General features: G+C 64.5%; 60 protein-coding genes and 2 pseudogenes (1 of these 62 running past the window's edge). 29 read left to right on the top strand and 33 right to left on the bottom strand.

What is annotated here, in order from left to right; genetic code table 11:
* Nucleotides 1–2061 carry the 5' portion of an amylo-alpha-1,6-glucosidase gene (locus tag QRN51_RS06785; protein WP_284989175.1) on the bottom strand. The gene continues 96 nt to the left of window position 1, outside the view, so only the first 2061 of its 2157 coding nucleotides appear in the window; the start codon lies at nt 2059–2061; its stop codon lies off the left edge, out of view.
* 252 nt (nt 2062–2313) lie between these two features.
* On the opposite strand from QRN51_RS06785, the gene QRN51_RS06780 reads away from it, so the two are divergent.
* Nucleotides 2314–3513 carry a pyridoxal phosphate-dependent aminotransferase gene (locus tag QRN51_RS06780; RefSeq protein ID WP_284989174.1) on the top strand — a complete coding sequence of 400 codons (1200 nt, stop codon included), beginning with the start codon at nt 2314–2316 and terminating at the stop codon, nt 3511–3513.
* A complete protein-coding gene (locus QRN51_RS06775; RefSeq protein ID WP_284989173.1) occupies nt 3510–4469 on the top strand; it encodes a 2-hydroxyacid dehydrogenase in 960 nt (319 codons plus the stop codon). Before QRN51_RS06780 ends, QRN51_RS06775 begins: the two co-directional genes overlap by 4 nt.
* Before the next feature lie 90 nt (nt 4470–4559).
* Here the strand turns inward: QRN51_RS06775 and QRN51_RS06770 are convergent, their stop codons facing one another.
* On the bottom strand, nt 4560–5612 hold the full coding sequence (locus QRN51_RS06770; RefSeq protein ID WP_284989172.1) for a LacI family DNA-binding transcriptional regulator: 1053 nt from the start codon (nt 5610–5612) through the stop codon (nt 4560–4562).
* A gap of 160 nt (nt 5613–5772) precedes the next feature.
* Here QRN51_RS06770 and QRN51_RS06765 point away from each other — a divergent pair, with 160 nt between their 5' ends.
* From QRN51_RS06765 to QRN51_RS06735, 7 genes are all read left to right on the top strand, one after another.
* The gene (locus QRN51_RS06765) at nt 5773–7044 is read left to right on the top strand and encodes an ABC transporter substrate-binding protein (protein WP_307053744.1); all 1272 of its coding nucleotides are present in this window, start codon (nt 5773–5775) and stop codon (nt 7042–7044) included.
* A 3-nt stretch (nt 7045–7047) separates the two neighbouring features.
* Nucleotides 7048–8022 (top strand): carbohydrate ABC transporter permease, encoded by a 975-nt coding sequence (locus QRN51_RS06760; RefSeq protein WP_284989170.1) that lies wholly within the window; start codon nt 7048–7050, stop codon nt 8020–8022.
* A complete protein-coding gene (locus tag QRN51_RS06755) occupies nt 8019–8915 on the top strand; it encodes a carbohydrate ABC transporter permease (RefSeq protein ID WP_059388967.1) in 897 nt (298 codons plus the stop codon). Before QRN51_RS06760 ends, QRN51_RS06755 begins: the two co-directional genes overlap by 4 nt.
* A 57-nt stretch (nt 8916–8972) precedes the next feature.
* Nucleotides 8973–9689, top strand: a complete 717-nt coding sequence (locus QRN51_RS06750; RefSeq protein WP_284989169.1) for a ThuA domain-containing protein — start codon at nt 8973–8975, stop codon at nt 9687–9689.
* On the top strand, nt 9674–10771 hold the full coding sequence (locus QRN51_RS06745) for a Gfo/Idh/MocA family protein (protein ID WP_284989168.1): 1098 nt from the start codon (nt 9674–9676) through the stop codon (nt 10769–10771). Before QRN51_RS06750 ends, QRN51_RS06745 begins: the two co-directional genes overlap by 16 nt.
* Before the next feature lie 73 nt (nt 10772–10844).
* Nucleotides 10845–13553, top strand: coding sequence for a winged helix-turn-helix domain-containing protein (locus tag QRN51_RS06740; protein WP_284989167.1), 2709 nt, complete (start codon nt 10845–10847; stop codon nt 13551–13553).
* Nucleotides 13554–13643: 90 nt separating this feature from the next.
* Nucleotides 13644–14672 (top strand): DUF4386 domain-containing protein, encoded by a 1029-nt coding sequence (locus tag QRN51_RS06735; protein WP_284989166.1) that lies wholly within the window; start codon nt 13644–13646, stop codon nt 14670–14672.
* Nucleotides 14673–14796: 124 nt separating this feature from the next.
* Here the strand turns inward: QRN51_RS06735 and QRN51_RS06730 are convergent, their stop codons facing one another.
* From QRN51_RS06730 to QRN51_RS06720, 3 genes are all read right to left on the bottom strand, one after another.
* Nucleotides 14797–15675: an SDR family oxidoreductase gene (locus QRN51_RS06730; protein WP_284989165.1), complete on the bottom strand. Its 879-nt coding sequence runs from the start codon at nt 15673–15675 to the stop codon at nt 14797–14799.
* Nucleotides 15672–16697, bottom strand: a complete 1026-nt coding sequence (locus tag QRN51_RS06725; protein WP_284989164.1) for a helix-turn-helix transcriptional regulator — start codon at nt 16695–16697, stop codon at nt 15672–15674. Before QRN51_RS06725 ends, QRN51_RS06730 begins: the two co-directional genes overlap by 4 nt.
* 114 nt (nt 16698–16811) lie before the next feature.
* Nucleotides 16812–17396 (bottom strand): helix-turn-helix domain-containing protein, encoded by a 585-nt coding sequence (locus QRN51_RS06720; protein WP_284989163.1) that lies wholly within the window; start codon nt 17394–17396, stop codon nt 16812–16814.
* Nucleotides 17397–17517: 121 nt separating this feature from the next.
* Here QRN51_RS06720 and QRN51_RS06715 point away from each other — a divergent pair, with 121 nt between their 5' ends.
* On the top strand, nt 17518–18558 hold the full coding sequence (locus QRN51_RS06715) for an NAD(P)/FAD-dependent oxidoreductase (RefSeq protein ID WP_284989162.1): 1041 nt from the start codon (nt 17518–17520) through the stop codon (nt 18556–18558).
* Nucleotides 18559–18579: 21 nt separating this feature from the next.
* Here the strand turns inward: QRN51_RS06715 and QRN51_RS06710 are convergent, their stop codons facing one another.
* The 3 genes from QRN51_RS06710 to QRN51_RS06700 form a co-directional block, all read right to left on the bottom strand.
* Entirely contained in the window at nt 18580–19464 is an 885-nt protein-coding gene (locus tag QRN51_RS06710; RefSeq protein ID WP_284989161.1) for an aldo/keto reductase, read from the bottom strand.
* 83 nt (nt 19465–19547) lie between these two features.
* On the bottom strand, nt 19548–20576 hold the full coding sequence (locus tag QRN51_RS06705; RefSeq protein WP_284989160.1) for an MFS transporter: 1029 nt from the start codon (nt 20574–20576) through the stop codon (nt 19548–19550).
* A 19-nt stretch (nt 20577–20595) separates the two neighbouring features.
* The gene (locus QRN51_RS06700; RefSeq protein WP_253257341.1) at nt 20596–20772 is read right to left on the bottom strand and encodes a hypothetical protein; all 177 of its coding nucleotides are present in this window, start codon (nt 20770–20772) and stop codon (nt 20596–20598) included.
* 93 nt (nt 20773–20865) lie between these two features.
* Between QRN51_RS06700 and QRN51_RS06695 the strand changes: the two genes are divergently transcribed.
* The 3 genes from QRN51_RS06695 (at nt 20866) to QRN51_RS06685 (ending at nt 23526) form a co-directional block, all read left to right on the top strand.
* Nucleotides 20866–21747, top strand: coding sequence for a helix-turn-helix transcriptional regulator (locus QRN51_RS06695; RefSeq protein WP_284989159.1), 882 nt, complete (start codon nt 20866–20868; stop codon nt 21745–21747).
* Nucleotides 21748–21895: 148 nt separating this feature from the next.
* Nucleotides 21896–22507: a hypothetical protein gene (locus QRN51_RS06690; RefSeq protein WP_284989158.1), complete on the top strand. Its 612-nt coding sequence runs from the start codon at nt 21896–21898 to the stop codon at nt 22505–22507.
* An 80-nt stretch (nt 22508–22587) separates the two neighbouring features.
* Complete coding sequence (locus tag QRN51_RS06685; protein ID WP_284989157.1) at nt 22588–23526, top strand: 5'-3' exonuclease; 939 nt, start codon at nt 22588–22590, stop codon at nt 23524–23526.
* A 40-nt stretch (nt 23527–23566) separates the two neighbouring features.
* Here QRN51_RS06685 and QRN51_RS06680 read toward each other — a convergent pair whose 3' ends face one another.
* Entirely contained in the window at nt 23567–24658 is a 1092-nt protein-coding gene (locus QRN51_RS06680; RefSeq protein WP_284989156.1) for a hypothetical protein, read from the bottom strand.
* Nucleotides 24659–24937: 279 nt separating this feature from the next.
* Nucleotides 24938–26047 (bottom strand): fatty acid desaturase family protein, encoded by a 1110-nt coding sequence (locus QRN51_RS06675; RefSeq protein WP_284989155.1) that lies wholly within the window; start codon nt 26045–26047, stop codon nt 24938–24940.
* 283 nt (nt 26048–26330) lie between these two features.
* Between QRN51_RS06675 and QRN51_RS06670 the strand changes: the two genes are divergently transcribed.
* The 3 genes and pseudogenes from QRN51_RS06670 (at nt 26331) to QRN51_RS06665 (ending at nt 27719) form a co-directional block, all read left to right on the top strand.
* Nucleotides 26331–27179, top strand: coding sequence for an esterase/lipase family protein (locus tag QRN51_RS06670; protein WP_284989154.1), 849 nt, complete (start codon nt 26331–26333; stop codon nt 27177–27179).
* Nucleotides 27180–27292: 113 nt separating this feature from the next.
* Nucleotides 27293–27370: pseudogene (locus QRN51_RS23230) on the top strand (nuclease-related domain-containing protein); the annotation flags it as partial.
* Nucleotides 27371–27419: 49 nt separating this feature from the next.
* Nucleotides 27420–27719 carry a hypothetical protein gene (locus tag QRN51_RS06665; RefSeq protein WP_284989153.1) on the top strand — a complete coding sequence of 100 codons (300 nt, stop codon included), beginning with the start codon at nt 27420–27422 and terminating at the stop codon, nt 27717–27719.
* 3 nt (nt 27720–27722) lie between these two features.
* On the opposite strand, the gene QRN51_RS06660 is transcribed toward QRN51_RS06665, so the two are convergent.
* The 3 genes and pseudogenes from QRN51_RS06660 to QRN51_RS06650 form a co-directional block, all read right to left on the bottom strand.
* The gene (locus QRN51_RS06660; RefSeq protein ID WP_284989247.1) at nt 27723–28631 is read right to left on the bottom strand and encodes a prephenate dehydratase; all 909 of its coding nucleotides are present in this window, start codon (nt 28629–28631) and stop codon (nt 27723–27725) included.
* Between the two features lie 93 nt (nt 28632–28724).
* Nucleotides 28725–29108, bottom strand: a pseudogene (locus QRN51_RS06655) (carbonic anhydrase); the annotation flags it as partial.
* 132 nt (nt 29109–29240) lie between these two features.
* On the bottom strand, nt 29241–29996 hold the full coding sequence (locus QRN51_RS06650) for an SDR family NAD(P)-dependent oxidoreductase (protein ID WP_059388957.1): 756 nt from the start codon (nt 29994–29996) through the stop codon (nt 29241–29243).
* A 249-nt stretch (nt 29997–30245) separates the two neighbouring features.
* Here QRN51_RS06650 and QRN51_RS06645 point away from each other — a divergent pair, with 249 nt between their 5' ends.
* On the top strand, nt 30246–30749 hold the full coding sequence (locus QRN51_RS06645; protein ID WP_284989152.1) for a hypothetical protein: 504 nt from the start codon (nt 30246–30248) through the stop codon (nt 30747–30749).
* A 173-nt stretch (nt 30750–30922) separates the two neighbouring features.
* On the opposite strand, the gene QRN51_RS06640 is transcribed toward QRN51_RS06645, so the two are convergent.
* The 3 genes from QRN51_RS06640 to QRN51_RS06630 all read right to left on the bottom strand — a co-directional run bounded on the left by QRN51_RS06640 (nt 30923) and on the right by QRN51_RS06630 (nt 33248).
* Nucleotides 30923–31243 (bottom strand): hypothetical protein, encoded by a 321-nt coding sequence (locus QRN51_RS06640; protein ID WP_284989151.1) that lies wholly within the window; start codon nt 31241–31243, stop codon nt 30923–30925.
* 182 nt (nt 31244–31425) lie between these two features.
* Nucleotides 31426–31707 (bottom strand): hypothetical protein, encoded by a 282-nt coding sequence (locus tag QRN51_RS06635; RefSeq protein WP_284989150.1) that lies wholly within the window; start codon nt 31705–31707, stop codon nt 31426–31428.
* A 422-nt stretch (nt 31708–32129) separates the two neighbouring features.
* Nucleotides 32130–33248: an alanine racemase gene (locus QRN51_RS06630; RefSeq protein WP_284989149.1), complete on the bottom strand. Its 1119-nt coding sequence runs from the start codon at nt 33246–33248 to the stop codon at nt 32130–32132.
* Between the two features lie 224 nt (nt 33249–33472).
* Here QRN51_RS06630 and QRN51_RS06625 point away from each other — a divergent pair, with 224 nt between their 5' ends.
* Together QRN51_RS06625 and QRN51_RS06620 are read left to right on the top strand one after the other, a co-directional pair.
* The gene (locus QRN51_RS06625) at nt 33473–33778 is read left to right on the top strand and encodes a hypothetical protein (protein WP_059388952.1); all 306 of its coding nucleotides are present in this window, start codon (nt 33473–33475) and stop codon (nt 33776–33778) included.
* A gap of 11 nt (nt 33779–33789) precedes the next feature.
* Nucleotides 33790–34251, top strand: coding sequence for a GyrI-like domain-containing protein (locus QRN51_RS06620; RefSeq protein ID WP_284989148.1), 462 nt, complete (start codon nt 33790–33792; stop codon nt 34249–34251).
* Nucleotides 34252–34342: 91 nt separating this feature from the next.
* Here the strand turns inward: QRN51_RS06620 and QRN51_RS06615 are convergent, their stop codons facing one another.
* Nucleotides 34343–35038 (bottom strand): maleylpyruvate isomerase family mycothiol-dependent enzyme, encoded by a 696-nt coding sequence (locus QRN51_RS06615; RefSeq protein WP_284989147.1) that lies wholly within the window; start codon nt 35036–35038, stop codon nt 34343–34345.
* 144 nt (nt 35039–35182) lie between these two features.
* Between QRN51_RS06615 and QRN51_RS06610 the strand changes: the two genes are divergently transcribed.
* Nucleotides 35183–35665: a MarR family winged helix-turn-helix transcriptional regulator gene (locus QRN51_RS06610; protein ID WP_059388955.1), complete on the top strand. Its 483-nt coding sequence runs from the start codon at nt 35183–35185 to the stop codon at nt 35663–35665.
* Between the two features lie 24 nt (nt 35666–35689).
* Here the strand turns inward: QRN51_RS06610 and QRN51_RS06605 are convergent, their stop codons facing one another.
* Nucleotides 35690–37084 (bottom strand): glycosyltransferase 87 family protein, encoded by a 1395-nt coding sequence (locus QRN51_RS06605; RefSeq protein ID WP_284989146.1) that lies wholly within the window; start codon nt 37082–37084, stop codon nt 35690–35692.
* A 112-nt stretch (nt 37085–37196) separates the two neighbouring features.
* On the opposite strand from QRN51_RS06605, the gene QRN51_RS06600 reads away from it, so the two are divergent.
* Both QRN51_RS06600 and QRN51_RS06595 read left to right on the top strand, forming a co-directional pair.
* Nucleotides 37197–38414, top strand: a complete 1218-nt coding sequence (locus QRN51_RS06600) for a molybdopterin-dependent oxidoreductase (protein ID WP_284989145.1) — start codon at nt 37197–37199, stop codon at nt 38412–38414.
* The gene (locus QRN51_RS06595) at nt 38414–38926 is read left to right on the top strand and encodes a hypothetical protein (RefSeq protein ID WP_284989144.1); all 513 of its coding nucleotides are present in this window, start codon (nt 38414–38416) and stop codon (nt 38924–38926) included. Before QRN51_RS06600 ends, QRN51_RS06595 begins: the two co-directional genes overlap by 1 nt.
* Here the strand turns inward: QRN51_RS06595 and QRN51_RS06590 are convergent.
* The 8 genes from QRN51_RS06590 to QRN51_RS06555 form a co-directional block, all read right to left on the bottom strand.
* Nucleotides 38887–39636, bottom strand: coding sequence for a methyltransferase domain-containing protein (locus QRN51_RS06590; RefSeq protein ID WP_284989143.1), 750 nt, complete (start codon nt 39634–39636; stop codon nt 38887–38889). The genes QRN51_RS06595 and QRN51_RS06590 overlap by 40 nt on opposite strands.
* Nucleotides 39633–40337 (bottom strand): TIGR04282 family arsenosugar biosynthesis glycosyltransferase, encoded by a 705-nt coding sequence (locus QRN51_RS06585; protein WP_284989142.1) that lies wholly within the window; start codon nt 40335–40337, stop codon nt 39633–39635. Before QRN51_RS06585 ends, QRN51_RS06590 begins: the two co-directional genes overlap by 4 nt.
* Complete coding sequence (locus QRN51_RS06580; protein ID WP_284989141.1) at nt 40334–41107, bottom strand: glycosyltransferase family 2 protein; 774 nt, start codon at nt 41105–41107, stop codon at nt 40334–40336. The genes QRN51_RS06585 and QRN51_RS06580 overlap by 4 nt, the downstream gene beginning before the upstream one ends.
* 116 nt (nt 41108–41223) lie before the next feature.
* Nucleotides 41224–42288: an NAD-dependent epimerase/dehydratase family protein gene (locus QRN51_RS06575; RefSeq protein ID WP_284989140.1), complete on the bottom strand. Its 1065-nt coding sequence runs from the start codon at nt 42286–42288 to the stop codon at nt 41224–41226.
* Nucleotides 42285–43274 carry an MTAP family purine nucleoside phosphorylase gene (locus tag QRN51_RS06570; RefSeq protein ID WP_284989139.1) on the bottom strand — a complete coding sequence of 330 codons (990 nt, stop codon included), beginning with the start codon at nt 43272–43274 and terminating at the stop codon, nt 42285–42287. The genes QRN51_RS06575 and QRN51_RS06570 overlap by 4 nt, the downstream gene beginning before the upstream one ends.
* 90 nt (nt 43275–43364) lie before the next feature.
* Nucleotides 43365–43712 (bottom strand): DUF6510 family protein, encoded by a 348-nt coding sequence (locus QRN51_RS06565; protein ID WP_253257337.1) that lies wholly within the window; start codon nt 43710–43712, stop codon nt 43365–43367.
* Entirely contained in the window at nt 43709–44446 is a 738-nt protein-coding gene (locus QRN51_RS06560) for a ferredoxin reductase (RefSeq protein WP_172465595.1), read from the bottom strand. The genes QRN51_RS06565 and QRN51_RS06560 overlap by 4 nt, the downstream gene beginning before the upstream one ends.
* A gap of 10 nt (nt 44447–44456) precedes the next feature.
* On the bottom strand, nt 44457–45053 hold the full coding sequence (locus QRN51_RS06555) for a sulfite oxidase-like oxidoreductase (protein ID WP_216363205.1): 597 nt from the start codon (nt 45051–45053) through the stop codon (nt 44457–44459).
* A 130-nt stretch (nt 45054–45183) separates the two neighbouring features.
* Here QRN51_RS06555 and QRN51_RS06550 point away from each other — a divergent pair, with 130 nt between their 5' ends.
* Nucleotides 45184–45990 carry an MGH1-like glycoside hydrolase domain-containing protein gene (locus tag QRN51_RS06550; protein WP_284989138.1) on the top strand — a complete coding sequence of 269 codons (807 nt, stop codon included), beginning with the start codon at nt 45184–45186 and terminating at the stop codon, nt 45988–45990.
* 9 nt (nt 45991–45999) lie between these two features.
* Here QRN51_RS06550 and QRN51_RS06545 read toward each other — a convergent pair whose 3' ends face one another.
* Genes QRN51_RS06545 through QRN51_RS06535 form a run of 3 tightly spaced genes read right to left on the bottom strand, consistent with a single transcriptional unit; the run spans nt 46000 to nt 48191 of the window.
* A complete protein-coding gene (locus tag QRN51_RS06545) occupies nt 46000–47088 on the bottom strand; it encodes a DNA polymerase IV (protein WP_284989137.1) in 1089 nt (362 codons plus the stop codon).
* The gene (locus tag QRN51_RS06540) at nt 47085–47711 is read right to left on the bottom strand and encodes a dihydrofolate reductase family protein (RefSeq protein ID WP_284989136.1); all 627 of its coding nucleotides are present in this window, start codon (nt 47709–47711) and stop codon (nt 47085–47087) included. The genes QRN51_RS06545 and QRN51_RS06540 overlap by 4 nt, the downstream gene beginning before the upstream one ends.
* A 51-nt stretch (nt 47712–47762) precedes the next feature.
* Complete coding sequence (locus QRN51_RS06535) at nt 47763–48191, bottom strand: hypothetical protein (RefSeq protein WP_059390279.1); 429 nt, start codon at nt 48189–48191, stop codon at nt 47763–47765.
* A 252-nt stretch (nt 48192–48443) separates the two neighbouring features.
* Here QRN51_RS06535 and QRN51_RS06530 point away from each other — a divergent pair, with 252 nt between their 5' ends.
* The gene (locus QRN51_RS06530) at nt 48444–49079 is read left to right on the top strand and encodes a dihydrofolate reductase family protein (protein WP_059390280.1); all 636 of its coding nucleotides are present in this window, start codon (nt 48444–48446) and stop codon (nt 49077–49079) included.
* A gap of 22 nt (nt 49080–49101) precedes the next feature.
* On the top strand, nt 49102–49641 hold the full coding sequence (locus QRN51_RS06525; protein WP_284989135.1) for an SDR family oxidoreductase: 540 nt from the start codon (nt 49102–49104) through the stop codon (nt 49639–49641).
* A gap of 16 nt (nt 49642–49657) precedes the next feature.
* Here QRN51_RS06525 and QRN51_RS06520 read toward each other — a convergent pair whose 3' ends face one another.
* Complete coding sequence (locus QRN51_RS06520) at nt 49658–50218, bottom strand: hypothetical protein (RefSeq protein ID WP_284989134.1); 561 nt, start codon at nt 50216–50218, stop codon at nt 49658–49660.
* 410 nt (nt 50219–50628) lie between these two features.
* On the opposite strand from QRN51_RS06520, the gene trxA reads away from it, so the two are divergent.
* From trxA to QRN51_RS06500, 4 genes are all read left to right on the top strand, one after another.
* A complete protein-coding gene (trxA, locus tag QRN51_RS06515) occupies nt 50629–50955 on the top strand; it encodes a thioredoxin (RefSeq protein ID WP_059388939.1) in 327 nt (108 codons plus the stop codon).
* A 65-nt stretch (nt 50956–51020) separates the two neighbouring features.
* Nucleotides 51021–51410 carry a heavy metal-responsive transcriptional regulator gene (locus QRN51_RS06510; RefSeq protein ID WP_059388941.1) on the top strand — a complete coding sequence of 130 codons (390 nt, stop codon included), beginning with the start codon at nt 51021–51023 and terminating at the stop codon, nt 51408–51410.
* 46 nt (nt 51411–51456) lie between these two features.
* Nucleotides 51457–51828 (top strand): hypothetical protein, encoded by a 372-nt coding sequence (locus QRN51_RS06505; protein ID WP_284989133.1) that lies wholly within the window; start codon nt 51457–51459, stop codon nt 51826–51828.
* Nucleotides 51829–51838: 10 nt separating this feature from the next.
* Nucleotides 51839–52219 (top strand): carboxypeptidase-like regulatory domain-containing protein, encoded by a 381-nt coding sequence (locus QRN51_RS06500; RefSeq protein ID WP_284989132.1) that lies wholly within the window; start codon nt 51839–51841, stop codon nt 52217–52219.
* A gap of 5 nt (nt 52220–52224) precedes the next feature.
* On the opposite strand, the gene arfB is transcribed toward QRN51_RS06500, so the two are convergent.
* The 3 genes from arfB to QRN51_RS06485 are packed head-to-tail and all read right to left on the bottom strand — an operon-like array spanning nt 52225 to nt 53583.
* Complete coding sequence (arfB, locus tag QRN51_RS06495) at nt 52225–52647, bottom strand: alternative ribosome rescue aminoacyl-tRNA hydrolase ArfB (protein ID WP_059388938.1); 423 nt, start codon at nt 52645–52647, stop codon at nt 52225–52227.
* 51 nt (nt 52648–52698) lie between these two features.
* Nucleotides 52699–53283 carry an HhH-GPD-type base excision DNA repair protein gene (locus QRN51_RS06490; protein ID WP_059388937.1) on the bottom strand — a complete coding sequence of 195 codons (585 nt, stop codon included), beginning with the start codon at nt 53281–53283 and terminating at the stop codon, nt 52699–52701.
* Between the two features lie 45 nt (nt 53284–53328).
* A complete protein-coding gene (locus QRN51_RS06485; protein WP_284989131.1) occupies nt 53329–53583 on the bottom strand; it encodes a hypothetical protein in 255 nt (84 codons plus the stop codon).
* Between the last annotated feature and the right edge of the window lie 137 nt (nt 53584–53720).

Below are 53720 nucleotides of genomic sequence, written 5' to 3'. Positions count from 1 at the left end.
GGAGGCTGCTGAACCGGATATGTCGATGGTGATCCGGCCGGAGCCCATAGGGGCGTTCGTGATGTGAAGTTCGCCGTAGGAATCCGGCAGCACAGGGTCCAACCAAAGCCCCCCTTGGGAAATGTGTGCGTCGTAGCGCATCAGGCTGGTCACCAGCAGGATCGGTGTGGTGGCGGCCCAGGCCTGTGGGGAACAAGCCGTGGGATAGGGTACCGGTTCGGCGAACTGGTCGCGGCCGAAGCCGCAGAACAGCTCGGGCAGCCGCCCGCCCGAGTATTCGGCCGCCTCCAGCAGTGCCGTGGCTATCCGCTGTGCCTCTTCGACAAACCCATACCGGAGCAGCCCTGCCACAATAAGCGCGTTGTCGTGGGGCCAGACCGATCCGTTGTGATAGCTGGCAGGGTTATACGCCCGCATGTCGCTGGCGAGGGTCCGTATTCCCCATCCGCTGAACATCTCCGGGGACATCAGATGCTCCACCATTTGTGGCGCCTTGTCCTCATCCACAAGGCCGAACCAGAGGCAGTGGCCCATATTGGAAGCGCAGGCATCCACCGGCCGCTTATCGCGGTCCAGCGCGACGGCGTAGTACCGCTTGTCCGGCAGCCAGAACTGTTCGTTGAACCGCCGCTTCAGCGTCGCGGCCCGGTCCCGAAGTTCGGCTGCCAAGGCGAGGTCGCCGGCGTCGTACGCCATCCAGGAGCGCGCCACGTATGCGCCGTGGACGTAAGCCTGGACCTCGCAAAGGGCGATCGGCGGTTCCGCCAGGGTTCCATCGGCGAAGTTGATGCCGTCCCAGGAGTCCTTCCATCCCTGATTGACCAACCCATGATCGTTGAGGCGCTTATACTCGACAAAACCGTCCCCATCCCGGTCCCCGTATTCGCGGATCCACTCCAAGGCGCGGTCAGCGTTGGGCAGAAGGGCGTCGATGGTCTCTCTGTCAAAACCCCAGCGGCTGACGGATCCCAGGACCACCACGAACAGTGGGGTTGCGTCGACGCTTCCGTAGTAGGCGGATTTGCCGCCCAGCGCCAGTCCGGTGGAAACATCGAGCCTCACCTCGTGGAGGATCTTGCCGGGCTCCTCTTCGCTCATCGCGTCCACGACGGTGCCCTGGCGGTCAGCCAGGGTCTTCAGAGTGCCCAATGCAAGGGAAGGATCCACTGGAAGCGACATTTCCGAAGCCCAGAGCGAGTCGCGACCGAACAGGGTCATGAACCAGGGCGCTCCGGCGGCGACGACCACCCGTTCAGGATGGCCAGGGTCCTCGATTCTCAGCGCTCCCAAGTCGTCGTAGCTTCGCCGCAGAGTCCGCTGGATGGAACGGTTGCCCATCTGCAGTGCCGGAATCTTCGCCACCCACTCTTGACGGCGCCGGTCACTCGGAGACATTTCGCCAGGCGCCGGATGGACAAATGGGGCCTCGGGGCGTGCGCTGTTGCCCGTGGGCACAACATTCAATCGAGTACTCCACTGCCCATAGGGCGGAACGACTATCTCAAATATCAGCCCTTCAGGTGTGGCTTTGGCCCCATCCGCCTTGACGACGACGCCCTTCCGGACGTCGTGCCATGTGGCCTGGATTTCCAGGGCGTCGCCGTCGTGACCGCGTGTTTCCGCCCAGCGACGGTGGATTCGTGCCTCTTTCACTTCGAACAAGTCGGCGAAGTCCGCTTCGACGGCCAGCACAATCTGGCATTCAACGGGCTTCGTCGAGTAGTTGCGGATGGTGATCCGTTCCCGGATCCCTGCCCCCACCTCACGCAGCCGTTCCACGATCAATGGACTGTCCGCATACCCATCCGAGAGTTGCAGGCGGCCAGCGAAGAGGGCCCGGTACGGTTCCTTCGTCTCGGCAGCCAAGGGTTCGAGGGGCTGGCCGTTGATGGTTAGGTTCCAGCGGGAAAGGATGCGGGTATCCAGGTGAAAGACCCCGTGTGGGAGTTCGGGATGGATGTCTCCATTGGCCGATGAAATGCAGAAGGACGATCCTTCAACCAAAGTCACTGTGCCTGACCCAAGGGGTCCAGCCGCCGTGTCGGCATTCCATCCAGCCACTGCCGGCTCCTTCTTACGAATGCACTCCTGGGCCGCCCGGGGCGCGGGTGGACCTTTGCTGCTCCCGTGTGGATGTAACCGACGCTACGCCCGTCGTGGACCGTACGCCAGAGACGATTTACCTCGTAAACAAGAACCATTGGTCCCCTTGGGACTGTTCGTATATCTTAATTCATGCTTTGATATATTAGTCCTGAACTTGATCCGAATTCGCCGGAGAATTGATCGTCAACTCAACGAGGAGTGAACAGCATGCAGCAACTCGCGCACCGGCTCGAACGCCTGGGCACCGAAACCGCGTTCAGCGTCGCCCAGGCCGCGGCCGCCTGGAAGGCGAAGGGGAACCGTGTGTACCCCTTCCATCTTGGTGACATCAACATCCCCACGGCCGGGAACATCGTGGAAGCAATGAACCGGGCCATCGCGGACGGCTACACGGGCTACTGCCCCGGCCCCGGCATCCCGCAGCTGCGTGAAGCCCTGGCCGAGGACATTGGCTCGCGCCGTGGCATCGACTTTTCCCCGGACAACGTCGTCGTGATGACGGGCGGCAAGCCCGTCATCACGAAGTTCCTGCAGGCGGTCATGAACCCCGGCCAGGACGTGCTGTACCCCAACCCCGGCTTCCCGATCTACGAATCGCAGATCGAGTACCTTGGCGGCACGGCCGTGCCCTACCGCTACGTGCCCACGAGCACGGGCTTCTCGATCGACCTCGACCAGATCCGCGCGTCAATCACTCCGAACACGGTCGCCATCATCTACAACGACCTGCAGAACCCCATCTCGGCGGAGTCGACGGCGGCCGAGCGGGAGGCCATCGCACAGCTCGCCCAGGAGCACGACCTGTGGGTGCTCTCCGACGAGGCGTACTTCGAGACCCGCTACGAGGGCGTCTCCAGCTCGATCGCATCTCTTCCGGGCATGGCCGAGCGCACCGTCATCCTGTACACATTCAGCAAAAAGTTCGCGATGACCGGCTCACGCCTCGGCTGCGCCGTCGCACCGCTCGAGATCGCCAAGGTGCTCAGCACGCTCAACACCAACGACGAGTCGTGCACGACGCACTACGTGCAGTGGGCCGGCGTCGAAGCGCTCCGCGGCCCCCAGGAATCCGTGCAGCAGATGCTTGACGTCCTGCAGAAGCGTCGGGACACTGCCTGCGAGCTCGTGAACTCCATCCCGGGCGTGCGCGTCGCCGTGCCGCAATCGACGTTCTACCTGTTCCCCGATGTCACCGAGGCGATGGAGCGCATAGGATACACGGCCGTCGGAGACTTTGCCACCGATGCCCTGTACAAGACCGGCGTCTCCTTCTGCACGCGTGAGCACTTCGGCCGCCGCCTGCCCGGTGAGCAGCGGCAGTACATCCGACTCGCCTACTCGGGCATCGAGGTGCCGGATATCAGCGAAGGCCTGGGCCTCCTGCGCGAGTGGATCGAGACGGCATGAGCCGGGTCGTCGTCACGGGACGCATACCCGAAACCGCAATCGAGAAGCTTCGCGCCGAGCACGACGTCCATGCATGGACGGGTTCGGAGTCGATCGGCCGCGAGGAGCTCCTGCACCGGGTGGCCGGGGCAGACGCCGTGGTGAGCCTGCTCACCGAACGCATCGACGCCGAGCTGCTCGACGCCGCCGGCCCGCAGCTCAAGGTCGTCGCGAACGTGGCCGTGGGCTATGACAACATCGACGTCCCCGCCTGTACGGAACGGGGCATCGTGGCCACCAACACGCCAGGGGTGCTCACGGAGGCAACCGCCGACATCGCCATGGGCCTCGTCCTCATGGCGACCCGCCGGCTGGGTGAGGGGGAGAGGCTTATCCGCTCCCGCCAGGCCTGGAAGTGGGGGATGTTCTTCCTGCTCGGGTCCAGCCTGCAAGGCAAGACCCTGGGCGTCGTCGGCATGGGCGGCATCGGGCAGGCGACCGCGCGCCGGGCCAAGGCCTTCGGCATGGACATCGTCTACCAGTCGCGCAGTGAGCTCGATCCGGTGATCGCCGCCGAGCTTGGCGCACGGCGGGTCGACCTCGAGGAGTTGCTGACGGTGTCCGACGTCGTCTCGCTGCACTGCCCGTACGGGCCCGCCACGCATCATCTGATCGGCGCCGAACAACTCGCGGCGATGAAGAGCTCGGCGTTCCTCGTCAACACCGCACGCGGACCGATCGTCGACGAAACGGCCCTCGCGTCCGCGCTCCGCGAGGGCGTCATCGCCGGTGCCGGGCTGGACGTCTTCGAGCGTGAGCCCCAGGTCCATCCCGCATTGCTTGACTTGGAGAACGCGGTGCTCGTGCCGCACCTCGGCTCCGCGACAGTGGAGACGCGCACCGCAATGGCGATGCTCGCCGCCGACAACGCCCTCGCCGTGCTCAGCGGCGAACAACCACCCGCACCGATCAACTAGAGGCTGGCTGGGGTCGAGTCCGCCGTACGTCCACCGCGCGGCGGAATCGAGCCGCAGCTCAGCGTCCTTCAGGACGACAATCAGATGAAGTTACGCGGGCGAACTGGTCGAACCCCGTGTGATGAGCCGGGTCGCGAGCTCAATCCTTGGCCCGTCCGTGTTTGGGTCGATGCCTTCTCGCTGATTCGTCAAGCGCAGGAGCATGCGAAAGGCGGTGGCTCCCATTTCCTGAATAGGCTGCCTGACCGTCGTCAGTTGCGGTGTCGCCCAAGTCGCTTCGGGCACGTCATCGAATCCGACCACGCTGACGTCCCCGGGGATGTCGAGGCCGAGGTAGCGCACCGCGTCGTAGACGCCGAGGGCCATCATGTCCGATGCCGCGAAGATGGCGGTCGGCCTGTCCTCCCGGCCCAGGATGTCGACGGCGAAATCGCGTGCCTCGTCGCGGTTCCAATCAGCAGCACCGATTAACCGAGGCTCGACGTGCAGGTCCATGGCCGACAGGGCAGAACGAAAACCGTCGAGGCGCGCCCGACTGTAGAGGTGATTCTTCACCCCTCCGATGAGGCCGAAATGCTTGTGTCCCAGGCTTAGAAGGTGCTCCGCCGCAATCCGTCCACCTTCCCAGTTCGCCACGCCCACGCTCGCGGCACTGCGAGGGGCAGGGCTCATCGGGTCGATGAGGACGACCGGTATGCCAGCCGCGTCGAGTGCGCTCAGCTGCGTCGACGTCGGATCGACCAGGACGACGATGGCTCCGGTTGAGGGGCGGCGCAGGAGGCGGCCCACCCAGTCGCGGTCCGGGCGGGCGATCGTGAGGACCACGTCGCAGTCTGCGACCGCCGCGGCTTCTTCGACGCCGGTGAGGATGCTATTTGGCCAGGAACCACCGATGTTGCTCACCACAAGGTCGACAAGGCGAGGCGCGTTCGCGGGCAGCCGGCCCACAGCTTGTGATCGCTTGGTCTTCGCGTAACCCATCTCCTGTGCGATCCGGACCACGCGCTCGCGCGTCACAAAAGACACGTCTGTTGCTCCGCGGAGAACCTTTGACACTGTCGGTGTGCTGACGCCGGCCGCGGCTGCCACGTCGGCCAAGGTCGGGTTCTTGCCATCCGCCGCTGGACTGTTGTTTTTGCGCAAAAAAATTATCCTTTGATCTCCGAATGGCGATATGTATACTCACTCTGCGCAAAACGATAATCGAAAATTGCGCAACTTTTCAAATTGCGATGACCCGGTGGCGGGTCAAGGAGGAAAGTCGATGGAGACTTCACGTCTTACTACATCAAGGCGGGGCTTCTTGGGCCTTGTCGGAGGCGGCGCGGCCGTCGCCGCTCTTGCGGCTTGCTCGACCGGGGGCGGTGGCGGTGGGGCAAGCGCCAGCTTGAAGTTCTGGAACATGCCCTGGGGAACTCCGGCGTTCAACACGCTCGACAGCAAGATCACCCTTGGCTACAAACCGGAGTCGGGGCTTCCTGCGGCGACATATCAGGCGATCCAGTGGGCAAACTTCAACCAGACCTTCTCGTCTGCCCTCGCATCGAAGACCGGGCCGGCCATCTCTTCGGGCGGCGGAACCCAGGCTTTCCAGTTCGCTAAACAAGGCTTCATCGCTCCCGCGGACGGCCTCATCGAGAGCTGGAAATCCAATGGCATCTACGATGACTTCCTCCCTGGAGTCCTCGACACGATGAAGACCGACGCCGGATACGTCGCCGTTCCGTACAACCTTGACATGCGGGTGAATTGGTACAACAAGGAGCTACTCGAAAAGGCGGGCGCGACTCCTCCCACCGACTGGCAGTCCTACCTCGACGCCGCAGCCGCTCTCAAGAAGATCGACGTGTACGGGTTCGCGGCCAACGGCAACGCCAGCGGCGGTAACGCCTTCCAGATGATCGTGGGCCTGATGATCAACAACGGTGGCGGCATCTTCGACGAAGAGCACAAGCCGAACCTGGTGACCGCCGCGAACATCGAAGCTCTCGAGTTCGTGCGCGAGAACATCAGCAAGGGCTACATGGACCCGGCAGCCATCAGCTACACGGCCACGAACGCGAACTCGCAATGGAAGGCCGAGAAGTTCGGCATGGGCTTCGACGTCCCCAACCTCGCGGCAAACGTCGGGGGAGCGGCAGCATCCAAGTTGCTTGTCAGCGATCCGCTCACTAGCGCCAGCGGCAAAAAGGGCGCGCTGTATTTCCCGAACAACATCATGATGTACAAGAACACGCCCAGCCAGAAGGGCTCGGAGGCGTTCATGACCTACTACTACCAGAACATGAAGGCCCTGTGGACCCAGAACACCGGTATCGGCCTTCCGGTTCTGAAATCAATCGCGGCGACCCCGGAATTCCAGTCGGACCCAAACGCAGTCAAGATCGTCAAGATGTGGCAGCCCATCGCCAAGACCTGGGCAGCGCCCGGCGGAACCGCGCTTTTCTCGAACATTTCTTACGTCGACAGCACGCCCGCCATCTCCGACTTCGGCCAGAACGTTCTCTCAGGCAAGGCTCCGAAGGACGCCCTGACCACATTCCAGGCCACGTTGACGTCGCTCATCAAGGACTGATCCATGACATCCACGAGCATCGCCGAGAGCGTCAAACGTGCACGCCGTGGGGTCGGACCGGCCGGGGCGGGACGCAAGCCCGGTCCGGCGCCCGCCGGTCGGGCCAGGAAACGGTTTACACCGCGTACCTGGACTCTCATAGCATTCGCAGCACCATCGCTCATCCTCCTCCTGCTCCTCAACGTCTACCCGCTCGTCTATGCCTCGATTCAAGCACTCCATGACGGCACCCTTCTCGACACCGGGCCCTTCGTCGGATTGAAGAATTTCGGCGATGTCCTCGCCCAGCCCTCGTTCTGGTCGGCGACGTCCTTCACCGTCGTCTTCACGATTGTTGGCGTGTTCGGCTCCTGGCTCGTTGGACTCGCGCTGAGCCTGCTGCTTCGCACCCACATCCCTGCCGGCGGGCTGTTCAAGGTACTGCTTCTCCTGCCGTGGATCGTTCCCACCGTGGTCTCCGCGACGTCGTGGAACTGGCTGGTTGCAACACCCCAGAGCCCGCTTCCGGTGATCGCTGAGCGTCTAGGCTTCGGAAACGTGCTCTTCCTGGCAGACCCGGTGCTTGCGCAGGTGGTCGTCTGCCTCTTCAAAGTGTGGATTTCGTTCCCGTTCATGATGATGATGATGTCCTCGGCGCTCGCCTCAGTCGACACGAACGTCTACGAAGCGGCGAAGGTCGACGGGGCGACAGGGTGGCAGTCGTTCCGGCTGATAACACTCCCGCTGATTGCGCGTACGACGTTTGTGTCGTGGATTCTGATGACGATCTTCTGCGTCAACGACTTCCCGACGATCTTCCTGCTCACCGGCGGGGGTCCGGCACATGCGACGACGTCGCTCGTCCTCCTCGCCTACCTCACCGTCTTCCAGAACTTCCAGACCGGGCCCGGCGTCGCCATCGCGTTCCTGATGACGTTCGTCCTCGTGGGGATCTCGGTTGTTCTTTACCGCCAGATCCGAAAGGTCAACGTCGAATGATAACGACCAGTGCTCCCCAAGAAGACGTCCGGACGGGACCCCGGGACAGGAGCGGGACTCCGGCCGGCCGCCAGACCTCACAGGACATCCGCCAGAGAGGCAAGTGGCCCCGCTTCATCTTGATCCTTCTCATGACCGCCGTCGTGCTGGTCCCGATTGTCGCCGTCTTCGGACTGTCGCTGACACCGTCACTCGGCTCCAACGCAGAAGGTCTCACCTTCGAGAACTTCGGGAACATCTTCACGCAGACGGCCGTCCTGACCTGGCTCGGCAACAGCCTTGTCATCACCGCCTTCACGGTCGTTGTCGCCGTCGCGGTCGCGGCTCCCGCCGGTTACGTTCTGTCCAGGGCCCGCAACCGGCTCGTGTCGGGATATTCGCTCATCCTGTTCGTCGTGCAGTCCCTGCCTGTCGTCACCTCGGCGATCCCGCTCTTCATCTTGTTCGCGAACCTCGGGTTGGTGGACAGCCTCTTTGGCGTCGTGATCATCTACGTCGGTGCCACGATGTCGGTCGCCATCTGGATGATGGCCGCCTACTACGACTCCATCCCCATCGCCCTCGAAGAAGCCGCCTGGATAGACGGTGCCTCGATTTTCGGTTCGTTCACCCGGATCGTCCTCCGGAACTCCCTGCCGGGTATCCTCTCAACTGCGATCTTCTCGTTTCTCCTGGCCTGGAACGACTACCTCATCGCCGTCGTGTTCCTCCGGTCCGACCCGAACTACACCCTTCCGGTCGGCTTGGAATCCTTCTTCCAGCAGAACGCCACCAACTGGGGCCTCGTCATGGCGGTCGCCGTCGTGATGATGCTCCCGCCCATCATCCTGTTCGCGTTCCTCAACAAGCACTTTTCGGTGGGCGGAATCGGCGGGTCGCTTTCCAGCCGCTGAGAGACGCCCGCAAGAACGCATCAACGAACCGTGCCGCATGGCGGCAGCAAGGAAAACATGAGTACCCCTGATCCACGATTCACGACCAAAACCGCACTCGTCGTGCGCGGCGGTTGGGACGGGCACCAACCCGTCGAGGCCACGAACCTCTTCATCCCGTTCCTCGAGGCGCGCGGCTACACGGTGCGCGTGGAGGAATCACCCGCCGTCTATGCCGACAGCTCCTACATGCCCTCGGTCGACCTCATCGTGCAGTCGAACACGATGACCTCGATCGAGAAGGAAGAATTCGAAGGTCTCAGATCCGCCGTCGAAGCGGGAACGGGACTCGCAGGCTGGCATGGCGGCATCGCCGACTCTTACCGCAACAACTCCGACTATCTGCAGTTGATAGGAGGCCAGTTCGCTGCGCACCCCGGCAAAGCCCCCGAAGAACTGACCGGTGAACAGGCCGACAACTACCGCCTTCACACCATCAACATGAGCGAAGCTGCAGCCTCGCACCCCATCACCGAAGGCATCGTCGACTTCGAGCTGACCACTGAGCAGTACTGGGTGCTCCACGACGACTACAACGACGTGCTCGCGACCACCACCCAAGCCGTCCGGCCCTGGGATCCGTGGAACCGCGAAATCACCTCACCCGCCATCTGGACCAGGCAGTGGGGCGAGGGCCGCATCTTCGTCTCTACGCCCGGTCACCGTGTAGACATCCTCGAGAACCCGAACGTCAAAACCATCATCGAAAGGGGACTGCTGTGGGCGTCCCGCTAACCGTCGGAATTGTCGGCGTCGGAAAGATCAGCGAGCAGTACTTTGAAAGCCTTCCGAAGCTGCCCGGTCTCAAGCTCGTCGCTGTCGCAGACATCAACGAAGAACGTGCGCACTCCGTCGCCGCCGAACAGGGCGTCGAAGCCCTGAGTGTCGAAGAACTCCTCGCCGACGACCGAATCGACTCAATCATCAACCTGACTATCCCCGCAGCGCACGTCGAAGTCGGAACCCGGGCGCTCCGCGCCGGCAAGCACGTCTTTGCCGAGAAGCCCCTTGCGTTGTCCCCGGAAGACGCCCTCCCTATGCTGGAGCTCGCCGACTCTTTGGGGCTTCGAGTCGGGAGCGCGCCCGATACCGTCCTCGGCACCGGCGTCCAAACGGCCCTGCAGTTGCTCAACGAAGGTGCCATCGGCACGCCGGTCGCGGCGCAGGTTCACTGGTCCGCACCCGGACACGAACGCTGGCACCCGTCACCACTGTTCTACTACGAACCCGGAGGCGGCCCGCTATTCGATATGGGTCCCTACTACCTGACCAGCCTCGTCATGTTCTTCGGACCGGTTGTCCGCGTATCGGGAGTGGCCACTCGGTCCAACCGTGCGCGAACCGTCGAGACCGGACCGCTGGCCGGCACGCCGATTCCCGTCGAGATCGACACCCATGTCAGCGCGATCCTCGAACATGCGAACGGGGTGATCACCACAATCACGGTCAGCTTCGAAGTCTGGGCCACCCGGACTCCGCTCTTCGAGATCTACGGCACCGATGGCACCATCGCCGTCCCCGACCCGAACCGATTCTCAGACCCCGTCGAATTAATGACCCGGGAAGAACCGGAACGGCGCGAGGCGCCAACCTCTGCTGGCTATGAGGATGCCGGGCGAGGTTATGGTCTCGCAGACATGGCCAGGGCGATCGAGACAAACCGCCCACATCGCGCCTCCGGGCGGGTAGCGTTCCACATCCTCGAGGTTATGGATGCCATCACACGCGCGAGCCGGGAGCATCGGGTCATTGACGTCGACAGCACGGTCGACAGGCCGGACGTTGTGCCGTTTGGTGCGGCACCCGACACCTGGTAGGCGCAAACTCACCGGCACTACACTGGGATCACCGGGCCGAGGCAAAGTGACCGGCTCTCGAGGGAGGTCCGTGATGGCAGGTCCATTGCTCGAGACCAAACTTCACGTTCCCGGGCCACGGAGCGCCCTCGTGGCCCGCCCCAGGCTGATCAGCCGTCTGGGCCAGGCCGATGAGCAAACGCTGATCCTCATTTCAGCTCCCGCCGGCTTCGGGAAAACAACGGTGCTGGCCGAGTGGCTGGCAGATTCGCCCGCCACTGGCCGATCGCACGCCTGGCTCTCACTCGACCAACGGGACAACGATCCCGTGCTCTTCTGGACCTACCTTGTGGCTGCCCTGGACAAGGCGTCTCCCGGAATCGGCGCTAGAGCACTCGCTGCACTCCGGTCCACGCAATCGAGCACTGAAGACTTCCTGACCACCCTGATCAACGAGTTACAGGGTGGTCAGGACAGGTTTACGTTGGTGCTCGACGATTACCATGTCATCGACAATCAGGGCGTGCAGGAGGCTCTGGCCTTTCTCGTAGAGAACCTGCCCGCGCAGCTGCAACTGGTCATCGCGAGCCGTGCCGATCCAGCCTTGCCGCTCCCGCGACTCAGGGCACGCGGCAGGCTCCTCGAGATCCGTGCCGCCGATCTCCGCTTCACCCTGGAGGAAGCTGGCACCTACTTCAACGCCGTGATGGGACTGGGTCTCACCGCGCAGGATATCGCCGCCCTCGAAGGGCGGGCGGAGGGCTGGATCGCCGCGCTCCAATTGGCGGCGCTCTCGATGCAGGGAAGGGGCGACGTTGCCGGCTTCATCGCGGGTTTCGCAGGTGATGACCGGTACGTCGTCGATTACCTCGCGGAAGAGGTACTCCAGCGCCAGCCCGACGATGTCCGGAATTTCTTGCTGCAGACCTCCATCCTGAACCGGCTCAACGGTCAACTTTGCGACGCTGTGACCGGCCAAAACACCGGAAAAGCAATGCTCGAGGCGCTCGATCGGGGGAACCTGTTCGTGGTTCCGCTCGACGACCGACGCTGGTGGTACCGCTATCACCACCTCTTCGCCGACGTGCTGCGGGCGCGTCTCATGGACGAGCAGCCAGGCCGCATTCACGAACTGCACGAGCGCGCGAGCCTCTGGCACGAACAAAACGGCGACATTCCGGAAGCTATCCGCCACGCACTGGCCGCCCAGGACTTCGAGCGGGCCGCGGACCTGATAGAGCTCGCGATCCCTGCCCTGCGCAAGGACCGCCAGGAAGCCACGCTGAGCCGTTGGCTCGAAGCGCTCCCCGGCGAACTCATACACGCGCGGCCCGGGCTGGGCGTCGCCTACGCGGGGGCGCTCCTCGCGAGCGGCGAGCTCACCGGTGTCGACGCCCGCCTCGAGGAGGCAGAGCATTGGGTAGGTACGACGGCGGAAGGCCGCGACGGCGGCAACCTCACCAGTTCGATCGCGATCTACCGTGCCGCGCAGGCGCTTGCAAGCGGGGACACCACCGGGGCAATGACGCACGCGGCTACCGCGCTCGGCCTTGTCGGGAAGGACGATCATCTTGAGCGCGGAGCAGCATCCGGGCTCTTGGCGATCGGTCACTGGACGAATGGCGAACTGGAGGTAGCGCACCGCCTCTGGTCCGATTCCTATTCCAACCTTGAAAGGGCCGGGCACCACTCGGACATGCTCGGTTGCTCCATCGCTTTGGCCGACATCCGGATTACCCAAGGCCGGCTCCGCGACGCAATGGCCATCTATCAGCGAGGTCTTGAGCTCGCCGGAAGGCACCCGGAGCAAACGCTCCGGGGAATGGCCGACATGCACGTAGGAATGAGCATGCTCTTTCTTGAACGCGGCGAACCCGACGTCGCAAGGCAGCACCTGCTGACCAGCCAGAAGCTCGGCGAGGATGCCGGGCTGCCCCAAAACCCGTACCGCTCGCGGGTCGCGATGGCCCTGGTCCTCCAAGCGGGAGGGGACGTGGACGGCGCGCTTGAGCAACTCGACGACGCGGAGCGCCTCTACGTCGGCGACTTCTTTCCCGAGGTGCATCCGGTCGCGGCCGCGCGGGCGCGGATGTGGATCTCGCAGGGAAGGACATCCGACGCTCTCCGCTGGGCGCGTGAGCGCGGCATTTCCGCCAAAGATGAGCTCTCCTACTTGAAAGAGTTCGAGCACATCACCTTGGTGAGGGCACTCGTCGCCCAGCACGGGACAGGGCGGTCCGAGGACTCTGCCGGCCGGGCGATCGGGCTGCTTGACCGTCTCCTGCGGGCGGCGGAAGAAGGTGGCAGGACGGGGACCGTCGTCGAACTTCTGGTTCTTATGGCACTTGCACACCAAAAGGAAGCGGACGACGGCGGGGCGGTGGCAACGCTGCGACGCGCGGTAACGCTCGCCGAACAAGAGGGCTACGTTTCGGTGTTCGTCAACGAGGGTGAGGCTATGGCCAACTTGCTGGATGCGGTCCTGAAACAGGGGAGTGCCCCAGACTACGCGGGCCGGCTATTGGAGTCGTTCGGGGCCAAATCGGGCAGCACCCCGGCACGGCAGCGCTTACTCGAGCCCTTAAGTGAACGCGAGCTGCAAGTGCTTCGGCTTCTTTCCTCGGAGCTCGACGGCCCGGACATCGCGCGCGAGTTGACTATCTCCCTCAACACCCTCCGGACACACACAAAAAACATCTACGCCAAGCTTGGCGCGAACAACCGCCGCTCGGCCGTGCGCCGGGCCGAGGAGCTGGATCTCTTGTCGCGAAAAGATCACCACATCAATCACCAGATGTGGTGATCCCTGCTCACCACATCTCCTTCTACCTTCAAAGCTAAAGGAAGTCATCCGCAGAGGCGGCTGAAATCCACTAAGGCAGAAGGAGGGGCGATGAACGCGAGATCGGTGGGCCGGGAAGACACGTCCGTCGAGTACGAAGTCCGCGTCAAAGGCCATCTTGATTCCCGCTGGGCCGCTTGGTTCGAAGGACTGAGCCTCATCAACGAACGCGACGGGACCACCGTCATCCGCACCCGGAACGTCGACCAAGCCGCGCTCCACGGTCTGCTGCAAAAGCTCCGCGACTTGGCGCTACCGCTCTTGGCAGTCAACCAAGCCGGAACCACGCAACCCAGCCAGCCGGCGTCGACCTCTCGCATCTTCGACTCAAAGAAGGACCACACCATGAAAACCATCACCCAAACCCCGACACCAACAACTGGCCATGTCCGGATGGACCCGCTGCGGAAGACCGCGATGGTCGCAGGCATCCTGTACCTTGTGACCTTCGCTAGTTCGATCCCGGCGCTGTTCCTGATTTCCCCTGTCCTGAACGACCCGCATTACATCACGGGCCCCGGCGCCGACTCGACCGTCATCTTCGGCTGCTTCCTCGATCTCGTCAACGCGCTGTCGGCGGTGGGCACCGCCGTCGCACTGTTTCCCGTCGTCAAACGGCAGAACGAGGGCATCGCGCTGGGCTTCGTCACCGCCCGGATGTTTGAAGCCGCGGTCATCGTGATCGGCGTCGTCAGTCTCCTGGCTGTGGTCACTTTGCGCCAGAACGGGGGAGCGGACCCTGCCTTGGTTCCCGTGGGCCAAGCGCTCGTGGCGGTGCGTGACTGGACGTTCATTCTCGGACCGAGCCTGGTTCCGGGCGTGAGCGGGCTGCTGCTTGGGTACTTGATGTACCGTTCGGGGCTCGTTCCGCGCATCATTCCCCTCCTTGGACTGATCGGCGGCCCGCTGCTGCTTTCGTCGACGATCTCAACGATGTTCGGTATCAACCAAGGGATCTCGGTGTGGTCGGGACTCGCAACCTTGCCGATCTTCGTTTGGGAGTTGTCGCTGGGCATCTGGATGGCGGTCAAGGGCTTCCGGCCTTCGCCTATCACCACCGGGCAAGTGCGCACAGCCTGAGGAGCCACCCACGAACTCCACGGAATGAGTCCCGCGGCCAACCCGGCCGCGGGACTCATCGCGTTGCAGGACGCGGCGGGTCTAAAGTTCAACGCCGACGTAAGACTCATGCCAGTTGATGATGTTAGGCGTCATGGGCGAGGTTGCTGGAGAGTTCGCGGTGGGCGTTGGCTTGGTCCTGGAGTTCCTTGGCGCGGGAGTCGAATAGTCCGACCGCGTCGGCTCCGGCGGCGAAGCGCAGTGGTGGCTGCTCCAGTTCGGCGAGTCGGATGAGGGCGTCGGCGAGTTTGGCGGGGTCTCCGCCCTGCAGGCCGTTCATGCTCTTCCATGAGGTGACGGTTTGTTCGGTGCGTTGGGCGTAGTCGCCGATGGTGGATTCGGCGTAGCGTGTGGATTCGGGGGTGAGCAGTTCGGTGCGGAAGAATCCGGGCTCGACGAGCATGGTGCGGATCCCGAACGGTGCGATTTCGGGGGCGAGGGACTCGGCCCAGCCTTCGATACCGAACTTGGACGCGGCGTAGGCGGTCAGGAATTCCCCGCCGGCGATGCCGGCGGTTGAGGAGATCGTGATGACCAGGCCCGAGCGTTGGGCGCGCAGGACCGGCAGTGCCGCTCGGGTGACGTTCATGGGCCCGAACATGGTGGTTTCGATCTGTGCCCGGAAGTCTTCGGGGGTGATTTCTTCGAAGAACCCGGCGTAGAAGTTGCCGGCGTTGTTGACGAGCACGTCGATCCGGCCGAAGCGGTCGACGGCGGCCTGGATGGCCGCTTCCGCGGCGGCGGGGTCGGTGACGTCCAGCTTCACGGCCAGCAGGGCTTCGTTTTCGCCGATGGCGTGGGCGACTTTTTCGGGGTTGCGGCCGGTGGCGACGACCGCGTGGCCGGCGGCGAGGGCCGCTTTCGCGATGTCGGTGCCCATGCCGCGGCCGGCTCCGGTGATGAACCAGACTTTTTTCCCGGTCATGTCTTCCTTCTGTCCTGTCTGGTCATTCTGCTGACTCATGGTTCTGTCTTTCCTGGGGTGGGTGTTCCCGGCCGCGCGGGGGAGCGCTGGCCAGGAGTGGCGGATCCACCGGCGGGGCCGCCGGTGGTGGTTTCGGGAGGCGACGCCGCCCAGCTGGCGAGGAACGCCAGCGCGTTCTCGGACGCGGAGCCAGGCTCCGCGGTGAAGGTGAACAGGGTCTGACCCTCGTCGCCGGGAAGGTCCAGCGTCTCGAACTGCAGGGACATGTCCCCGGCGAGCGGGTGGTGGAAACGCTTGGTGCCCGCGGTGTGGATCCGCACGTCGTGCCCGGCCCACAGGGCCGCGAACAGCCCGCTGCGCGTCGTCAGCTCCCCGACCAGCTCGTTCAGCGCCCGGTCATCGGGGTTCCGCCCCGATTCCAGGCGCAACATCGCGACTGTGGTCGCCGCGACCGCGCGCCAGTCAGGGTAGAAGTCACCCGCGCCCGGATCGAGGAAGAGATAGCGCGCCTGGTTCGGCAAGCGGGCCGAAGTGTCCGGTCCCGACCGTCCGGCGGGATTGGACTGTGCGGCTGGGTTGGACTGTCCTGCCGGGTTGAACTGCGCCGCGGAGCTGAACACGGGCCCGTACAGCGCCCGGCCCAGAAGGTTCGCGGCCAGCACGTCCGAGCGGCCGTTCTGGACGATCGCGACCGCTCCGGTCATCCCGTCCAGTAGACGCAGCACTCCGGGGCGGACTCTCTGCTGCGGTGGCCGGCGTGCCGCCCGCGGCGACGATGCGTTGGCCGTCCTTGCCAGGTCCATCAGGTGTGCCCGCTCGGCCTCGTCCAACTGAAGGGCAGATGCCACGGCCTCGAGCACGGCGTTCGAGACGCCGCGGACGCTGCCGCGTTCCAGGCGGGTGTAATAGTCCGTGCTCACCCCCGCCAGATGCGCCACTTCCTCACGGCGCAGTCCCGGCACCCGGCGCAGTTCCCTGTAGGTGGGGATGCCGGCCTCTTCCGGGCTGATCTTCGCTCGACGCGAGATCAGGAATTCACGGATTTCGTCTTTTCTGTCCACATCCACCACGCTACGCAGCCGCGGCGGCCGGTGGCAGTGTCCACCAGACACCCCCAAACCGGCCCGGATACCAGCCACCGACCTTAGGCGTTCAGAAGGGCCGTTGCTTGGTCGCTATGACGGCTTGGGGCGGGCGCGTACGTGCATCCGCTCGCCCTGCTGTCCAAACAAGCTGATGAATTCGACGGGTTTCCCGTCGGCGCTGGCGAACCAGTGCGGCGTGCGGGTGTCGAATTCCGCGGCTTCTCCTGCGCGGAGTTCAAAGTCGTTGTCGCCCAGCACCAGGCGCAGCCGTCCGTTGAGGATGTAAAGCCATTCGTAGCCTTCGTGAACTCGCGGATCGGGCTCGGACCCACGGGCATCACCTGCGAGCACCATCTTGAAGGCCTGCAAACCGCCCGGCCGGCGCGTGAGGGGAACAGCCGTCATGCCGCCATGGGCGATGGGCCGCAGGTGAATTCTCGGATCTCCGGTGGGCGGGGCGCCGACCAGATCATCAAGGGGAACACCGTACAACCTCGCAAGGGGCAGCAGGATTTCGAGGTTTGGCCTGCGTTGGCCGGATTCGAGCCGGGACAAGGTGCTCACCGACACTCCGGATGCAGAGGACACCTCTCCGAGGGTGAGATCCCGTTCCGTGCGGAGTGCCCTAAGCCGGGGCCCGACAGCCCCGAGAACATCATCAAGCTCATTTGCCATACCCATAGTTTGCCATAACAGCAAAAGAGTTTGCCAGATTTCCCACGCGAGATGAAAGCTTGTCTAAGCACCCAAGGACGCTGGCTGCGGACTTTCAGGACACCATGAAGGGCGAATCAGTATGGACACCACACGGCATGACGTCGTAATTATCGGGGGCGGCATTGCGGGACTCAGCGCGGCCACGACGCTGAGCCGCGCGCTTCGCTCGGTGCTGGTGATCGATTCCGGAACACCACGCAATGCACCTGCGGCGGGTGTGCATGGCTATCTTTCACGGGACGGCATGAACCCCCGGGAACTCCTGTCGATCGGACGCAACGAAGTGCTCTCCTACGGAGGAACTGTCATTGACGCCGAGGCCGTTTCGGCACGGCGCACTACCGACGGATTCGAGGTGACGCTCAGTGATACCCGCCGGTTTTCGTGCAGGCGCCTTCTGGTCACCACTGGCCTGACGGACGGGCTGCCTCCCATCGACGGCCTGCGGGAGCAATGGGGGAAGGGCGTTGTGCACTGCCCCTATTGCCATGGCTGGGAAATCCGCGGGAAAAGGATCGGCGTGCTGGGTACCGGAGCAATGTCCGTCCATCAGGCACTGTTGTTCAGGCAGTGGTCCCCTGATATCACCCTTTTCCTCAATGACACCGTGGAACCCACCGAGGAAGAGTGGGACAAGCTCAGTGCCCGGTCCGTAACAGTCGTCGACGGCGCCGTGGCCTCAGTGGACGCTGTCAACGGGGTCCTCACGGGTCTCACGCTCCGCCAGGGTTCCTCATTCGACATACAGGCCGTGGCTGTCGGTACACGGATGGAGGCCAGGTCCGCGCTGCTGGAATCACTCGGACTAAGTACCCAGGTGCACCCCATGGGGGTGGGGCGGTTTATCGAGACCGATGCTACTGGTGCGACGGCCGTCCAGGGCGTGTATGCAGCGGGCAATGTCTCCAATGTGATGGCCCAAGTGATCACCGCGGCGTCCGAGGGCGTGATGACCGGCGCACGGATCAACGCCGATTTGATAGAAGAGGAAACCCGGTGGGCCGTTGAGGGGCGGTTCGGCCCCTTCTCGGCGGCCTCGGAAGCGGCCGTATCTACCACTGTGCTGGGTCACATCGATCACCTTCGCCTGGCCCCGGGCGTCACTTCGTGGGCTCCGTAGCTGTGGGTCCTTGTCTCTGTTTTAGGCTTCGGGGATGACCATGGAGAAGCGTTCCTCGCGGGCTTCGTCCGGGTCCGGGCCGCTGCGGTTGCCGGTGTCGAGCGCGTCGATGGCGGCGAGTTCGGCGGCACTAAGTTCGAAGTCAAAGACATCGAAGTTTTCGGCGATGCGTGCCGGGTTGGTCGATTTCGGGATCGCTGAGCGGCCTTGCTGGAGGTGCCACCGGAGCATGACCTGGGCCGGACTCTTGCCGTGCGTCCGTGCGATGGTGGCGATTGCCGGGTCTTGCATGACGTTCCGCCGCTCCTGGCCTCCCCATCCTGGGTAGAAGGTGATCCCTCCGATGGGCGACCAGGCCTGGGTGATGACACCATGTTCGGCGTCGGCGGCTTGGACGTCCGGCTGGGTGAAGTACGGGTGGAGTTCGATCTGGTTCACGGCCGGGACGACGCCGGTCGAGTCGAGCAGTTGCGTCAGGTGGTGGGGCATGAAGTTGCTGACGCCGATCGCCCGCACGCGCCCGTCGGCGAGCAGGGTTTCCAGTGCTTTGTATGCGGCGATGGTTTTCTCGAACCGGTCGGGTGCGGGCTGGTGCAGGATGAGCAGGTCCACGTAGTCGACGCCGAGCTTGCCCGTCGCTTTGTCCCAGGCATGCAGGGTCTGGTCGTAGCCATAGTCACTGACCCAGACCTTGGTCTCGATGAAGACCTCTGCCGCATCCAGGCCCGAGCGGCGGATGCCTTCGCCGACTTCCCGTTCGTTGCCATACGCGGCGGCGGTGTCGATGTGCCGGTAGCCGGTGGCCAGCGCGGCCTCGACTGCCGCCGTCGTTTGCTCCGGGGCGCTTTGAAAGACGCCCAGGCCCAGGGCTGGCATTGTGACGCCGTTGTTGAGAGTAAGTTCCATGTCCATGCCTTTCACGGTATTCAGGTGTGCGCGGATGTGGGAGGGCACGTCAGTACCCCCTTTGAAACGGGTGGTCCGGAAATTCAGCGCGCGGTTTCGAGTTGCGGCGCCGGCGCAACTTCCCGGCGGGCCCCGGCGCGGCGGGCGGCCAGGTCCGCGGGAAGGATGAGGGCCGCTGTAACGGCCAGGGCGAGGAGCAGGAGAATGCTGCCTGTCGTGAGGGCGGCGCCGACCTGGGCGGCCAGGTGCGCCACGGCGGAACTCGTGGTCGGTACCGTCGCCGCGGCAGCGACTGCGATGCCAAGCCCCAGGCAAGTGCCGACCTGGTGGAAGGTGTTCACCAGGCCGGATGCCGCGCCGGCGTCGAACGCGGGGGCTCCGATGATGCCGAACGAGGTCAGGGGCGCAAACGCGAGACCCTGTCCCGCGCCGATGAGGACCATCGGCAGGGCAACCCCGGTCAGGTACGCGGAGTCGACACCGACCCGGCTGAGCCAGAACATCCCGGCAAGAGTGATCAGAATCCCTGCCGCCAGCGGGATGGAACCCGGCAACTTGCCCATGAGCCGCGGGATGCCCATCGCTACGGCGAAGTTCACCGCGGTCATGGGGAGGAATCCGAGGCCGGCCTGCAGCGGGTCGAAGCCGAGCACTTCCTGCAGGAACTGCGTGGTGAAGAAGAAGAACCCGATCATCGCGCCCAAGTACAGGAAGCGGGCCACATAGGCGCCGGTTCGGCGGCGGCTCGCGAACAGCCGCAGCGGCATGACCGGCTGGGCCGCCCTACGCTCGATCAGCACGAACACGACCAGGAGCACGACGCCGGCGCTGACGGCGGTGACCGTGACCGGCGAGCTCCAGCCGGCGTCGACCGTGTTGATGATGCCGAATACAAGTGCGCCGACACCGAGGGTGGCGCTGAGCGCGCCGAAGGCGTCGAAGCGGCCGCGGGACCGGCCTGATTCCGGGATGAACCGCGGCGCGAGTGCGATCATCGCCGCGCCGATGGGTACATTGACGAAGAATCCAGCCCGCCAGGAGATCCAGTGTGCCAGCGCCCCGCCGATGACCAGCCCCAGGCTGGCGCCGATGCCTGCGGTAGCGCCGTACAAGGCAACGGCCCGGGTGCGTTCACGGCCTTCCGGGAAGCTCGCGGTGAGCAGGGAGCCGCAGCTCCGCCTGCAGGCTCGGCAGGGCAGTGAAGATGACCGAGTTGTCCAGCAGGATCATGAAGTAGCTGAGGAGGATGATCGCCAGGATCGCTCCCGGATGGGAGGCTGTTGCGGGTTCAGGTTTCATGCTCTCCATGCAACCGTGATTCCTTACCGGCTGGGAGTCCCGGCCGTTCCGGGTAACGCCAGTGCCTCCCTTGGCCGATCGACCCGGCGTAGCGTGGATGCCATGACACACAGCGAGGACGTGCGGAGGTTCCTGACCTCCCGCCGGGCAAGGATCACCCCGGACGAGGCAGGGCTTCCCGTATACGGCGGCAACCGGCGGGTCACCGGACTGCGCCGCGAAGAAGTCGCGATGCTCGCCGGGATGAGCATCGACTACTACATACGGCTTGAGCGCGGAAACCTCTCCGGCGCCTCGGACAGTGTCCTCGAAGCCCTCGCGCGTGCGTTGAAGCTCGACGACGCCGAAACGGCCCACCTTTTTGACCTGGCCCGTGCCGCCACCGCGTCCCCAAGGGTGAGGCGCAAGCACAGCCCGCAGACAGTGCGGCCGAGCGTCCAACGCGTCATCGATGCGATTACAGCAGCGCCGGCTTGGGTTCGCAACGATCGCGGGGATGTCCTCGCCGCCAACGAGCTGGGCCGTGCCCTGTATCTGGACATGATGGCAGAGGTGGCCACTCCGCCGAACAGCGCGCGCTTCACTTTCCTGAACCCCAAAGCGCGGGAGTTCTTCGCCGATTGGGAACGCGCAGCGGACGACATCGTCGCGGTCCTTCGCTCCACCGCCGGAAAAAACCCGTACGACAGGGACCTCACGGACCTGATCGGTGAACTCTCCACCCGCAGCGAAGAGTTCCGCACGCGGTGGGCCCGTCACGACGTGAAGTACCACCGCGCCGGCCGCAAACACCTCCACCACCCGATCGTCGGCGACCTTGACCTGAGCTTCGAAGCGCTGGAACTTCCCGCAGACCCGGGACTGCGCATCAACGTCTACACGGCTGACCCCGGGACCCCCTCCGAGGACGCACTGAAAGTCCTCGCCAGCTGGGCCGCCACCCAGCGCGACACGTCACAAATAGCGGCTCAGGGAAAGAAATGAAGGGCTGCCGCACTACGTTGTCGACCTGAGCAGCTGTGGATGATACCGTCGTCGCTGGCTAGACATTTGGGATTTCAGCACGCAATCGCAGGGGATCTATATTCCCCACTATTCACGTGAATTCCGTAATTCGTCTCAGGGGGGACAAATGAAGAAGTCTATTGCAGCGCTTGCACTTGCAGGAACAATCGTACTGGCCGGCACCGCGCCGGCCGTAGCATCCACAACCTACCCGGCGCCGGGCAATGAGTACGGAACCGTTTCTGACGGAACCATATCTCGCGGCGAATCCATCACTTTCTCCGGTAGCGGCTACATCGCCGGCGAAACAGTCAACATCACGTTCGAGCGAACCGGCGGCAAGAAGGCTTCGGACGGCGGGAGGCCCGCTCCGTCCAACTTCAACGTGATCGCTGACGGCACCGGCGCTTTCTCAACGCCCATTACCTTCACCGACGGCGGCAACTACATGATCGGCGCTGTCGGCGCCACGTCCGGCAACAGGCGCTGGGCAGCCGTGGTTGTGAATTCCGGCAACGGCGGAGGCAACAATAACGGGGGCGGCAACCATGGCGGCAGCAACGGCAAGGGCAATTCCGGACTTGCTTCTGTTTCCAGCGTTACCGCCGCTGGCACAGCAAACGGCGAGGCCAACACTGTTGCAGAGTCCAACCTGATCCTATGGTCGCTGGTCGGCGCAGGCGCTTTGGCCGCGAGCGCGGCATCCACAGCGGTGATTCGCCGCCGCGCCAAGAAGTAACACGTCCCACAAGGGCAGGTGCTTCTCCGGGAAACTGGAAAGCACCTGCCCTTTGCCGCTAGTGGATGTAAGGATCGGTTATGCCTCACCGCCTGATGCTCCTTGATACGGCCTCGCTCTACTTTCGCGCCTTCTTCGGCGTGCCCGATTCGATCCGCCGCGCCGATGGCACCTCGGTAAACGCCGTTCGCGGTCTGCTGGACATGATCGCGCGGCTCGCCACCGACTATGGGGCGACACATCTGGTTGCGTGCTGGGACGAAGACTGGCGCCCGAAGTGGCGCGTGGATCTCATCCCGACGTACAAGTCGCATCGGGTGGCGGAGGCGGTCGAGGGTGCGCCCGACGTCGAAGTGGTACCGGATGCGCTCCAGCTGCAGGTTCCCATGATCCGGCAGGTCCTCCGCCTTGCGGGGATCGCCGTCGTCGGGGCTGCCTCCCATGAAGCCGACGACGTCATCGGCAGCTACGCGAGCCACGCCGGGGTTCCCGTCGACGTCGTGACGGGCGACCGGGATCTGTTCCAGGTGGTCGATGATGCCCGCCAGGTGCGCGTCATCTACACGGCGAGGGGCATGAAGAACCTTGAGGTCGTGACGGATGCCGTCGTCGTGGGCAAATATCGAGTGCTGCCCGAGCAGTACGCCGATTTCGCGACGCTACGCGGCGACGCATCGGACGGGCTGCCGGGTGTGGGCGGGATCGGTGAAAAGGCGGCCGCGTCGTTGCTCGCGACGTACGGCACGCTCGACCAGTTGCTCGCTGCAGCGAGGGATCCAGGCAGCGGGCTGTCCGCGCCTGTAAGGACGAAACTCACCGCTTCCGCCGATTATCTGGCTGTTGCGCCCGTTGTTGTGAACGTCGTGCGCGACCTCGCACTGCCCACGCTCGACGAGGCGGGAGCGCTGCTGCGCCCCGTCGTCGGGGACTCGCGCATTGAACTCGAGCGTGTCGCAACGGACTGGAACCTCGGCGGCTCGGTGAAGCGATTGCTCGAAGCCCTCGACCTCAGGCAGTGAGGGACATCAGCCCTGCGCAATGATCGGCACAGCTGACAAATCAGTGAGTCGGTGACGCCTGGATGGTTCTCGCTGTGGCTTCTATCTTGAGGGTAAGCGCGGCGAGGGCGAGCATTTCCAGTCCGGTCCAGGCGAGCGTCCCGCCCCAGATTTCAGGGGAGAAGCTCAGTGCCCCGTCGTGGACCGCCACACCGGCGAAGTACGGGGCCCAGAACACGACGGGGGAGAGGCCTGTCGCGATCATTAGCCGCGCGTGGCTGGTCGGGCGGGGTCGTACCATGGCCCACAGCAATCCAACGAGGACGGCTCCAGCGACGGCCGCCGGAACGAGCCAGGCGTCACGCAGCGCGACCATGATCTGCAGGGCCACCGAGGGCAGCAGCACCATGGCCGCGGGCACGGCGGCGTGCAGGCGCCATCGTAGCGAAAGCAAAAGGACGGGCACGAAAAGCACAGCCGTTGAGACAAAGAACGATCCCAAGGACACGATGATGGACGACGACGTCGGCACCGTCACCGCGGGCTCCGCCCCGGGAGCGGAGATGTACGTCTGGATGAGCCCGTGACGGGCGAAGACCGTGAATTCCTGCAGGATGAATGCCGCGACCATGCCGGAGAGCATGGCGCTCGCGACGGCTGGTATCAGCCGCGGCCATGACCGTTCGGGTGAGTGCCATGCCGAGGAGAACGGCGCGCCGAGGATGAGGAAGCCTCCCGTGGCGAGCCCCAGATGGGACGGGCTGAATAGCGCCTTGAGGCCCTGCTCGATGCCGAACACCGAATGCCAGGCGAAGTCCGCCATCCCGGAGATGAGGAAGAGGACGACCCCGGCTGCCGCGGCCCCATACCCGGCGGGGATGGCTTCGGTCCACCGTGTGCCGGGTGCGTGGCGGCGCCAGGTCAGGGCGGCGATCCAGAGGGCGCACGCCGCGAAGCCCGAGTAGAGGATCGCGTGCCACGGAGTGAAGAACGTCTCGAGGTCGCGGAGGTTGTTGTGCGCCCAGCCGTCAACATAGGTTCCGGTGAGGAGCCAAACGCCGGCCACGAGGGTAATGACGTCTTCAACGGCAGTCGTGGGGCGGTGGACTGATACCGGCGGAATCGCAAAAGCGTGAGCTGCTGTGGCGTCCATAGCTCCACAGTAGGTCCCGCCGCCTTTCGCGGCGAGAGGCAATCTCTTTTGCTGGAACCCCGGCCGCTGCGCCGTTGGCGGTTCCTGTTGACCAGGCTTCTTGCCCGGACCTAGCATCGCCGTGCTGGTGCGTGATGGTCTGGGGCATCCCTTGACCTTCGACCCAGCCGCCGCCTGGAAGTGATCGTCTTTGCGGCACTCATCGCGTGGACTGTCTGGGACCGGAAACGGCGGCAAGCATCGTGGTCTTCCTGACGGGTCTGTGCCGCCGGCCGCTGGTTATCGCCGGTATTCGCCGGCCACTGGACAGGTGAACGGATCCGCTGCCGCGAGTCCTACCGTATTAAGGTAGCGAACCACGATTGCGTACGAGTGCAGCAGCCCCGTTTCGGTGTAGGCGATCCCCTCGGCATCGCAGTGCGCCTTGACCAGCTGACGGACCTCTCGCAGGTGCGGGCGGGGCATATCGGGGAACAAGTGGTGTTCTATTTGGTGATTAAGCCCGCCCATGAGCAAGGTCACGAATCGTCCTCCGGCGATGTTGCGGGACGTGACCACCTGCCGTGTCAGGAAGTCCACCCGGCTGTTTTCGGACAGGATCGGCATCCCCTTATGATTCGGCGCGAAGCTTCCTCCCATGTAGAGACCGAACACGGCGACCTGTACCACGATGAATGTGACGGCGATCGCGGGGGACAGGACGAGGAAAAGCAGGCCGACGTAGGCACCGAAGTGCAGACCCAGCAGGGCGATCTCAAGCCACCGGTACTTCACTGGCCCTCGCCGAAGCAAATACTTCAACGAGTCAATATGCAGCGTCCATCCGAGGAACAAGAGCAAAGGGAAGAGCAAATAGCCTTGGTGCTTGCCGAGGGCACGGCCGAGTCTTCCGCGGCTGCTTGGCACTTCGTTGTGGAAGATAACCACACCCTGTGCGATGTCCGGGTCATGATTGACCATGTTCGGGCGGGCATGGTGCCGCGAGTGCTTGTCGGTCCAATACGCGAAACTCATGCCTACCACCAGGGTGGCAATGAGGCGTGCAGTCCACTCGTTCGAGGAACGGGACGCAAACACTTGCTGATGGGCTGCTTCATGGCCGAGGAAGGCGAACTGCGTGAAGACGACGCCGGAGGCGCCTGCCACGGCCAGCTGAAGCCAGGAGTCTCCCAAGATGAAGAACACCACCCAGATCCCTGTCCCCACCACGGCCAGGGTCGTCAGCAGGAGGAGGTAGTAGCGTCGGCACCGCCGGAGCAGACCCGCTTCCCGGACGGATTTCAGGAGGTCCGCATAGCTGCTCGTGACCTTGTTGATCCGTGCCCTTGGCGGAGCGGGTCGTGGCGGCATCGTCAGCGCGGGCACGGACGGTGAAGGCTGGTTGGTCAAGGGCAAGTGGTTGCCTCCTCGGATGCGCTGAAGACGCGCTGCCGGGGTCCGGGGCAACACAACCAGCCTAGGCGCCGCTGGCCCTACCCGTCCAGAGGATTGGGATCAGGGCGGGACGATCAGTCGGTGATTGGTCTGGCATTCGATACGGTCCGGGGTTGACCAGCGGGGTGCACGTTTTCTCAAGTTTGCAGCACGGTATTGCAACCCGGCGGTAAGTTACCCCAAAGTAGCTAGGGATGCCGCGGACATAGGGGTTCGCGGCCAGGAGAAAGGCAAGGCCATGCGCCGATTCCGACTCACCGCCGTCCTCGCCGCTGCGGCGCTCACGATTGGACTCTTCGCCGCACCCGCGGCTCAGGCCGACTCGATCTCGCCGGACCCGCCCGGAGCCAATGACTGGACGTGCAAGCCGTCGAGCGTGCATCCGTACCCGGTAGTCCTCGTCCCAGGGACGTTCGAGACGATGTACAAGAACTGGGCGCTGTTCTCGCCCGTACTTAAGAATCAGGGGTACTGCGTCTTCTCGCTCAACTACGGAGTAGTCAACGGTGTCCCCGCCAGCGGGCCAATTCGGGACTCCGCTGCTGAGCTTGCGACGTTCGTTCGCTCAGTTCTCGGCGCAACGGGTGCGAAGCAGGTAGATCTCGTCGGCCACAGCCAAGGTGGGATGATGCCGCGCTATTACATCGGCTTCCTCGACGGCGCCAAGTATGTGCACCATTTGGTTGGCATTGCGCCGTCGAACCATGGCACCCAAGGCCTGATCGCGCCGTCGCCCGCAGGGATGATTCTCGACACGACCGCAACGAGCACCCTGTGCCAGGCCTGCGCGGACCAGCATGCCGGCTCGGCATTCATGACCGAGCTCAATTCGATCGGCGACGCCGTGCCGGGGCCGTCGTACACAGTGATCTCGACCCGCTACGACGAGGTCGTGACGCCCTATACGAGCCAGGCTCTTGTTGGGCCGCTCAAGCAAATGTCCAACCTTGTTCTGCAGGACTACTGCCCGCTCGACACATTCGAACACGATCAATCTCCCAACGACCCGAACGTGTGGTCTCTCGTCTCCAACGCGCTTCTCCAGAGCGGCCCCGCAGATCCGGGGTATCGCCCGGAGTGCGTGTAGCGGGTGGTGGCCCGTCGCCGAGGGATGGGTGAACGAGTGGAAATTATGGATTGCCGACACCCTTAACTGCAGACAGCCGCCCGTGGTACACGGGCGCCGTCGGGGAATTGGCGGTGGCTCGGGTTCTGGCGCGGCTGGGACCCGAATGGACAGTCCTTCATGCGGTTCCGGTCGGGGCCGGCACGTCGGACATTGATCATGTGTTGATCGGGCCGGCAGGGGTGTACACAGTGAACACCTGTGCTCACAGACGGTCAGCTGCTGCGCTGGCTGAACCGGCGCAAACCCGTCCTCACTCCAGAGCAGCTCCCCCTCGTTGTCGCCGTTGCCGCATTGCCGGGAACCTGGCACCGCCAGCCTGCGGCGTCCAGGGACGCCGTCGCTCTTCAGCGGGCCTTCGACGCTGTCAGGACGGAAGTCGTGGGGGCCCGACGACGGCGGGCGGCATGGGCGCTTGCAGTCGCGGCCTACTTCGTAGTCGCCGTTCTCAAACTTCCGGTGATCATTGCGTGGTTCGTTCCGATGCTCGTGCACGGGTAGCCACTAAAGCGACAAAGTGGTCTTTGGAGTGCCGGCAGGCGTTGTGCCTGGATTGCCGGAATTGGTGAACCCCTGGCTTCGGTATGGAGCAGCAGCATATACGCCGAGAACCCTGACCTCATCGGTGAAGAACTCCAGCTCCTCGAGCGCGAGGCGCACGGGGGTGTCGGATGGGTGACCTTCAACGTCTGCCATGAAGGTGGTCGCAGCAAACTCGTTGCCCACCATGTAGCTTTCCAGGCGCGTCATGTTCACGCCGTTCGTCGCGAAACCACCCAGGGCTTTGTACAGCGCCGAGGGTACATTCCTGACCCGGAAGACGAAGCTGGTGATCACGGGCCCGGGCAACTCGTCGCGGGTTTGCTGCCGTCGTTCCCTGGACAGGGCGACAAAGCGCGTCGTGTTGGTGGCGTCGTCCTCGACGTCTTCCGCCAAGACATCCAACCCGTACATCTGGGCGGCGAGCGGAGGCGCCAGCGAGACCTTGGAAGGGTCATTCCAGTCGCGGACCTCCCGTGCCGAGCCGGCGGTGTCTCCGGCAACAACCGGTTTCAGCCCCATTGACCGGATCAGTTTTCTACACTGGCCAAGGGCATGAATGTGGCTGTGCACTTCTTGCGCCTGTTCGAGAGTGCTTCCGGGTATGCCCAGCAAGTGGAACCGGATCCTGAGAAAATGCTCGCCCACAATCTGCAATCCGGATTCGGGGAGGAGGACATGGATATCGGCAACCCGTCCGGCGATGGAGTTCTCAATCGGAATCATGGCGAGGTCCGCATCGCCGGATTTCACTAGTTCGAAAGCATCTTCGAAGCTGGGGCACGGTACTGGCTCCATGGCCGGGAACATCTGAAGGCAAGCGATGTTGGAGTTAGCGCCGGGCTCTCCTTGGTATGCAACTTTACGAACCATGGAGCACATGGTGTCACATTTTGCCGCGTTCCCTCGTTCCTGGTGCCCGGTGCGTAATGTGCACCCGTCGCCGGCTCTAGATGACGCCGGCTGGGAGACGAGCTGCGCCCGGCCCTCTTCGAGTTGGTACGCGAGGCCCACCACTGCGGTGGAGTAGTTGTCAACGGCGTCGAAAATCACCCGTGAACTGTCCATGAGGCGGCGCACGGTCTCTTTGACGTGTTCGAAGACCCTATCGTTTACTTCCGTCTTGTCGTCGCGCATCGACTTCAGGACCGACGGTGTGATCCGTTCGACCAGATCGCGGATGTGGCCTGGGGGAGCCTCCCCGGTTTCCACGGCCTCTTTCGCGGCGGTGACGGCGCCGCAATTGTCGTGTCCAAGGACCACGATCAGGGGCACATGGAGCACCGAGATCGCCTACTCGAGCGAGCCGAGAACGGCGTCATCGATCACGCGCCCTGCTGTGCGCACCACTGACTCTGTTGCTCACCCTCCTTACTTTGAGGGGATGCGCCGATGCGTGTGCGGAAGTATCGGGTTACCCTCACTGAGCGCATCGCACTCCCCGGCCGCGCCCCGATCCACGAGCCGACGGATGGCGGTAGCTCAGACGGCGGTGTAGCCGCCATCGACGAGTACGTAAGAGCCGGTCATGAAACTGGCCTTGTCGGAAAGTAGGAACGTGGTGACGTTCGCGATCTCTTCGGGCTGTCCCAGGCGGCCGAGCGGATGCTTCGCCTCGAGCCCACTGAGGACTTCTTTCGGCGCGGCGGCCAGGAGCGGCGTATCGATATAGCCGGGGCCGATCGCGTTGACGCGCAATCCCTGGGCTCCGTATTCAGCCGCAGCATTCTTGGTCAGGCCCACGACGCCGTGCTTGGCCGCGGTGTAAGCGGCGTTGCCGGGAGCAGCGACGGCGCCGTGGATCGACGCCATGTTCACGATGGCACCTTCGGAGGCACCTGCGGCAAGGATGGCCGGGACCTGGTAGCGCATTCCGTAGAGGACCCCGCTCAGGTTGATGGCGATGACCCGGTCCCAGTCCTCAACGTCGAGGTCTCCGACAGGAGCATTTGCGCCGCCGATGCCTGCGTTGTTAACGGCATAGTTGAGGGCACCATAGCGCGAGACCGCGAAGTCGACGGCCTTCTTACTGTCCTCGGCGACGGCAGTGTTGCCCTGGAAGGGAACCGCGGTGCCGCCAGCGGCGGTGATCTCGTTGCTCACACGCGTTGCAGCGTCTCGGTTGATGTCGACGACGACGACGTTGACACCGTTCTTCGCGAGGTCTTTGCTGATTGCTTCCCCAAGTCCGGAGCCTCCGCCGGTGACGATCGCGGTCTTGCCTTTGAAGTCACTCATAATTCCTCCTCGTGCGGCGGGATCGGTCCCGCAGATTTCAGTGGTGAGCGCTGGTTGAGCAGCTCGGTTGTGGCAACCGTACGCCGTCCCGTGAGAAGAAGCCCGGATTCCTAATCTCCTAGCGCCACAGGTAGGGGTCCTTTGACCTCCCGCCCAGGCGTGGAACGGCTCGAAAGTCTTCCTTCAGGTGCGAAACGGCGGCACCATGAAGTAGAGCAGAACCCGTCCAACGATGGAAGGGAGAGCAGCATGGATGAGCGAAGATCCCGTCGACGTCCGAGGTTTCCGGGCTGGGAAGTCGGACCGGCGGCGGTGGGACTGGGCTTGGTCGCCCACCTGGTCTCGGGTGGCGTGCGTCCCGGGGTGCCTGTGCTGATCGCGCTGACGGCCCTGCTGAGCATGTGCGCTTCGCTGCTCGCCCGGATCAACCTACCGAGTTGGCTATTGCTCGTTCTCTGCGGCGTAGCCCAGCAGGTTCTGCATCTGGCCTTCGACCGACTTTCTGGAACCTTCTCGGTTGGCGCGCCCGCCCAACATCAGCATGCAGCGACGGGATTGCAGCCTGGGCAGCTGACCGCGACGCCATCCCCTGCCGGGCACTCTCCGGATTTGATGCTGGACACCCACGTTGCCGCAGCGTTGCTGACAGCGCTCCTCGTCGCCCGTGTGGATCTATCGCTTGCGCGGGCGTGGAACCTGCTCCATCGCACAGCTTCGGGAGATACACACAAAGCCCATCAGGGCACGCCTTAGCCATTCCCCACCAACCACGAAACCTCATTCGTGCGCAGCCAACGCGGCGACATCCGCGATAGACGAGTTTGGAGGCCAGATGGCTAACCCTGCATGCCCCCGGGGTCACTGCCAGTACCCTCTCGACGGGGACTCCCTCATTATCTCTGTGGGCTGTGATGCGTGGCTGGCTTCTACGATGCATCGCTAATGTCGGCAAGAAACCAATCCGGGGATTGCGGACTCCGCTGCAGATGGAATGTGCTCAATGCGGAGTCTGAACTGAGGCGGACCTGTAGCCGCCAGTGTTCAACGGCTGCGGGGTCTTCGCCGTCGGAGGCGGCCGACGCGCTGCGGTGACGCCCGCCGTCGCGCCCGAACCAATGCGCGGCGCCGGCGTCGGGATCCACGGCCCAGATGCGGCCGTCATATCGGACGGCCAACGGGGCGCCGTCGGGGCTGAAGCGAACGGCGATCTCTTCTAGCGTGTGAATGGCCTCGGCAGTGAGTGTCATCGATGTGTTCTTTCCCGGGTTGTGCGGCGCGCCGTTGTCATGCGGCCTTTGCGAGGGTTGGATCGGTTTTGTCCGCACTCTTTTAATCGTTTGTGTCCACGGAAAAGGTACGCTCGCGTCCAAAAAACCTGGGCGCGAAACTCGCCGTTCGCCCCGTGTGGTTGCCGGCCCGCAGATCCCGGCTACGCGTACTTCAGGCTGAGCAGAAGTGCCTTGAGCTGCTTGTATTGTTCGGTAGCCACCCAGGACCTGGCTGCGTCTGGGGAGATGAAAGCCGGGGTGCCGAAGATGACCCGGGCGACCATCATTCCGTTGGGCATGAAGGTTTGGTTCGTGCCGGAACTGTGCACGGACGGATCAAACTCGGGGGCATTGCGGACGTCCATCAGGTACATGTAGGTGCCGTCGACGCCCTGATCGACGGCGAAACCGAATTCCCGGGACCGGCCGGCCAGATTGGGCAATGCCGGAATGGGGGCGCTATCAAGGACCGTTCGTGTCACTGGGCCGGCGGCGCCGGGGCCGTACGTGGCTGGAAACGCTCTCCCACGAGGCAAGGCAGGGCAGATAATGGTCCTAAGCGAACCTTGGCGGTCCCGACCCGGGAGACGATGAAATGGTTGCGGACATCATTGTCCAAGTGGTGGCAGACCTTATCGAGGGATGGTTCGATTGGCGGCCGACGCCTCGCCAGCGTGTCTTAAGGGCTTTGGATCTCTCGAGTGAGCCTGTCCTATCTCTGAAGCAAAGGGAATTCGGGCGGACGTGGCTGACGTACGGCTTGGGACACCTTGTGGATCTGGGGCTTGAATCGCGCGTCAAGGATATTCAGAAGGCACTGCAGCGTGTTGACTCCTTCCCTTGGGAAACCAAAGAGTAAGACCATCTAGAACACCGGACGCCAGGTCTCGACGGCGTCATCGCCGACAGCAACGATCTCACGCCAGCGGTCGAACACTGAGCAAGGGTGGGAGATGCCCAGATCCACGATATCGCCGACCTGCAGGCCTTCTGCGTCGTCCACGATGGCGTGGTGGTCGAAGAGGCGCGTCAGCGTGGCGCCTTCGCCGTCCGGCAGGAGGGCCCCGTTACGGAATCGGGAGACGATCACCGGCAGGCCGGCGTCGTACGCCAACTCCCGCTTGCCCGCGTTCAGGACAACGCGCCCGGGTTCAGGGGCGGAGATGACCAGTGCCCGAACCACGACGGCGGCGGTGAGACCCGGGATTGGCGAGACGCTCTGGTAGGTGCCGTGGTCGTGCACGACGTAGCAGCCTGACCGGAGCACGTTGACGGAGGTGCTGTGCGGCAGGAACGCGGCGGCACGGTCCTGGAACGCCGAGCCGCCGTTGCTGAAGACCGGCAGATCCACCTCGAAAGTGGCGTGCAGTTCGTCGAAAATGTCGCGGGCCAGGCGGCAATGCGAATCGATCCCGGCCAGGTTTGCATCGGTCCTGGTGTTCGGTGCCACGCCCTCGTAGGCGCTGACGCCGGCCAACAATAATCCCTGGGCGGCACGAACCTCAGCAGCGAGAGGCCCGGCTTCGGCTTCGCTGCGGATCCCGGTGCGGCCGCCGGCGGTCCCGACGTCGATCAGTACGTTGAGCGGCTGTGGCGAGTGTTCGAACACTTCGGCCATGGCTTGGACGCCCGCCGTCGAATCGGCCAGGCAGTAGATCTCCAGCTCCGGCGAGGCTGTCAGCCGGGCGCGGAGCTCCTCGAGGTGGCCGCGGAACAGCACCTCGTTCGCGATGAGGATCCGGGTGGCACCCCACTCGATGGCCTGCGCGGCCTGCGCGGTGGTCGCCACGGTCACACCCCAGGAACGGGGCAACTGCCGGCGGACAATCTCGCCCGTCATGGTGGTCTTGATGTGCGGGGCCAGCACCATGCCGCGTTCGCGTGTCCAGGCCTCTTTGATGCCGATATTGCGCTCGACGGCGGCAACGTCCAGGAGCATCTGCGGCAAGGTGTTGAGAGGGAGGGCGGGGTCAAGGTGCGGCATGCGATGCGGTTCCTTCAGGACGTTCCGGAAGCTGGGTACCCGGAGATCCTATCCGGGTTCAGTAACTAGAGAACCCGTCGGCAGGTCGCCGCGAATGACAAGTAGTGGCCACTCGGGCGGTTACAGGGCGGAATGAGTATGGTCTTTCTCGTGTCAGACCTTTCAGGCGGATCGTCGCGTGGCTGGCTGCCACGAGCTGAGTCCAGGCCATAGGAGGTCACATCATGTCCGTCATCATTGCAACCAAGGTATCCGGTGACACGAGCGTTTTCGCCAAGTCGCTGGAGGAGCGCGCTGACGAGTATCGCCAATGGGGGGAGCGCGGCCGGGCTGCTGGGGCCATCCACCATCAGTTCGCGGTCGGCGACGGGTTTGTCCTCGTAGTCGATGAATGGGAATCGACAGAAGCATTCCAGAAATTCTTCGGTGACCCCGAGATCCAGGCGTTCATCGGCTCGGTCGGCGGCGACCCGAACGTGGCCCCTGAAGTCACCGTCGGGGAATCGGTCGACTCTGCGGACAAGTACTAGCCGACTCGCGCATGTCGGTCCCCGTCAACGTACAGACTGTTCGCCCGCGCATGCTGGCCGCCGTCCGGCGTGAGGTCGTTCCGGGCGAAGTCGGCTCGGCGTGGGGCCCTGCTGTGGCGCTGGTCTGGGACTTCATTCGCAGTCAGCCGGGTCTGTGGACGGACGGCCACAATGTCTTCGTCTACCACCACCCGAACACGCCTGACGCACCCCTTGTGTGCGACTTCGGCGTCGAAGTCACGCGCACCTTTGAACCGGCGGGCGAGGTTCATGCAACCGAAACCCCCGCGGGCCAGGCTGCCGTGGCAGTCCACCGTGGGCCGTACCACCGCATGGACGAGGCATACAAGACGATCGAGGAGTGGATGGCGGCGAATGATAGGGAGTCTGCCGGGCATTCGTGGGAGATCTACGGAGATCCGACACCAGATCCGGCGGACACTGAAACCACGATCGTGCACTTGCTGAAGTAGCTGGCCGGCCGGGGCGCCTTTGCCGAGTTCGCGGAACATGGCGGGGGGATGGCTGCGCGCCGCTATGCATATAGGCCGAAAAACCAGGTGGTCAGGGGGTGAGGGGGCCTTGCAGAACCTGGACGGCAAGCGCTTTGTCACCTTCGATGAGAGCAGTTTCTGCGAGGTTGGAGCGGCCCCAGAGCCCCAGGTACATCCCGTGCAGCGGGGCGGCAATGGAGGCCTCGGCTACCCCTTGGCCGAGTTTCCAGCTCCGGGCTCCGGGTACGTGGAAGATCACTGCCCCTTTCGGCTGGGGCATCCGTCCCAGGCGAAGCTGTCGCGGAGTGAACATTGTCAGGATTTCGTCGATTCCGTCGAGCAGGAAATCTTCTGCGAAAACAGGGTCTGCCAACCCTGTTGTTTGGCAGGCGTCGATGAGGTGGACGGCGTGTTCATGTGCCTGGCGCCGGCGCCAGAACCCGGCTTTGCGCGGAGGCGGGCCGAAGTTCCAGCACGGCTCCTCGGGTTCGAGTGCCGACATTGTCGCGAGGAAGGCGTCCGCGCCTTGGAGGAACCACATTTCGGCTCCGGTGACCGGTGGTTCAGGTTCCTCGACGAACTTGCCCGAAAGGACTATTTGGGCTGCCCAACGTTCGATCGACCCCAGATGCCCGAAGAGATCCCTCAGTGTCCAGCCAGGGCACGCAGGGACAGGACGGGTCAGAATGTCCTCGGGTTGGCGAGCGAGGACGCTCAGGCGGTCAAGGCTGTTGGCCAGCTCAGTAAGAAGGCGATCCGGCGACATATGCCGAGCATAATGGGCCGGCCGGTTTCCCTGAATTCCAGCGGGTTCCAACACGGTGTGGCGATCACGCCAACGATGCTCCTGGCGCGGGTCGTTTCACACTGGCATCCCGCACTTAGGAAGCAGGCTTACTATGGTGGATGTATGCCGGACTTAAACGACTGGACGACTCCACGGTTGCTCTCAACTGCAGCGCGACTGGTCGAGCATGCCTGGAATGAAAAGCTTGCTGTCTTGGGCCTGACCCATGCGGGTGTCATAGCGTTGGAGGTTCTCGACGCGGAAGGGGCCATGGTGCAGGCCCGGCTTTCCACCAAAGTCCAGGTGCGGGCGCAGACCATGGGACAGACGCTTTCGAGGTTGGAGGCGCATGGGCACATTACCCGGGAACGTAGCCGCCTGGACGGGCGCTCGCAGCGGGTGGCTGTTTCCGAGTCGGGCCGGACGGCCCTTGTCCAGGCCCGGGCGCTTGACCGGAATCTGACTCCCGGCGTCGAAGTCGGCGTGGAGGAACTGCGCGGTAAGCTAGTGGCCGTTATCCGCTGGCTCGGTTCTGCGCGCTGGGGCGAAGAAATGCCCGAGAACGAGTCAACGGCAACCAGCAAGGATCTGCCTGAGCAGAGCTAGCGCACCAGCAGCATGGCCGCCCGATTACGCCACTGCGTGCTGCCGCCGTCGTCTCACTACCGTTGCAACCACCAGGAGCACGACGACGGTCCCCAGGCCGAGTCGCGCCGCCAATGGGCCGTTGGGTTCGGCGCCGGTGAAATACATCAAGGCCAGCACGGGGGCGATGGCGGTGAACTCGTAGCGACGGCTCAACACGACGAACGGCAGAAGCAGCAGTGCGTACCACGGATAGCTGGGCGAAACGACCAGCAGCATCCCTCCGATCATCAAGACTTGTCCGTCCCATGGCCGGGTGGCGTCGGTTGTCCGCCATACGTAACCCGCGAGGCCGAGCAGGAGCACGAGGGCTGCCGGCGCTGCCCAACTGGCCGGGAGCACCAGCTTCAACAAAGCGAACCGCGGGCTGTCCTGCCCGTCGTACCCCTCCGAACGAAGGTATTCGGGAAGATAGCCCAGGACGGCCCAACCGCTGGCGAGGACGTATGGTACGTACACCACGGCGAACGTGGCCACGGCGGCCGCGCCGAAGCGGAACGGCCGCCGGTACAGCAGTGCCGGGGCGCTGATGACCGGGATCAGCTTGGTGGCCACGGCCGCGCCGAAGGCGATTCCGGAACCCAGTGTGCGCCCGCCCACCAGCAGTAGCGCCGCCGCCAAGGCCAGGGCGGTGCCCAACGCATCCACATGCGCCCCGTTGATGGCTTCAAAAGCCACCAGCGGAGACCAGGCCCACCAGACGGCTTGGTGCGCGGGCCTTCCGGTGCGGCGCAGGAACGCCAGCAATGCCACCGTGATGGCGAGGCTAAGCAGGAGCCCTGCCAGTTGGAAGGCGATGAATCCAACCTCGGGACCCGGGACGAGCCGCACGGCCAGGAAATAGAGTTCTGCCACCGCCGGGTAGACGGTGGGCACGGCGGGCCTGTTGATGGCCGTGCACAGGGTACTGCCGCCGGGAATGTTGGTGGTGGTCTCCGTACCTGTGGGGAAGGGATTGCTATGGCATGTTCCATCCGGCCCGGCGTCTTGGAACAGCCACGGCGGCCGCAGCGGCCGCAGCGCTTCGTCCGCCGGAACGTGGGCATATGGGGAGATTCCGGCCTTCTGGACGATGCCGTCCCACGCATAGCGTGCGGAGTCGTTGCTGGTGGCCGGCGGTGCGGCGATGGCCGCGGCTCCCACCAAGAGCGAGCCTAGAAGGACGACGGAGGCCGCGTGCCGCGCCGGGATCCGGCGCGCCACTAGTACCGCCGGGAAGAAGACAATCCAGGCGGCCAGCGTGCCAAGGGGAGACACCCACTCCGCGGACGGATCGGTGGTGACGGTCCACCAGACGACGGCGGCGAGCAGGGCCACCAATGCCAGCGCCATCACCGCAGCCGAAATGCCGGACGCGCGCCGGGTTGTTGGTTCGCTCACCCTTCGATCGTGCACCACGTGCAGGCTGGTGGGCCATTGATCCGCGGCACCGTATGCCTTTCGTAAGGTCTGCATCGGGACGGCGGGAGGGTCTTGGTGGTGTGATCAAGGCATGGACAGATTGACCACTTTCCTCCAACAGCGGATGGAAGCGGTGAACGGACGGTTCTCCTCGCCCTTGCGCAGCAGGCGGCTGACGGTGGTGCTGGGCCGTTGGCTCGGCCTTGCCTTCACTGTGTGCTTCTTGACCGGACTGTTCAGCCACCTTCTGCAGGATCCGCCAGCGTGGATGCTTTTCCTTACGCGCCCCGTATGGCTGTACGTGGCTACGCAGGGCATCCACGTCACCACCGGGATAGCTTCCATCCCGCTCCTCGTCGCCAAGCTCTGGTCCGTGTATCCCGAACTCTTGCGTTGGCCCCCGCTGAAGTCCGTGGTGCACGGCCTGGAACGGGCCTCCATTGCGCTCTTCGTGGCCGCTTCGCTGGTGGAAGTCACCATCGGCCTGCTTAATACTTTCCAGTGGTACCCCTGGCCGTTTTCCTTCAGGGATGTCCACTATTGGCTGGCCTGGGTCATCATCGGATCTTTGGCGCTTCACATCGCTGTCAAGATGCCCCTGATCCTGGCCCATTGGAGCCGTCGGTCGGACGCGGCCACCATCGCTGCGGCGACTGAAGGGGGAGTGCCGGACAGCAAAACTCTTCCTGCAGCCGCGAAGGCTCGAACCGGGCACGGCTGGAGCCGCAGGGGGTTCCTGGCGGCAATCACTGCTGGCACCGGCGTCGTCGTCTTGACGACTGGGGGCCAGTCCTTCGCCTGGCTGTCGGGCCTGAACCTCTTCGCGCCGCGCCGAATGGATACCGGCCCCCAGGCCGTCCCCATCAACAGGACGGCCGCCCAGGCCGGTGTGGCTGACGCTGCGCTGGGCCCCGACTGGGTGCTGACCGTGTCCTCGGGATCGGTGCAGAAGACGTTCACACTGGCGCAGCTCGCGGCCTTGCCGCAGTACAGCTACGGATTGCCCATCGCCTGCGTGGAAGGCTGGAGCCAAGGAGCCCAGTGGCGCGGTGTCCGAGTCAGGGACCTGATGGCAACGGTGGGCGCACCGGCTGATGCCGAGTTGCAGATTTCCAGCATGGAGAAAGGCGGCGTGTACGGGCGGTCCTTCATGCCCGCTGCGTACAGCCAGGACGAGCAGACCTTGCTGGCGCTCGAGCTCAACGGCGAACCCCTGGACCTCGACCACGGCTATCCTGCACGGATCATCGCACCCGGACGCCCGGGCGTCTTGCAGACCAAATGGGTGCACAAAGTGGAGGTGATCTGATGCGGCTCTCCTTGGGGATTCCGTCGGCGCCCGGTAGGCGCGGGACCGTCTGGTGGGTGCGTGCAGCCCTGGGCATCCTAGGACTGGCAGCCCTCGGATACGCCCTCTTCGGATTCCTTGCCAATGTGCCGCCTGCCCAGCTGATCGGTGTGGCTGCCTGGCTTGCTGTGGCGTTGTTGGTGCACGACGGCGTGCTGGTTCCGTTGACGACGTTGGCCGGCGGCGGCTTGTCGAGGTTGACGTATGGGCTGGGCCCCGTTCAACGGGGGATCGTGCGCGGGGCCCTTCTGGTGGGGGCATTGATGACGTTGGTGGCGGCCCCGCTCATCCGCGCCCAGCAGGTGCTCCAGCCAACCGGGCCGGGCAGCGGCGCCAACAGCACCGTCCTGCAGGGAGACTATGTGCTGGCCTTGGGCGTTTTCTGGATGGTCCTGGTGGTGGCCGCAGCGACTGCTGTGGCCGCCGTCGGACTCTACGGCCGCCGTTCCAAGGTCAGGAAGACCCGGCCCTGAACCGTCCGGGTTGCCACGGTATCCAATCCCGCGCGGGCCGCGTGGACAGCGAGCGCTTTCGCGCCGGCACGGGCCCAGGGAAAGGCCGCGCTGGCACGTCCGTCTGAATCCTCCAGCACCGCCAGATAGGCCACATCGAGAAAATCGCGTGCTTCGGCCTCCGCAAGCACTTGCCCGTCCGAGGCGAGCAAGGAGGCAACACGCTCCAGGAGCACCCGGATGTTTCCACCGATGCCGATGTTGCCATCCAATAACAGGGCCGAACCCCAACCTCGCTCGTGTGGGACGGGGTCAAAGATGGAGCCCAGGATAGCCGCACCGCCCCGGGCGGTGGCCAGCTTCACGGCGGCTGGGCTCGAATCGACACCCATGGAGGCCAGCCCCAGTTCCCGGGCGGCCTCCAGCATCCGCCCTGGGCCGCAGCCCACATCAAGAACGGGCCCGCGGAGGGCGCGAAGCAACTCGCGCTCACCTGCCGTGGCCGGGCCGGACCAGCCGAGCATGTTGAAGTGGACGGGCCCGATGGACTCCGGCAATGCCGACTCCGGACGCAGCGTCAGTCGCCCCAGGCCGAGGGGCAGGCTGCGGGCATAAGGCTCGTGGCCGCCCTGTCCAAAGAGAGCCGGTCCAAACAAGGCGAGCGGGCGGGAGTCAGGCGCAAAGGAATCGGACCGGGCACCAGGGCCTCCGCGAGCTGTCTGGATGCTCATCGCGAGGAACCCCACGTGGGCACGACGCCGGCCGGCACCCCAAGCGGCATGCCCGCCTCGGGCAGTCCGACGCCAAACCGCTCCACTGCGAGGGCAAACCGGGTTCCGCTGCATTCCCGCGCGGCAGCCAGAGCATCGGCGAAGTAGTCCACGTCCCGCACGACGGGAAGCAGTCCGACCTCCAGGCCAGCGCCGGCAAGCCGGGCCAATTGCTGCGCCCCGGTCCGCGGAGTGGACATGTCCACCCCGCGGAGCAAGCCGCCGTCGGGCCGGTACAGGCCCAACGCCCAGAAGCCACCGTCCGACGCCGGGCCGAACCACGCGCCGCGATGCGGTACCGGAGCGGGGGCTGCCCAGTCCGCCAGGAGCGGGGCCAATTGCTCCCCGCGTATTTGGGGCGTGTCCATGCCCAGAATCAGCAGGGGTCCGGCCGTGAGCGAACAGATGGCCGCCAGCCGCTCGTCCAGGCCACCGGAGCACTGGGCGGATACTTCAAAACCGGCTGCATCTCTTTCGTGCGGCGTGCCGTCAAAGACGAGCAAACGCCTATCCGCCGGAAGGGATCGCACTGTTTCCAGGGTCTGGCTCAGGCTGGTCTGGGCCAAGGCTGCGGCCTGCTCCGGGGTGAGCGGGGGAGTGAGGCGCGTCTTGACCTTGCCCGGGCTGCATTCTTTGGCAATGACGGCGATGGTGAGGTTCACGGCGTCGCTCCATGGGGATCAGCCGGTGCTCGATCGGCCGGCCCGTCGCCCTTCGTCGCCTGAGTCCGCTGCGATGCGGCGGCCAACTGGGTCCCCATGTCTTTGAGCGCAGTGACGGTTCCGCGGAGTGTGCCCGTTACTTTGGACTTTCCCAGCCGGGGAGCATAGTCGACCGGAACTTCGGCCACACGCCAACCGTCGCGGTGCGCTTTGAGGAACATTTCCAACGGGTAGCCGCTGCGTCGGTCCTTGAGGTCCAGGCCGAGGAGTGCGCTGCGCCGGGCAAGGCGAAGGGGGCCGAGGTCAGTTAGAGGGATCCCCGTGAGCCTGCGCAACTGCCGGCTCAGGACCATATTGGCCAAGCGGGCGTGGATCGGCCAAGCACCGCGGGCCGGACGCCTGGCACCCAACACCAGATCGGCACGGGCTGTGCGCACGAGCTCGAGCATCGGGGCCAATTGGGCGGGGTCCAGCGAACCATCGCAATCGCAAAAGCCCACAAACTCCGCCGTGGCCGCCAGCAGTCCGGCATGCGCCGCTGCGCCAAAACCGCGCCTCGGTTCGTCGACGACGGTGGCCCCCAGGCTCGCGGCCAGGGCGCCGGAGCCGTCGGTTGATCCGTTGTCCACGACGATCGCGCGGTATCCAGGCGGCAAAGCTCCCAGCACCTTGGGAAGGGCCGAACGTTCGTTGAGGCACGGTAAGACGACGTCCACGAGTGCGGCGGGTGGGCCCCCATCGTCGGCCGGTCCGTTGGGGAGGCCGGCCATTCCTCTTCGATCGCGCGAACCGCTTTGCTCTTTCTCCACCCTTTGACCGTAGAATCCGCAGGCCCGGTGCGACAGGCGGATTTCCTTACGGAACCGGGACGTTTGCCTCCTACGGCCTAGGCCTGATCCCCGCGCAGCGGTGCAATGGCGAACTCCCGCATTCCGTCCTCGAAACCACGCTTGGGGATCCAACCGAGCTCGGCCCAGGCCCGGGCCGAGCTGGCGGTGATATGACGGACGTCGCCCAGCCGGAATTCTCCTGTGACCACCGGCGCGGGCGCCCCGGCAACAGAACTCAGGACCTCCGCCACCTGCCCTACGGTGTGGACCTCCGACGCGCCGATATTGTATGCCCTCGCGCAGCCCGAGGCAACCCGGCCGCCAACCAACGCGTCAACGGACAACAGATTTGCCTCCGCAACATCCCGGACATGGACGAAGCTGCGGCGCTGGCCGCCATCCTCGAATACCCGCACTGCCTCCCCACGGGCCAGCGCAGAGCGGAACACGCTGGCCACGCCCGCGTACGGGGTGTTCTTGGGCATCCGAGGGCCATAGACGTTGTGGTACCGGAGGGCGATCGCAGTGCTTCCGGTTGAGCGCGCCCACGCGGCAGCGAGGTGCTCCTGGGCCAATTTGGAGGCGGCATAGACGTTCCGCGGATCCATGGCCGCGTCTTCGGTGACCAGTGCCGGGAGCAACAACTCGCCGGTGGCGGGGTCCCGGGGGTCAAAGATTCCGTGCTCCAGATCCTCCACCCGGCGCGGGGCGGGGTGCACCGGCCTGCCTGCCGAATCGGTGTAGGCCCCCTCACCGTAAACCACCATGGAGGAAGCGAGGACCAGTTTGTCGACGCCGGCGGCTGCCATGCCTGCCAGGAGCACGGCCGTGGCCAAATCATTGTTGCGGATGTAGTCCGGTGCGTCGAAGAAGTCCACGCCGAGTCCCACTTTGGCGCTCTGGTGCATGACGACGTCGACTCCGGCGAGCGCCTGCGCCACCGCGTCCGGGTCTCCGGCGTCGCCCACCAGCACGGACACGCCAGGAATTCCCGGCGGTGGATCCGGGTGGACTGCCGGATCCAATGAATCCAGGATCCGGACTTCCCAGCCGCGTGCCATAGCGGCTTCGACTATATGGCCGCCGATGAAACCGGCTCCGCCGGTGACCAGAATCCTCACGGCGCTGTTCGTCCCGTGCCGGGGAGGAGAGGGCCGGGGAGGACAGGGCCGGCGGCTCCCATCACGGTGGCCACAGCGCCGGGCGGCATGGGCACCATCCGCCACGTTCCGCCGTCATCCGCTGGTTCTGCGCCGCCAAGCCCCGCGGACACAGTCCGCACCGCGTCTGACAACACCGCGAGGATCCGCGGTTGCGCCGCCGCCAGGCGTCCCAGGACCAGTTCCGCCGTCACCGGCTCGGAGCCATCGTGCCCCGTATCGGCATCAGTGATGAATGCCAATGCGGCGAAGTGCATGTTCAATTCCGCCGCGAGCATCGGTTCCGGGTACTGGGTCATGCTGATCAGCTGTGCCCCGGACTTAACCAAGGCCGCGGACTCGGCCTTGGTGGAGAATCGCGGACCATTGATGACGGCCACGGTGCCCGCCCCAGCGAAGTCTTCGCTCCGGTGCTCCAAGGCGGCGATGAGTGCCGCCCGCAGCGGGGCGCTGTAGGGCTCGGCGGCAGGCAGGTGCTGCACCCCGGTGGGCAGCGAGCCGTCGTAGAAGGTGTCCGCCCGTCCCCAGGTCTTGTCCAGGACTTGATCGGGTACGGCAAAAGTACCGGTTCCGTGGCTTGAGACCAGTCCGCCCACGGCCGCGGAGGAGATGACGGCTTCTACCCCGAGGCTCTTGAGGGCCCAGAGGTTGGCGCGGTAGTTGATCTGCTGCGGGGCAACGCTGTGCCCGCGGCCGTGCCGGCTCAAGAACGCGACCACCGGGCCGCCGTCGCGGTCACCGTCTGCGCCGGTGCCGCCGTCGTCGCCGCTGGTGCCGGCCGGCGCGGTGAGCCGGGCAATCGTGACCGGACTGGAGGGAGGCCCGAACGGCGTCGGGATGTCGAGCCTGCTGAGCACGACGGCCTCGGGCAGCTTGTAGAGGCCGGTCCCGCCTATGATTGCAATCCGTGCGCGGTGTTCTGCTTGGTGTTCCGGGAGCGATGACATGACCCCATCATGCCAACGCCGGCCCGCGCCGTCGCGGGTGGAATCCTTACGGGTTCAGAACGCGCGCCGGGACGCCTGGACTGGATTGACTTAGCCCTCGCGGTCGATTTGCAAATAACTGAGTCCGCTCACATCGAGCCAGTACCGTGTGGGCGTCTCCACGAGGCGCAGGAGCACGCCCTCGCAGGAAGCGCAGCGCACAACGATTCCCGGAGCGTCAACGTAGACCATCGTCTCCCCGAAGACCCGGACCGCGCCGCAGTGCTTGCATCGTCCGATCGCTGCGACGATATCGAAGCGGAACAGTTCCCACAGCGGTCCTGCCACCGCGTTTCCGTCGAGATGGGCTATGGCATTGCCTGCGATTCCAGCGATGTCCTGATCCTCGAAGCCCGGATCTTTGGCACCGGAAGAATCAGGGCCGTTGTTGCCACTCACCGGGTTCCTCCTGTTCCGCCGAAGCGCTCGGTCTTGATCGATCCGGCGGGATATCCCGCCTGCACGAGCCATTCCGCGACAGTTTCCACGAAGACCGTCTGGCCACAGATGAAGACGTCCGGGGCAGGGTCCGTTGGCAAGATGTTGGCCAGCAGGGTTTCCGCCGTGAGCCGTTGCGGAGGAGTCGGCCAATCCGCGGGCGCCTTGCGTGTGTAGACGTAGTCGATGATGAGCTTGCGGGATTCCCGGGTCAAGGCTTGGAGCTCTTCCCGATAGAAGCCCGATTCCGGTGACTTGAGCGAATAGAGCAGCCGGAACTGCGCAGGATTCTCCGAAACATGGTGCGCACGGATCATGGACATGAGCGGTACGACCCCGGATCCTCCGGCAATCAGCTGAACGGGGTTCGTGTCCGTTGGCTTCCAGACGAACCAGCCGCCCACTGGTCCGCGGATCTCCAACTGGTCCCCGACCGCCAGCTCCCGGACCAGATAGGGGGAGACTTCTCCGTTGGCCAATTCGTCAACGGTAATCTCCAAGGTTTCGTCCAGGCCTGCCCTGGCCACGGAATATGAGCGGACGGCCGTGTAACCGTCGTCCGCGGTGAGGCGGATGTCGATGTGCTGTCCGGCGAGGTTGCCGTTCAAGCCGTTCACCCGCAGCCCGATGGTTCGCGCGGTTTCCGTTTCGGGCATGCTGCTGACGACGTCGGCCACGCGCCATAGCGTACTCATCGGATGCACCTCATGAGTAGCGCTCCTCGCGCCATGGGTCGCCGTGGAGGTGGTAGCCGTTGGATTCCCAGAAACCAGGAACATCATCCTGCGTCAACTCGATGCCGTTGATCCACTTTGCGCTCTTCCAGAAGTACAAATGCGGCACCAGGAGACGGGCAGGTCCGCCGTGGGTGCGTTCAAGGGGCTCACCGTCGAATTCCCAGGCCACCCACGCCCGGCCGCCAAGAAGGTCCTGGAGCGGGACGTTGGTCGTGTATCCGCCGTAGGAGTGGGCCGTGGTGAACCTGCAGCTTGTTTCCACGTTCTCAAAAAGAGAATCCAGTGACACTCCCCGCCACGAGGTGCCCAGCTTGGACCAGCTGGTCACGCAGTGGATATCCGTATGGATGTCCACTTGGGGCAATCCCATGAAGGCGTCCCATGACCACGCATGGCGCTGCCCTGCCTCAGTGGTAATAAAGAATTCCCAGTCGTCTCTGCGGATCCGGGGAGCGGGGCCGGCGGTTAGGACCGGGAAGCTGCCGGTCTCGTACTGGCCCGGTGGCAAAGCGGGATTGCCGCTCTGCCGTCTTCCATGAAATCCAGAAGAGATAATGCCCACCATGTACCTCCGATGCGGAGACTCAAGCCGGCTGTGCCCGGTTCCCCCCACGATAGGGCAACGGCCGGGCATGGTCTAGACACTAGGCAAAGCCTGACCGGGTGACGCCCGCTGCAGTAGCTTGGTAGGTGTCATGCTCGCCATCACGGAGCTCCGGACCCTGCTGTCCGCCCAATGGTCCACGGGAATGATCCCGCACATTGTCTTCAGCGAGAACAGCACAGACTACTTTCCCGGTTTTGATCGCTGGGGCACCGGGTCCGCGAAGGCACGCCCTTCGGGCATCGAGAGCAGCGGCATTTGCCAGCCTCCCGTCCACTCGATTGCCTTGCGGCACATCCTTGACCGGGGGAGGGAGAACGGCGGCGCCGACCGGGAAGCGGCAGAGTCCTTCCTCGACGAATCGTTCGACGGCTGGCTGGCGTGGCACCGCTGGCTTGCCACCGTGCGCGACCCGGACGCTACCGGGCTGATTGAAATCCACCATGGTCGGGAATCCGGGTTCGATAACTCTCCGCGGTGGGACGGGCCCTACGCCCGCGTCCAGCCCGGCACCGTCCCGGCCTTCACCCGGCGTGACACCCTCCGCGTCGCAGACTCCAGCGAGCGGCCCGATGACAGCGAATACACGAAGTATCTGTGGCTCGTTCAGCAGATGGCTTCCGTAGGGTACGACGACGGCGACGTGCGGAGCGTCGTCGGCTTCCGGGTGCGGGACGTATTCTTTTCCGCGATCATGGCCGCTTCCAGCGATGTCCTGGCCAACGAGTGGATCTCTACTGACACTGTCTCCGGATTTGCGCCGCTGGTGTCCGGAGGCGAAGAGTCGTTGCTCGCGGCGCAGAGGACCGCTGGGAAGCCTGAACCAGTCCTGGACAGCCGCGGCCTGCCTCGAATGGATCGGGCCGGGCTGGTAGGTGCGCACCGCTTAAGGAAGTGAACGACGCCGTCACCAACCGCCGCGCGTGGGCGTATGTCCCTTCCGGGCATCGCCGGGCATTGCCATCTCGGCCCGCAGGCCAAGGAGCCGGATCGGACGGCCCGCCTCGATTCCAGCCGCGAGATCCAACGCCCGCGCGAGGATTTCGTCCCGGTCGAAGGTCTCCGGAATCTTCCTCCCCTGGGTCGTGGTCAAGAACGGCGCATACCGGACCTTCAGGGTCAGCCCGATGACGGGCCGTCCTTCGGCCACAACATCCTCAAGGACATGCGCTGCCAGCTCCCGCACCGCGTCCTCCACCTCGGCCGGATCGGTCAGGTCGTGCTGGAAGGTGGTCTCGCGGCTATGTCCGCGGGCAACCCACGGGGTGTCGTCCACGACGCTCGTGCCGTCGCCGCGTCCGAGTTCCGCGTACCACGGACCCATCCTGGGGCCGAACTCCGGGACCAGGTCCTGGGGATTGGACGCGGCGAGTTCGGCCACTGTGTCGATGCCGAGCTTGGCCAGCCGGGCAGACACCCTGGTCCCGACGCCCCACAGTTCCTTGGTGGGCCGGCGGCCCATGACATCGAGCCAGTTCCCGGCGGTGAGCCGGAAGACGCCGGCTGGCTTGCCGAAACCGGTGGCGACCTTGGCCCGGACCAGGGTATCGCCGATGCCCACGCTGCAATGCAGCCGTGTGCGCTCCAGGACGGCGGCCTGCACCTGCCGGGCGTAGGCTTCAGGATCCTCCGTCTCGACGCCCACAAAGGCTTCATCCCAACCCAGCACCTGCACCGTGGCCCCGGGCTGCGCGCGGAGGGTAGCCATCACCGTTTCGGACGCCGCGAGATAGGCCTCCTGATCGACGGGCAGGATCACGGCGTCGGGCACTTTCCGGGCCGCAATGCGCAAGGGCATGCCGGAACCCACGCCAAACGCCCTGGCCTCGTAGGACGCGGTCGACACAACGGCCCGTTCCGTGGGGTCGCCCCGACCGCCGACAATGATCGGCTTGCCCGCAAGTTCCGGCCGTCGGAGCACTTCGACCGCTGCGATGAACTGGTCGAGATCAACGTGCAGCACCCACGGGATTCCGCCCACGCCACCAGCTGTCATGGCTGCGTGCGCTCCGCCTCGATGTCGATGCCCGTCACCACATCTCCGGCGCGCTCGTAGACGAGCCAGATTGCGCCCTTCGGGAAGGCCTGAGGCGGCTGCGTGACCGTGAAGGCGGCTGGAACGGTACCGTCCCGGAAGATCTTCTTGCCTGTACCGAAAGTCACCGGGTACAGCCAGAGATTCAGCCGGTCAACGAGGTTCTCGGTGAGGAGGGACTGGAAGAGGTCGCCGCTGCCGATGACGTGGGTCTCGGCGTGCCGTTCGCGGATTTCGCGGGCCTCGGAGGCGACATCCGTCAGCACCGTGGTCCCGGCCCAAGCGGGGTCGCTCAGGGTATGTGATGCGACATATTTCGGCACAGCGTTGAACCGGGCAGCAATCGGGTCATCGGCCGGTGCGGTGGGCCAGAAACCGGCGAAAATGTCGTACGTCTTCCGGCCGAGGAGAAGCGCGTCGAGGCGTTCGATTCCCGCGGTGATCGCCTCACCGGATTCCTTGTCGAAGTATGGTGCCTGCCAGCCGCCGAACTCGAAGCCGCCCTCGCGATCCTCGTCGGGCCCGCCGGGCGCCTGGTAAACCCCGTCAAGGGTGCTGAACAGGTCGACCACGATGATTCCCACACGCCCATTTTTCGGCGGGCGCGGCCGAGTTGGCAAGAGCCTGTGTAAAAGCTAGCTATTCGCCGTGTCCAGCTCGTCGAACAGGCGCGACAGGCAGTCGACATAGTTGGTCATTGCGTCCGCGAAAGTGAGAAGCCTGGGTCCGCCTTCAGTGCCGGGCTCTGCCCTTTCGTTGCCTGCTTCGTCGGTGTGGCAGAGGAGGGGTTCGCAACTGGTTCCCTTCGCGGTCAGCCGTGCGATTCCCCAAGGATGGCTGGGGTCCGTCACTGCGATTCCCGCCGCGTCGAAGGTGTCGCGGAGGACGTATCGTGTGACTGTCCTCCATGACTGGAGGAACTGTGGCTGCAACTGTTCAATGAGTTCGTCGTCGTTGCTTTCGTAAGCGCGCCCCAGGTCCATGGAAAGCTCGTCCCATTCCCGGGCGTCGCGGACCATGAGGTGCCCGGCCCGGAGACGGGCAATCGTTTCGTTCAACGTCATGGTCTGTCCCCAAACTTCCTGTCGTGTCTGTTCCCGCCTGTGAAAGCAGGTCATCAACGGAGAGAACGGACGGGAACCCCGCATGATTCCCGCGGGCGGTGGGCCGCTTGGACGTTCATCTGAAGTTGCTCGTGCCCGCGGACCCTTGAACGTCCGGTCGCTCGAGGGCTAGCATTGCGGCCACCGGACCCGGCTGTCCTTGGCCGAGAGGCCGGGCGGACACTGACATCGGTCGACTTCGGGGAGACGGTCATGGGCGGGACAACTGCGGACGCGTCATCAGCGGACCTTATGGTCGACCTGATCATATCCCTGGACGGATATGCATCTGCCGAGGGATGGCCCGGCTGGTGGGGTCTGGAGGGGCCGGAATATCTGGCATGGCTCGCTGAAGAGGGGGAGAAGGGCCACACCTTCCTTCTCGGGGCGAACACCTACCGGCTGATGTCCAGGATGTCGGAGGAGGCCGAGGCCCAAGGCCCGGGATTCTCGGAGGATGAGGGGGCCGCCCTGACCGGCCTTGCTGCGGTACCGAAGGTCGTTTTCTCCTCCACGCTCCACGCTCCCCTCACGTGGCCGAACTCGGAACTCGTCACCGGGGACGCGGTCCAGGCCGTGGCGGAGATGAAACGGACCCGGACCGCGCCCTTAAGCACCCTCGGAAGCCTGAGCCTGTGCCGGTCCTTGCTGACCGCCGGACTCGTGGACAGGTTCCGGGTGGTCGTTTTCCCGGTGATCACGGGCAGCACCGGTCGGGAACGGATCTACGACGGCTATCCCGACGTCAAGCTCGAGATGGTGGAAAGCAGGACCTTCGATGGCCGGCTCCAGCTGCTCGAATACGTCCCCACCGTCCTCAGCGGTCCGCCGGGCAGCGGTCCGGCGTGAGCCAATCCGAAGGGAATCGGTCATGAACTCGACGATGTTGGTAACGGGCGGCACCGGCACCCTCGGGCGGCTCGTGGTTTCGCGGCTTCGGGACCGGGGCCATGCCGCACGCGTGGCAGGCCGTCATGCCCCTCCACCGGAGCAGGACATCGAATTCGTTAAGTGTGACCTCGACACCGGCGAGGGAGTCGAAGCCGCCTTGAGCGGTGTCCGGACGGTGGTGCATTGCGCAGGCGCGCAAAAGGGCGACGGCGACAAGGCCGGCCGCCTGGTCGCCGTGGCTTCCCGCGAGGTCGCGGACCAGCTCGTTGAGCTCGCGCTCGGTGAGCCTGCAGGTCTGGTACCCGATTTCGCCGGGCCGGCGTGCTACCCGATGGGTGGCCTCATCCGCTCCTACCTCGCCGCGGCCGGTCAGAGACGCCTTCTCGTCCCGCTTCATATGCCGGGGAGTGCCGCCAAGGCAATCCGGGAGGGTGCAAACCTTTCCGAGGACAGGTCAGTCGGCCGGAGGACCTGGGAGGAGTTTCTCACCGAGCATGTGTCCAGAGCTGTCCGGAGGTGACGCGGCCGGGGTGAGCTCAACTTTCCATGCCGTCCACGGCCGGCGGGTGCAGGGCGGCATGCCTGGCCCGCGCCGCCGGCTCAATGGAGTCCACGGCATAGGGTTTGGTGGCCGAGCGCTGCAGGGGAAGACGCAAGCGCACCTGATAAGCGCCGCTCCGGAACTTGGCGCGCGGATCCATCTGGATAACCAGGAGCGGCTCTTGCCGTGAGGCGTCCACCCGCAGCAGCATTCCGTGCCGGAGTCCATCGACGAGCAGCGGGGTGGCCGGCTCAACCGCGGTCTGCTTGAGGAGATGCTGATATTTCGGTCCAGCCGCCAGGAACAGAATGCCGTGGGAGAAGCCGACGACTCGCAACGGGATTACTGTGTCGGGCTGCCGGGTGGGCCTGGGGTGCCTTTCGTGTTCCCCGGTTAAGGGTTCAGTGACCGTCTTCAACGAGCGATCGCATTCCCGGCACTTGGTGCGCGTTCCCACGTCGGCCAGAAGGGTCACAAGAAGTCCCCTAGGGGCCTTGCTCCACTTGTCGGCCACAACGTGGCACCATGCCGGGTGGTACTCCTTGCCGTTCTTCATCACGTAGACCTGGTCTTCGCCGAGGAGGGGCTTACCCTCGCGCCGCGCGGCCGGCTCGACAGGTTTGAGGGCGCCGAGGCCTTTGGCATCTGCGCGGACCGCGTCCCCACCCTTCAGGTACGTGCGGATCCATGGAGAGAGTGGTCGTTTTGGGCTAGGAATTGCGGGGCCTTCCTCTGCGGAGGGAGTGGTCCTTCCCTCAGTTCCCCCCGTACCTAGCTTGATGGCTTTTCACGGAAGTCGCCAGTCCGGCTACCGTAGCTCGTCACACGATTCCGTCCTTGACTTTTCCCTTAGGGGAAGGTGCGAAGGTGGGAAGCAGGGGGCGCTGCCAGTCGCGTTGCCATCGGAATGAAGGGGATGGGGAGTAACCCGGCATCACAATTCGGGCCATTCAAGAAGGGGAAAGCATGGTAACAAACAAGGAGGTCACTGACGCGTCCTTCGACGCTGAGGTGCTGAAGTCAGCCAAACCCGTCGTCGTGGAATTCTGGGCGGATTGGTCTGGACCCTGCACCAGGCTTGCCCCGGTTCTGGAACAGCTCGCGGTCGAATACGCCGACAAAATCGACGTTGTGAAAGTCAACGTCGATAAGAATCCGGAAACCGCTGCTGCCTTCAGGATCAGCTCTATTCCGTCCGTGTTCTTGTTCAAGGACGGCGAACGGAGAATCTCCGTGATCGGCGTCGGCGCGAAGCGGTACTTCGAAGTGGAATTCGCTGAATACTTGCGCTAGTCCTGCTTCACCCCATGAGCGCCTTCCCCTACAGTGGGAGTCAATCGGGGAAGACGGGGTACAAGGTGCGAATCGGTGAAGCCGCCCAGGCGGCGGGGATGACGAGCAAGGCCTTGAGGTTCTATGAAGAGCATGGGCTGCTGCCGGCTGCAAAACGGAACGCCAACGGATATCGCGATTACACAAGTGAAACCATCAGCAGGCTCGACTTCATTCGCCGCGGGCGCGCCGCTGGACTGGCCCTTGCACAGATCCGCGAAATCCTGGCCCTTCGCGATGCGGGCCGCGCCCCTTGCACCCATGTGCGCGACCTTCTGGCCGGTCAATTGGCAGACCTCGACGCGCAGATCGCAGAACTCGTCGCGCTGAGAGCCGCCGTCGCCGACTACCACGCTATCGCGGCTGCCGCGGACCCGGAGGCGTGCGACGCCGAGCGGATCTGCAGCTACATCTGAAGGCTGCCTCAGCAGCGGCAGTCCCTATGAGCGGGAGGCTTTGCGCATGGCAACTCGATTAGGCCTAGGAATCACCGCCGCGGCGGCCACGCTGGCGGTGCTGGGCGGATGTGCGTCGCCTGCAACGCCGCAAACCAACGTTCCGGGAAGTCCGACAACATCCGCTGCCCCGGGTATACCTTTCGCTCTGTTCACGCACTGTGGTATCTACGAGGCGCAGGTGCAGGGCTCATTCTTTATTGCAGACGAACCGCTGGACGACGGTCACGGCAATCCTCCGGCAGGCTGGGGCAACCCCTACCAGCCGGGCATCATGACTGTCGAGGGACAAAGGGCGGTCTTCCATGACGACGGCGGCCATACGGTGACCTTCCACGAACGTGCTGGTGCCACGGGCTTTCTGAGAACCTGTTCTTAAGGTGAGCGACGTGAAGCGATGTGTCGTGGCCCTGCTGGCCACGGTCCTCTGGTCGTCCGGGTGCGCCGGCCCGGGCGGTCCGGACGCGGGCCACACCGGAGTTGTCACCGGTGTTGTGCTGACGGCCCCGGTGTGCCCCGTTGAGCGCGTCGGTCACGAGTGTCCGCCGCGCCCCGTGGCCGGGGCCGCGGTTGTCGCCCTGGACGGAGAAGCTGTCCGGGGCTCGACGCGGACCGATGGAACCGGAGCCTTCCATCTCACACTGCCTGACGGCAGTTACGTCATCAAAGCGAGCAACGTCGGCGGTTACGTTTCGACTGCGACCGAGCCGGTAGTCATCTCGGAGACCCCCGTTCACATCACACTGGTTGTTGACAGCGGGATTCGCTAAGCCAGTTAATCGGCGGACGGTCGTTTTCGTTGTTGTTTCGTCGCCGCCCGGTGTTCCTTTGTGACCCGGTGCCGGCGCTTCGAGCTCCGGGTGGGTTTGCTCGCCCGGCGGGCAGCAGGCTCGGGAGCAAGCCCCTCCGCCACGAGGCGGGAGAGCTTGGCCAGGGCAATCTCACGATTGCGCAATTGCGACCGCTGCTCGGAGGCGGTCACGGTGATCACCCCGGCGATGAGGCGTGGTCCAAGACGCGTGACGAGCTGCTGCCGTTGGTCATCGGAAAGCGCCGCGGAGCCGGCGACATCCCATGACAGTTCGACGCGGCTGTCCGAGGTGTTGACGTGTTGACCGCCTGGCCCTGACGAGCGTGAGAACCGCCAGCCAAGCTCCGACGTCGGAATCGTGAGCGCGGGCGACACTTCGAGATCCATGCCGTAAGCGTTTCACGATATTGGCGGGAACAAATCCCCGCCGCGTATCTCTCAGCTCCCGGATGCCTTCGCTGCTTTGATCGCGGCCTTGGCAGCCTGTTTGTTGGCGCGGACTCTTCTCAGCGACTCCGGATCCACGATGTCGGCGACAGAAAGAAATGCGTTCTTCTGGCCGTAGGCGCCCGCAGCCTCACGCCAACCTGGCGCTTGGAGTCCGCGCTGCTTGCCGAGCAGTGCCAGAAAGATCTTTGCCTTTTGCTCTCCGAAGCCGGGCAACCCTTTCAACCTGCTGAGCACTTCCTGGCCGTCAGGCTCGTCCCGGGTCCAGATGGCGGTTGCGTCTCCGTTCCAATCGCGCTGAACAACTGCGGCTAGATCCTGGACGCGGCTGGCCATCGAGCCTGGGAAACGGTGGACGGACGGCCGTTCCTTGAAGACGTCGACGAAGCCATCCGGGTCATATTCGGCGATTGTGGCAGGGGACACGGATCCGATGCGCGTCCGGATCTTTTCGGGTCCGGCGAACGCCGACTCCATGGTCACCTGTTGGTCCAGCAACATGCCGATGAGAAGTGCGAACGCGTCATCGCTGAGCAATTGGTCGGCGGCGGGGTCGCCAGTAATGTGCAGTTCCATGCGCCCATCCTCCCACCTGCTTCGAATCGCGTCATGGTGGCGTGCTCACGAGCCCGGTTCGGTCTTTGCCAGCGGGCTCGCCGGCAATTCGCGTCGTTCGAGTGTCTGCCCGAAGGGAACGTCCCGGCTGATGGCGACGGTGTACCTGGTGAACCCATGCTGCGTGACGAGGATGCCGTGACGGCTCTCCTTGACGGCATGTTCGCGGGCGATTTCGACGGCGGTGTTCAGGTCGTTTTCGATGGTGTCGGGGTCGTGGGCGGTGACTTCCAGGACGACGTCCGAGTGGCGTTTGATCATTGTGGTCTCTTTCTCGGCGGAAGTACCGGGGCTCTCGGCGCTCGCGGGCTTCCAGGGCCGGGCGCACCCGGCGAGGCGGAAAGCGGTGGTTCGAGAGGGGTTGCCCGGCATTCTGTGATGGGGCGGTTGACGGCCGT

Origin of the sequence: Arthrobacter sp. efr-133-TYG-120 (assembly GCF_030209785.1) — a bacterium.
Classification (GTDB): Bacteria; Actinomycetota; Actinomycetes; order Actinomycetales; family Micrococcaceae; genus Arthrobacter.
The sequence above is the reverse complement of the archived record's forward strand: the minus strand, read 5'-3'. Positions and strand labels throughout refer to the sequence as shown.

Coding starts and splice junctions, on each gene's coding strand:
- QRN51_RS06550 (WP_284989138.1), top strand. CDS start 45,184: ATGCTCGCCATCACGGAGCTCCGGACCCTGCTGTCCGCCCAATGGTCC.
- QRN51_RS06755 (WP_059388967.1), top strand. CDS start 8,019: ATGATAACGACCAGTGCTCCCCAAGAAGACGTCCGGACGGGACCCCGG.
- QRN51_RS06660 (WP_284989247.1), bottom strand. CDS start 28,631: ATGGTTCGTAAAGTTGCATACCAAGGAGAGCCCGGCGCTAACTCCAAC.
- QRN51_RS06595 (WP_284989144.1), top strand. CDS start 38,414: ATGCGGCTCTCCTTGGGGATTCCGTCGGCGCCCGGTAGGCGCGGGACC.
- QRN51_RS06485 (WP_284989131.1), bottom strand. CDS start 53,583: ATGATCAAACGCCACTCGGACGTCGTCCTGGAAGTCACCGCCCACGAC.
- QRN51_RS06560 (WP_172465595.1), bottom strand. CDS start 44,446: ATGAGTACGCTATGGCGCGTGGCCGACGTCGTCAGCAGCATGCCCGAA.
- QRN51_RS06680 (WP_284989156.1), bottom strand. CDS start 24,658: ATGGACGCCACAGCAGCTCACGCTTTTGCGATTCCGCCGGTATCAGTC.
- QRN51_RS06525 (WP_284989135.1), top strand. CDS start 49,102: ATGAACTCGACGATGTTGGTAACGGGCGGCACCGGCACCCTCGGGCGG.
- QRN51_RS06690 (WP_284989158.1), top strand. CDS start 21,896: ATGAAGAAGTCTATTGCAGCGCTTGCACTTGCAGGAACAATCGTACTG.
- QRN51_RS06620 (WP_284989148.1), top strand. CDS start 33,790: ATGTCGGTCCCCGTCAACGTACAGACTGTTCGCCCGCGCATGCTGGCC.
- QRN51_RS06735 (WP_284989166.1), top strand. CDS start 13,644: ATGAACGCGAGATCGGTGGGCCGGGAAGACACGTCCGTCGAGTACGAA.
- QRN51_RS06715 (WP_284989162.1), top strand. CDS start 17,518: ATGGACACCACACGGCATGACGTCGTAATTATCGGGGGCGGCATTGCG.
- QRN51_RS06695 (WP_284989159.1), top strand. CDS start 20,866: ATGACACACAGCGAGGACGTGCGGAGGTTCCTGACCTCCCGCCGGGCA.
- QRN51_RS06625 (WP_059388952.1), top strand. CDS start 33,473: ATGTCCGTCATCATTGCAACCAAGGTATCCGGTGACACGAGCGTTTTC.
- QRN51_RS06535 (WP_059390279.1), bottom strand. CDS start 48,191: ATGACGTTGAACGAAACGATTGCCCGTCTCCGGGCCGGGCACCTCATG.
- QRN51_RS06720 (WP_284989163.1), bottom strand. CDS start 17,396: ATGGCAAATGAGCTTGATGATGTTCTCGGGGCTGTCGGGCCCCGGCTT.
- QRN51_RS06640 (WP_284989151.1), bottom strand. CDS start 31,243: ATGACACTCACTGCCGAGGCCATTCACACGCTAGAAGAGATCGCCGTT.
- QRN51_RS06545 (WP_284989137.1), bottom strand. CDS start 47,088: ATGACAGCTGGTGGCGTGGGCGGAATCCCGTGGGTGCTGCACGTTGAT.
- QRN51_RS06530 (WP_059390280.1), top strand. CDS start 48,444: ATGGGCGGGACAACTGCGGACGCGTCATCAGCGGACCTTATGGTCGAC.
- QRN51_RS06590 (WP_284989143.1), bottom strand. CDS start 39,636: ATGAGCATCCAGACAGCTCGCGGAGGCCCTGGTGCCCGGTCCGATTCC.
- QRN51_RS06775 (WP_284989173.1), top strand. CDS start 3,510: ATGAGCCGGGTCGTCGTCACGGGACGCATACCCGAAACCGCAATCGAG.
- QRN51_RS06555 (WP_216363205.1), bottom strand. CDS start 45,053: ATGGTGGGCATTATCTCTTCTGGATTTCATGGAAGACGGCAGAGCGGC.
- QRN51_RS06670 (WP_284989154.1), top strand. CDS start 26,331: ATGCGCCGATTCCGACTCACCGCCGTCCTCGCCGCTGCGGCGCTCACG.
- QRN51_RS06490 (WP_059388937.1), bottom strand. CDS start 53,283: ATGGAACTGCACATTACTGGCGACCCCGCCGCCGACCAATTGCTCAGC.
- QRN51_RS06630 (WP_284989149.1), bottom strand. CDS start 33,248: ATGCCGCACCTTGACCCCGCCCTCCCTCTCAACACCTTGCCGCAGATG.
- QRN51_RS06730 (WP_284989165.1), bottom strand. CDS start 15,675: ATGAGTCAGCAGAATGACCAGACAGGACAGAAGGAAGACATGACCGGG.
- QRN51_RS06520 (WP_284989134.1), bottom strand. CDS start 50,218: ATGAAGAACGGCAAGGAGTACCACCCGGCATGGTGCCACGTTGTGGCC.
- QRN51_RS06740 (WP_284989167.1), top strand. CDS start 10,845: ATGGCAGGTCCATTGCTCGAGACCAAACTTCACGTTCCCGGGCCACGG.
- trxA (WP_059388939.1), top strand. CDS start 50,629: ATGGTAACAAACAAGGAGGTCACTGACGCGTCCTTCGACGCTGAGGTG.
- QRN51_RS06580 (WP_284989141.1), bottom strand. CDS start 41,107: ATGGCCGGCCTCCCCAACGGACCGGCCGACGATGGGGGCCCACCCGCC.
- QRN51_RS06645 (WP_284989152.1), top strand. CDS start 30,246: ATGGATGAGCGAAGATCCCGTCGACGTCCGAGGTTTCCGGGCTGGGAA.
- QRN51_RS06685 (WP_284989157.1), top strand. CDS start 22,588: ATGCCTCACCGCCTGATGCTCCTTGATACGGCCTCGCTCTACTTTCGC.
- QRN51_RS06505 (WP_284989133.1), top strand. CDS start 51,457: ATGGCAACTCGATTAGGCCTAGGAATCACCGCCGCGGCGGCCACGCTG.
- QRN51_RS06650 (WP_059388957.1), bottom strand. CDS start 29,996: ATGAGTGACTTCAAAGGCAAGACCGCGATCGTCACCGGCGGAGGCTCC.
- QRN51_RS06610 (WP_059388955.1), top strand. CDS start 35,183: ATGCCGGACTTAAACGACTGGACGACTCCACGGTTGCTCTCAACTGCA.
- QRN51_RS06615 (WP_284989147.1), bottom strand. CDS start 35,038: ATGTCGCCGGATCGCCTTCTTACTGAGCTGGCCAACAGCCTTGACCGC.
- QRN51_RS06780 (WP_284989174.1), top strand. CDS start 2,314: ATGCAGCAACTCGCGCACCGGCTCGAACGCCTGGGCACCGAAACCGCG.
- arfB (WP_059388938.1), bottom strand. CDS start 52,647: ATGGATCTCGAAGTGTCGCCCGCGCTCACGATTCCGACGTCGGAGCTT.
- QRN51_RS06570 (WP_284989139.1), bottom strand. CDS start 43,274: ATGTCATCGCTCCCGGAACACCAAGCAGAACACCGCGCACGGATTGCA.
- QRN51_RS06710 (WP_284989161.1), bottom strand. CDS start 19,464: ATGGAACTTACTCTCAACAACGGCGTCACAATGCCAGCCCTGGGCCTG.
- QRN51_RS06700 (WP_253257341.1), bottom strand. CDS start 20,772: ATGGAGAGCATGAAACCTGAACCCGCAACAGCCTCCCATCCGGGAGCG.
- QRN51_RS06760 (WP_284989170.1), top strand. CDS start 7,048: ATGACATCCACGAGCATCGCCGAGAGCGTCAAACGTGCACGCCGTGGG.
- QRN51_RS06600 (WP_284989145.1), top strand. CDS start 37,197: ATGGACAGATTGACCACTTTCCTCCAACAGCGGATGGAAGCGGTGAAC.
- QRN51_RS06750 (WP_284989169.1), top strand. CDS start 8,973: ATGAGTACCCCTGATCCACGATTCACGACCAAAACCGCACTCGTCGTG.